At 44.6% G+C, this 53,415-nt stretch carries 58 protein-coding genes; 18 read left to right on the top strand and 40 right to left on the bottom strand.

The annotated features are described in order from the left end of the window. The first annotated feature begins 95 nt into the window (after nucleotides 1–95). Both ACZIX4_RS19415 and ACZIX4_RS19420 read left to right on the top strand, forming a co-directional pair. Entirely contained in the window at nucleotides 96–749 is a 654-nt protein-coding gene (locus ACZIX4_RS19415; RefSeq protein ID WP_463337316.1) for a metal-dependent transcriptional regulator, read from the top strand. A 10-nt stretch (nucleotides 750–759) separates the two neighbouring features. Beyond that, nucleotides 760–2,652: an Nramp family divalent metal transporter gene (locus ACZIX4_RS19420; protein WP_463337317.1), complete on the top strand. Its 1,893-nt coding sequence runs from the start codon at nucleotides 760–762 to the stop codon at nucleotides 2,650–2,652. Between the two features lie 36 nt (nucleotides 2,653–2,688). Here the strand turns inward: ACZIX4_RS19420 and ACZIX4_RS19425 are convergent, their stop codons facing one another. From ACZIX4_RS19425 to ACZIX4_RS19460, 8 genes are all read right to left on the bottom strand, one after another. After that, nucleotides 2,689–3,777, bottom strand: a complete 1,089-nt coding sequence (locus tag ACZIX4_RS19425; protein WP_463337318.1) for an MBL fold metallo-hydrolase — start codon at nucleotides 3,775–3,777, stop codon at nucleotides 2,689–2,691. A 53-nt stretch (nucleotides 3,778–3,830) separates the two neighbouring features. Continuing rightward, nucleotides 3,831–4,211: a septal ring lytic transglycosylase RlpA family protein gene (locus tag ACZIX4_RS19430; protein ID WP_463337319.1), complete on the bottom strand. Its 381-nt coding sequence runs from the start codon at nucleotides 4,209–4,211 to the stop codon at nucleotides 3,831–3,833. Nucleotide 4,212: 1 nt separating this feature from the next. Further along, nucleotides 4,213–4,692 carry a septal ring lytic transglycosylase RlpA family protein gene (locus tag ACZIX4_RS19435; RefSeq protein ID WP_463337320.1) on the bottom strand — a complete coding sequence of 160 codons (480 nt, stop codon included), beginning with the start codon at nucleotides 4,690–4,692 and terminating at the stop codon, nucleotides 4,213–4,215. Nucleotides 4,693–4,775: 83 nt separating this feature from the next. Next, nucleotides 4,776–5,216 carry a hypothetical protein gene (locus ACZIX4_RS19440; protein ID WP_463337321.1) on the bottom strand — a complete coding sequence of 147 codons (441 nt, stop codon included), beginning with the start codon at nucleotides 5,214–5,216 and terminating at the stop codon, nucleotides 4,776–4,778. A 306-nt stretch (nucleotides 5,217–5,522) separates the two neighbouring features. Beyond that, entirely contained in the window at nucleotides 5,523–6,338 is an 816-nt protein-coding gene (locus ACZIX4_RS19445) for a hypothetical protein (RefSeq protein ID WP_463337322.1), read from the bottom strand. Between the two features lie 3 nt (nucleotides 6,339–6,341). Next, nucleotides 6,342–8,459: a ferrous iron transport protein B gene (gene feoB / locus ACZIX4_RS19450; protein ID WP_463337323.1), complete on the bottom strand. Its 2,118-nt coding sequence runs from the start codon at nucleotides 8,457–8,459 to the stop codon at nucleotides 6,342–6,344. 9 nt (nucleotides 8,460–8,468) lie between these two features. Next, nucleotides 8,469–8,702, bottom strand: a complete 234-nt coding sequence (locus ACZIX4_RS19455; protein WP_463337324.1) for a FeoA family protein — start codon at nucleotides 8,700–8,702, stop codon at nucleotides 8,469–8,471. A 51-nt stretch (nucleotides 8,703–8,753) separates the two neighbouring features. Next, nucleotides 8,754–9,446, bottom strand: coding sequence for an SCO family protein (locus ACZIX4_RS19460; protein WP_463337325.1), 693 nt, complete (start codon nucleotides 9,444–9,446; stop codon nucleotides 8,754–8,756). 176 nt (nucleotides 9,447–9,622) lie between these two features. Here ACZIX4_RS19460 and ACZIX4_RS19465 point away from each other — a divergent pair, with 176 nt between their 5' ends. Together ACZIX4_RS19465 and ACZIX4_RS19470 are read left to right on the top strand one after the other, a co-directional pair. After that, a complete protein-coding gene (locus tag ACZIX4_RS19465; RefSeq protein ID WP_463337326.1) occupies nucleotides 9,623–11,680 on the top strand; it encodes a M13 family metallopeptidase in 2,058 nt (685 codons plus the stop codon). A 240-nt stretch (nucleotides 11,681–11,920) separates the two neighbouring features. Next, nucleotides 11,921–12,583 carry a response regulator gene (locus ACZIX4_RS19470; protein WP_463337327.1) on the top strand — a complete coding sequence of 221 codons (663 nt, stop codon included), beginning with the start codon at nucleotides 11,921–11,923 and terminating at the stop codon, nucleotides 12,581–12,583. Nucleotides 12,584–12,652: 69 nt separating this feature from the next. On the opposite strand, the gene ACZIX4_RS19475 is transcribed toward ACZIX4_RS19470, so the two are convergent. The 9 genes from ACZIX4_RS19475 to ACZIX4_RS19515 form a co-directional block, all read right to left on the bottom strand. Next, nucleotides 12,653–13,441, bottom strand: a complete 789-nt coding sequence (locus ACZIX4_RS19475; RefSeq protein ID WP_463337328.1) for a Rossmann-fold NAD(P)-binding domain-containing protein — start codon at nucleotides 13,439–13,441, stop codon at nucleotides 12,653–12,655. Next, entirely contained in the window at nucleotides 13,442–13,792 is a 351-nt protein-coding gene (locus ACZIX4_RS19480) for a DNA gyrase inhibitor YacG (protein WP_463337329.1), read from the bottom strand. A gap of 2 nt (nucleotides 13,793–13,794) precedes the next feature. Further along, nucleotides 13,795–15,513, bottom strand: a complete 1,719-nt coding sequence (locus tag ACZIX4_RS19485; RefSeq protein WP_463337330.1) for a GNAT family N-acetyltransferase — start codon at nucleotides 15,511–15,513, stop codon at nucleotides 13,795–13,797. 257 nt (nucleotides 15,514–15,770) lie between these two features. After that, nucleotides 15,771–16,580 carry a tetratricopeptide repeat protein gene (locus tag ACZIX4_RS19490; protein WP_463337331.1) on the bottom strand — a complete coding sequence of 270 codons (810 nt, stop codon included), beginning with the start codon at nucleotides 16,578–16,580 and terminating at the stop codon, nucleotides 15,771–15,773. A gap of 7 nt (nucleotides 16,581–16,587) precedes the next feature. Continuing rightward, a complete protein-coding gene (locus ACZIX4_RS19495) occupies nucleotides 16,588–17,088 on the bottom strand; it encodes a hypothetical protein (protein ID WP_463337332.1) in 501 nt (166 codons plus the stop codon). A 1-nt stretch (nucleotide 17,089) separates the two neighbouring features. Further along, nucleotides 17,090–17,824, bottom strand: a complete 735-nt coding sequence (locus ACZIX4_RS19500) for a DUF2625 domain-containing protein (RefSeq protein WP_463337333.1) — start codon at nucleotides 17,822–17,824, stop codon at nucleotides 17,090–17,092. Nucleotides 17,825–17,849: 25 nt separating this feature from the next. After that, nucleotides 17,850–18,557 carry a class I SAM-dependent methyltransferase gene (locus tag ACZIX4_RS19505; protein WP_463337334.1) on the bottom strand — a complete coding sequence of 236 codons (708 nt, stop codon included), beginning with the start codon at nucleotides 18,555–18,557 and terminating at the stop codon, nucleotides 17,850–17,852. Nucleotides 18,558–18,559: 2 nt separating this feature from the next. Next, nucleotides 18,560–19,279 carry an SIMPL domain-containing protein gene (locus ACZIX4_RS19510; protein ID WP_463337335.1) on the bottom strand — a complete coding sequence of 240 codons (720 nt, stop codon included), beginning with the start codon at nucleotides 19,277–19,279 and terminating at the stop codon, nucleotides 18,560–18,562. 24 nt (nucleotides 19,280–19,303) lie between these two features. Next, nucleotides 19,304–19,657, bottom strand: coding sequence for a 2-dehydro-3-deoxyphosphooctonate aldolase (locus tag ACZIX4_RS19515; protein ID WP_463337336.1), 354 nt, complete (start codon nucleotides 19,655–19,657; stop codon nucleotides 19,304–19,306). 192 nt (nucleotides 19,658–19,849) lie between these two features. Between ACZIX4_RS19515 and ACZIX4_RS19520 the strand changes: the two genes are divergently transcribed. Continuing rightward, nucleotides 19,850–20,182, top strand: coding sequence for a single-stranded DNA-binding protein (locus ACZIX4_RS19520; RefSeq protein ID WP_463337337.1), 333 nt, complete (start codon nucleotides 19,850–19,852; stop codon nucleotides 20,180–20,182). A gap of 150 nt (nucleotides 20,183–20,332) precedes the next feature. Here ACZIX4_RS19520 and ACZIX4_RS19525 read toward each other — a convergent pair whose 3' ends face one another. The 5 genes from ACZIX4_RS19525 to ACZIX4_RS19545 all read right to left on the bottom strand — a co-directional run bounded on the left by ACZIX4_RS19525 (nucleotide 20,333) and on the right by ACZIX4_RS19545 (nucleotide 22,872). Further along, a complete protein-coding gene (locus ACZIX4_RS19525; protein WP_463337338.1) occupies nucleotides 20,333–20,875 on the bottom strand; it encodes a 3-hydroxyanthranilate 3,4-dioxygenase in 543 nt (180 codons plus the stop codon). A gap of 172 nt (nucleotides 20,876–21,047) precedes the next feature. Next, nucleotides 21,048–21,524: a methylated-DNA--[protein]-cysteine S-methyltransferase gene (locus ACZIX4_RS19530; RefSeq protein WP_463337339.1), complete on the bottom strand. Its 477-nt coding sequence runs from the start codon at nucleotides 21,522–21,524 to the stop codon at nucleotides 21,048–21,050. A 31-nt stretch (nucleotides 21,525–21,555) separates the two neighbouring features. Then, entirely contained in the window at nucleotides 21,556–21,756 is a 201-nt protein-coding gene (locus ACZIX4_RS19535) for a helix-turn-helix transcriptional regulator (protein ID WP_463337340.1), read from the bottom strand. After that, nucleotides 21,746–22,225, bottom strand: a complete 480-nt coding sequence (locus ACZIX4_RS19540) for a hypothetical protein (protein ID WP_463337341.1) — start codon at nucleotides 22,223–22,225, stop codon at nucleotides 21,746–21,748. The genes ACZIX4_RS19535 and ACZIX4_RS19540 overlap by 11 nt, the downstream gene beginning before the upstream one ends. A gap of 164 nt (nucleotides 22,226–22,389) precedes the next feature. Further along, nucleotides 22,390–22,872, bottom strand: coding sequence for a DUF1573 domain-containing protein (locus tag ACZIX4_RS19545; RefSeq protein ID WP_463337342.1), 483 nt, complete (start codon nucleotides 22,870–22,872; stop codon nucleotides 22,390–22,392). A 362-nt stretch (nucleotides 22,873–23,234) separates the two neighbouring features. Between ACZIX4_RS19545 and ACZIX4_RS19550 the strand changes: the two genes are divergently transcribed. The 5 genes from ACZIX4_RS19550 (at nucleotide 23,235) to ACZIX4_RS19570 (ending at nucleotide 27,201) form a co-directional block, all read left to right on the top strand. Beyond that, the gene (locus tag ACZIX4_RS19550) at nucleotides 23,235–24,518 is read left to right on the top strand and encodes a sensor histidine kinase (protein WP_463337343.1); all 1,284 of its coding nucleotides are present in this window, start codon (nucleotides 23,235–23,237) and stop codon (nucleotides 24,516–24,518) included. After that, nucleotides 24,515–25,195, top strand: coding sequence for a response regulator transcription factor (locus tag ACZIX4_RS19555; protein WP_463337344.1), 681 nt, complete (start codon nucleotides 24,515–24,517; stop codon nucleotides 25,193–25,195). The genes ACZIX4_RS19550 and ACZIX4_RS19555 overlap by 4 nt, the downstream gene beginning before the upstream one ends. Before the next feature lie 94 nt (nucleotides 25,196–25,289). Continuing rightward, a complete protein-coding gene (locus ACZIX4_RS19560) occupies nucleotides 25,290–26,006 on the top strand; it encodes a hypothetical protein (RefSeq protein WP_463337345.1) in 717 nt (238 codons plus the stop codon). Nucleotides 26,007–26,243: 237 nt separating this feature from the next. Then, nucleotides 26,244–26,552: a hypothetical protein gene (locus tag ACZIX4_RS19565; RefSeq protein ID WP_463337346.1), complete on the top strand. Its 309-nt coding sequence runs from the start codon at nucleotides 26,244–26,246 to the stop codon at nucleotides 26,550–26,552. A 403-nt stretch (nucleotides 26,553–26,955) separates the two neighbouring features. Beyond that, entirely contained in the window at nucleotides 26,956–27,201 is a 246-nt protein-coding gene (locus tag ACZIX4_RS19570; protein ID WP_463337347.1) for a hypothetical protein, read from the top strand. Nucleotides 27,202–27,409: 208 nt separating this feature from the next. Here ACZIX4_RS19570 and ACZIX4_RS19575 read toward each other — a convergent pair whose 3' ends face one another. The 4 genes from ACZIX4_RS19575 to ACZIX4_RS19590 form a co-directional block, all read right to left on the bottom strand. Beyond that, on the bottom strand, nucleotides 27,410–27,922 hold the full coding sequence (locus ACZIX4_RS19575) for a hypothetical protein (RefSeq protein ID WP_463337348.1): 513 nt from the start codon (nucleotides 27,920–27,922) through the stop codon (nucleotides 27,410–27,412). 9 nt (nucleotides 27,923–27,931) lie between these two features. Further along, nucleotides 27,932–29,833 (bottom strand): M1 family metallopeptidase, encoded by a 1,902-nt coding sequence (locus ACZIX4_RS19580; protein ID WP_463337349.1) that lies wholly within the window; start codon nucleotides 29,831–29,833, stop codon nucleotides 27,932–27,934. 196 nt (nucleotides 29,834–30,029) lie between these two features. Further along, nucleotides 30,030–31,643: a S8 family serine peptidase gene (locus ACZIX4_RS19585; RefSeq protein ID WP_463337350.1), complete on the bottom strand. Its 1,614-nt coding sequence runs from the start codon at nucleotides 31,641–31,643 to the stop codon at nucleotides 30,030–30,032. Nucleotides 31,644–31,719: 76 nt separating this feature from the next. After that, on the bottom strand, nucleotides 31,720–32,583 hold the full coding sequence (locus ACZIX4_RS19590; RefSeq protein WP_463337351.1) for an MBL fold metallo-hydrolase: 864 nt from the start codon (nucleotides 32,581–32,583) through the stop codon (nucleotides 31,720–31,722). A gap of 152 nt (nucleotides 32,584–32,735) precedes the next feature. Between ACZIX4_RS19590 and ACZIX4_RS19595 the strand changes: the two genes are divergently transcribed. After that, entirely contained in the window at nucleotides 32,736–33,638 is a 903-nt protein-coding gene (locus ACZIX4_RS19595) for a histone deacetylase family protein (protein WP_463337352.1), read from the top strand. A gap of 236 nt (nucleotides 33,639–33,874) precedes the next feature. Here the strand turns inward: ACZIX4_RS19595 and trpS are convergent, their stop codons facing one another. Beyond that, a complete protein-coding gene (gene trpS, locus ACZIX4_RS19600) occupies nucleotides 33,875–34,846 on the bottom strand; it encodes a tryptophan--tRNA ligase (RefSeq protein ID WP_463337353.1) in 972 nt (323 codons plus the stop codon). Nucleotides 34,847–34,921: 75 nt separating this feature from the next. On the opposite strand from trpS, the gene ACZIX4_RS19605 reads away from it, so the two are divergent. Beyond that, nucleotides 34,922–35,665 (top strand): lysophospholipid acyltransferase family protein, encoded by a 744-nt coding sequence (locus ACZIX4_RS19605; RefSeq protein WP_463337354.1) that lies wholly within the window; start codon nucleotides 34,922–34,924, stop codon nucleotides 35,663–35,665. A gap of 115 nt (nucleotides 35,666–35,780) precedes the next feature. Continuing rightward, nucleotides 35,781–36,170, top strand: a complete 390-nt coding sequence (locus tag ACZIX4_RS19610; protein WP_463337355.1) for a RidA family protein — start codon at nucleotides 35,781–35,783, stop codon at nucleotides 36,168–36,170. Nucleotides 36,171–36,242: 72 nt separating this feature from the next. Here ACZIX4_RS19610 and ACZIX4_RS19615 read toward each other — a convergent pair whose 3' ends face one another. The 3 genes from ACZIX4_RS19615 to ACZIX4_RS19625 are packed head-to-tail and all read right to left on the bottom strand — an operon-like array spanning nucleotide 36,243 to nucleotide 39,055. Next, nucleotides 36,243–38,060: a hypothetical protein gene (locus tag ACZIX4_RS19615; RefSeq protein WP_463337356.1), complete on the bottom strand. Its 1,818-nt coding sequence runs from the start codon at nucleotides 38,058–38,060 to the stop codon at nucleotides 36,243–36,245. Beyond that, nucleotides 38,057–38,602 (bottom strand): RNA polymerase sigma factor, encoded by a 546-nt coding sequence (locus ACZIX4_RS19620; protein ID WP_463337357.1) that lies wholly within the window; start codon nucleotides 38,600–38,602, stop codon nucleotides 38,057–38,059. Before ACZIX4_RS19620 ends, ACZIX4_RS19615 begins: the two co-directional genes overlap by 4 nt. A 24-nt stretch (nucleotides 38,603–38,626) precedes the next feature. Further along, the gene (locus ACZIX4_RS19625; RefSeq protein ID WP_463337358.1) at nucleotides 38,627–39,055 is read right to left on the bottom strand and encodes a hypothetical protein; all 429 of its coding nucleotides are present in this window, start codon (nucleotides 39,053–39,055) and stop codon (nucleotides 38,627–38,629) included. Between the two features lie 231 nt (nucleotides 39,056–39,286). On the opposite strand from ACZIX4_RS19625, the gene ACZIX4_RS19630 reads away from it, so the two are divergent. Next, complete coding sequence (locus ACZIX4_RS19630) at nucleotides 39,287–40,507, top strand: hypothetical protein (RefSeq protein WP_463337359.1); 1,221 nt, start codon at nucleotides 39,287–39,289, stop codon at nucleotides 40,505–40,507. A gap of 59 nt (nucleotides 40,508–40,566) precedes the next feature. On the opposite strand, the gene recA is transcribed toward ACZIX4_RS19630, so the two are convergent. The 3 genes from recA to ACZIX4_RS19645 form a co-directional block, all read right to left on the bottom strand. Continuing rightward, nucleotides 40,567–41,574, bottom strand: coding sequence for a recombinase RecA (gene recA / locus ACZIX4_RS19635; protein ID WP_411405795.1), 1,008 nt, complete (start codon nucleotides 41,572–41,574; stop codon nucleotides 40,567–40,569). 112 nt (nucleotides 41,575–41,686) lie between these two features. Next, nucleotides 41,687–42,469, bottom strand: a complete 783-nt coding sequence (locus ACZIX4_RS19640) for a hypothetical protein (RefSeq protein WP_463337360.1) — start codon at nucleotides 42,467–42,469, stop codon at nucleotides 41,687–41,689. A 66-nt stretch (nucleotides 42,470–42,535) separates the two neighbouring features. Then, the gene (locus ACZIX4_RS19645) at nucleotides 42,536–43,303 is read right to left on the bottom strand and encodes a glycerophosphodiester phosphodiesterase (protein WP_463337361.1); all 768 of its coding nucleotides are present in this window, start codon (nucleotides 43,301–43,303) and stop codon (nucleotides 42,536–42,538) included. 128 nt (nucleotides 43,304–43,431) lie between these two features. Between ACZIX4_RS19645 and ACZIX4_RS19650 the strand changes: the two genes are divergently transcribed. The 4 genes from ACZIX4_RS19650 (at nucleotide 43,432) to trhO (ending at nucleotide 46,135) form a co-directional block, all read left to right on the top strand. Continuing rightward, nucleotides 43,432–43,974 carry a hypothetical protein gene (locus ACZIX4_RS19650; protein WP_463337362.1) on the top strand — a complete coding sequence of 181 codons (543 nt, stop codon included), beginning with the start codon at nucleotides 43,432–43,434 and terminating at the stop codon, nucleotides 43,972–43,974. A gap of 58 nt (nucleotides 43,975–44,032) precedes the next feature. After that, on the top strand, nucleotides 44,033–44,278 hold the full coding sequence (locus tag ACZIX4_RS19655; protein WP_463337363.1) for a hypothetical protein: 246 nt from the start codon (nucleotides 44,033–44,035) through the stop codon (nucleotides 44,276–44,278). Next, nucleotides 44,275–44,676, top strand: coding sequence for a type II toxin-antitoxin system tRNA(fMet)-specific endonuclease VapC (vapC, locus tag ACZIX4_RS19660; protein ID WP_463337364.1), 402 nt, complete (start codon nucleotides 44,275–44,277; stop codon nucleotides 44,674–44,676). The genes ACZIX4_RS19655 and vapC overlap by 4 nt, the downstream gene beginning before the upstream one ends. Nucleotides 44,677–44,791: 115 nt before the next feature. Then, on the top strand, nucleotides 44,792–46,135 hold the full coding sequence (gene trhO / locus ACZIX4_RS19665) for an oxygen-dependent tRNA uridine(34) hydroxylase TrhO (protein WP_463337365.1): 1,344 nt from the start codon (nucleotides 44,792–44,794) through the stop codon (nucleotides 46,133–46,135). 67 nt (nucleotides 46,136–46,202) lie between these two features. Here trhO and ACZIX4_RS19670 read toward each other — a convergent pair whose 3' ends face one another. From ACZIX4_RS19670 to ACZIX4_RS19700, 7 genes are all read right to left on the bottom strand, one after another. Next, a complete protein-coding gene (locus ACZIX4_RS19670) occupies nucleotides 46,203–47,528 on the bottom strand; it encodes a murein hydrolase activator EnvC family protein (RefSeq protein WP_463337366.1) in 1,326 nt (441 codons plus the stop codon). Nucleotides 47,529–47,541: 13 nt separating this feature from the next. Then, entirely contained in the window at nucleotides 47,542–48,324 is a 783-nt protein-coding gene (gene lolB1 / locus ACZIX4_RS19675) for a lipoprotein insertase outer membrane protein LolB1 (protein WP_463337367.1), read from the bottom strand. A gap of 24 nt (nucleotides 48,325–48,348) precedes the next feature. Then, nucleotides 48,349–49,650 carry a tetratricopeptide repeat protein gene (locus ACZIX4_RS19680; protein WP_463337368.1) on the bottom strand — a complete coding sequence of 434 codons (1,302 nt, stop codon included), beginning with the start codon at nucleotides 49,648–49,650 and terminating at the stop codon, nucleotides 48,349–48,351. Nucleotides 49,651–49,657: 7 nt separating this feature from the next. Continuing rightward, nucleotides 49,658–50,668, bottom strand: a complete 1,011-nt coding sequence (locus ACZIX4_RS19685) for a sugar nucleotidyltransferase (protein ID WP_463337369.1) — start codon at nucleotides 50,666–50,668, stop codon at nucleotides 49,658–49,660. Between the two features lie 42 nt (nucleotides 50,669–50,710). Beyond that, complete coding sequence (gene dut, locus ACZIX4_RS19690) at nucleotides 50,711–51,151, bottom strand: dUTP diphosphatase (protein ID WP_463337370.1); 441 nt, start codon at nucleotides 51,149–51,151, stop codon at nucleotides 50,711–50,713. Next, the gene (locus ACZIX4_RS19695; protein ID WP_463337371.1) at nucleotides 51,151–52,605 is read right to left on the bottom strand and encodes an oligosaccharide flippase family protein; all 1,455 of its coding nucleotides are present in this window, start codon (nucleotides 52,603–52,605) and stop codon (nucleotides 51,151–51,153) included. Before ACZIX4_RS19695 ends, dut begins: the two co-directional genes overlap by 1 nt. A 215-nt stretch (nucleotides 52,606–52,820) precedes the next feature. Beyond that, the coding region (locus ACZIX4_RS19700; RefSeq protein WP_463337372.1) for an OmpA family protein at nucleotides 52,821–53,415 on the bottom strand (595 nt) is incomplete at its 5' end.

A 53,415-nucleotide genomic window follows, 5' to 3' on the forward strand; every position in this document is an offset into this window, starting at 1 on the left:
ATAACAGTATTTTTAGTTTAATCTAAAAATATTTTTAAACCTGAAAATATTTGGGTACATTTGTTTTTATTGCTTTAAATCTGTCCATTAGATAAATGACACATTCTGAAGAGAATTACCTTAAGATAATTTACCACCTTTCGCAGCAAACCGGGAAAGGTGTAAGCACCAATGCCATTGCTGGCGTTATGGAAAGCAAGCCGTCATCGGTGACCGATATGGTACAGAAACTGGCCGAAAAAGGACTTGTAAACTACGTAAAATACCAGGGCGTACTGCTTACAGAAGCCGGTACCTTTGCCGCGCTTATGATAGTGCGCAAGCACCGCCTGTGGGAGCTTTTCCTCGTGGAAAAGCTGGGCTTCAGCTGGGATGAAGTACACGATGTGGCCGAACAATTGGAACACATAAAATCGGACAAGCTGATAAACCGGCTCGATGAATTTATGGGCTTCCCTACCGAAGACCCGCACGGCGACCCGATACCCGACCCACAGGGAAACATTGCATCGGTAGAAAAGAAACTGCTGTCTGAAGTTGCCGCATGTAAAAACGTGATTTGCGTGGGCGTAAAGGACAGTTCGGCGCCGTTCCTGCAATACCTGGACAAGCAGCAGATAGCCCTTGGCGCCACCATACACGTGCTGGGTCGCGAGGATTTCGACCTTTCGGTGAACATCCGTATTAAAGACCGGGAACTTACCGTGTCTAATAAAATAGCCGGAAACCTTTTTGTAAAACCCGTATAACATTTAGCTTATGCCAAACAAAAACTCACACTCGCTGGAGGAAGTACACGAGTCGGTAAACGCAGGCCAGAATGTTACCGGCTGGAAAAAGATATTTGCCTTTTTTGGACCCGCGTACATGATCAGCGTGGGCTACATGGACCCTGGCAACTGGGCTACCGATATAGAGGGCGGAAGCCAGTTTGGCTACACCCTCATCTGGGTGCTGCTTATGAGCAACATTATGGCACTGCTGCTGCAAAGCCTTAGTGCGCGCCTGGGCATTGTTACACGTCGCGACCTGGCACAGGCATCACGCGAAACGTATCCTAAATCCATCAACTTTTTCCTGTACCTCCTGGCCGAAGTGGCTATTGCCGCCTGCGACCTTGCCGAAGTATTGGGTATGGCCATAGGGCTTAACCTGCTCTTCAAGTTACCCCTGCTGTGGGGTGTAAGTATTACAATGCTTGATACCTTTTTACTCCTTTTCCTAATGAATAAGGGGATTAAGAAAATGGAAGCGTTTATCATCGGGCTTATCAGTATCATCGGGCTTTCGTTTTTGGCAGAAATGTTTTTTGCCAAACCCGATGCAGGCGAAATTGTAAAAGGCCTGGTACCCGAACTGCCCAATACCGCTGCGCTTTACATTGCCATAGGCATTATTGGGGCTACGGTAATGCCGCACAACCTGTACCTGCATTCGTCATTGGTACAAACCCGTAAGTTCGACCGTACGTTCCAGGGGATAAAACAGGCCATACGCTACAACCTTATCGACTCGGTTATAGCGCTTAACCTTGCATTCTTTGTAAATGCCGCGATACTGATACTCGCGGCTGCGACTTTCTTTACCAATGGACTGCATGAAATAGCCGACATACAGGATGCCCATAAACTATTGGAGCCCATGCTGGGCAGCAGTGCGGCTGTGTTATTTGCGCTGGCGCTTATTGCCGCAGGGCAAAGCAGTACCGTAACGGGTACACTTGCAGGGCAAATAGTTATGGAGGGTTACCTGAGTTTGCGTATACAACCGTGGGTACGCCGCATAGTAACCCGCCTTATAGCCATAGCTCCTGCGTTTATAACCATACTGTATTTTGGGGAAGATTCTACCGGGGAACTGCTGGTGCTGAGCCAGGTGATACTGAGCCTGCAACTGGGCTTTGCCATAATACCGCTTATCCATTTTGTGAGCGATAAAAGCCGCATGAACGAGTTTGCCATAGGCCCGGTTACAAAAGCTGCTTCGTGGATTGTAGCAGCAACTATCGTGGGGCTTAATGTGAACCTTGTTTTCGATAAAATAAGGGGCTGGATTGAAACTTCTGCCCACCCGGTATACATCTGGGTGTTTGTGGTGCCAATAGCCGTTGCAGCAGCCGTTTTATTGCTTTACATCACCATAGAGCCGCTGGTGCGCAAAGGAAGGGCTGTGGGCAGCATAGTACCGCACCTTACCCCGGCTGCCCTGCGTACATTGCCCGAAAAGCAACCGTACCGCAACATAGCCGTGGCACTCGACTTTAGCCGTACCGATGAAAAAACGCTTTCCAGCGCGTTGCAGCTTGGCGGTAAAGAGGCGAAATACACGCTGATACATATAGTAGAAACTGTGGGTGCCATGCTGCACGGCGACCAGGCACAGGACTATGAAACCAATACCGATATGGAGTACCTTACCCGCTACCGCAGCAGCCTTGCCGAAAGTGGTTACAATGTGGATACCCAACTGAGTTTTGGCAGCCCAAAAAAGCAGATACCAAAAGTGGTTAACGACAACGGCACATTTGATATACTGATACTGGGGGCACACGGGCACAACCTGTTTAAAGACCTGGTTTTCGGTACTACGGTAGATGCCGTACGCCACAAAGTAAAAATACCGGTGTTGATTATAAAGGACGGGCATAAATAGAAATATAAGAGCGGGTAATTAACCCGCTCTTATATTTTATACAATTTCCCGCCACCATTTGTGGATGGTGTTTTCCTTATCAAGATATATCTTCTCCCCTATCATGGGTGTAATAAGCGGTTGCGCCTGTTTTTCGGCTTCTGTAACGGCTCTTTCTATAGATTCGTCCCAGGAGTGCAGTGCAAGCGAAAACTTGGCCCAGTGTACCGGTAAAAGCGTTTTAGCGCCAAGCTGCTTTGCTGCCGTTACCGTTTCTTCGGGCATCATGTGTATGTGGTGCCAGGCTTTGTTGTACTGCCCGCATTCCAGCAGGGCAAGGTCAAACGGGCCGTGCTCCTTCCCTATCCGTTCAAAATGCGTATCGAAACCGCTATCGCCACCCAGGTACAGCCTGAATGACGGGGTTTGCCAAACGGCAGAAATAAACAACGTAACATTCCGCTTAAAGCCGCGCCCGCTAAAGTGGCGTGCCGGCTGGGCGGTAAACGTAAACCCACCGAATGCTGCACTTTCGTACCAGTCCAGTTCCGTAATAATATCGGGGTTATAGCCCCAATGCTCCAGGTGGGCACCGGTACCGAGGCCGGTTACTACCTGTTTCACTTTTGGGAGCAGTTTTTTTATGGTTTTATAATCCAGGTGGTCCCAGTGGTCGTGCGAAAGGAAAAGGAAGTCGATTTCCGGCATATCATCTACACCATAAGCATCGCTACCCTTAAAAGCTTTTACATTGCCTATGGGCGATGCATTGCCGCTAAAAACAGGGTCAGATAATAACGTCTTCCCATCTGCCTGAACGAAGTAAGAGGAATGCCCGAACCATACCAGTACATTTTCATCCCTGGGCAGGTTCTTCAGGTCGGTCTTTACGGTAGGGATGGGTTGCGTGGGTATTGCACGTTTACTTTTACCAAAGAAAAACTGGTACAATATCTTCCCCATAGAGTAGCCCTCTGCAAGCTGTGGGGTATAACTCAGGTTTTCGAAAACACCGTTTTTATAGTGCGGGGAGGCAAGCATGCGTTCAAGGCGTTTGCCGGTAGGTTTTGCACCGAACTCAGGCCGCTGCATAAACAGGTATACTGCAAGTACAAGTACTGCAATAACCACAATAAGAGTAATCATGGTGAGATGTGATAAATTACATCAAAGGTATCGAAAAAACAAACAGGGTGATGTTATTTGGCAATTTCCAGTGACACGGTAAGTTTGCCGTGTGTTTTCTTGTCGGAAATTTCCATAAAGGCTTTTTTGGTAAGGTCTATATCATAGCCTTTAGTGAATGGCCCGCGGTCGTTTACGGTAACCACAACCGATTTTCCGTTTACTTTATTGGTCACCTTAAGTTTGGTGCCAAAAGCCAGCTTCGGGTGGGCAGCTGTGTATTTACTGTTACTGAAAATTGCACCGCTGGCAGTCTTCCTGCCGTTAAATTTATCGGCATAGTAAGTAGCCACGGCACTTTTTTCATACATGGAAAAAGCAGCTTTTTTAGCACTGCCGCAACTTGTAAGCACAAGCGATACAACAAGGAGTAAAAAAGCTGCCTTTTTAGCCATATTATTTTTTTCCGATGATTTCTATTTTCACCTTAAAGCTGCCGCTTCCTTTTTTAGAAGCTATTTCCATGAAGGCCTGGCGTGTAAGGTCTATTTCGTATTTTTTACTGTAAGGCCCGCGGTCGTTTACCTTTACATCTACGTATTTACCATTGTTTTCGTTGGTAACCCTAACCATGGTGCCAAAAGGCAGCCTCATGTGGGCAGCAGTATACTTAGAATTGTGGAAACGCTCGCCGCTAGTAGTCTTGCGGCCGTTAAACTTATTGGCATAATAAGTAGCCAACACGCTTGTTTTATACAGGGTCAGGTTTTCTGAAGCGCCTTTGGCTTCCTCGCAAACAGCATCCACCTCAGTGGTATCGGGCGATTTTGTTGTAGTACTTACCGTAGCAGGCGCCTCATTAGGTACCGCTGTAGTAAAGGCAGTTAGTATGAAAAGAAGTACTGCTGTACTGAAAATAATTATGCTATTCTTCATAGATAAAATATTTTTGTCCGTTAGTTACACAATTTACCATACCAAAGAACATATACGGCCAGACGTGGCCACAATAAACGGAACTATCCTATCCAGGCGCTCCACGGTATCCTGCTAAGCAGTAATACCAGTCCGATGGCATATAACACAGCTATCTTCTTAAATTTAGCTGTATCGTCCTGAGCCTTTTTATGTTTAGACCAACCAATGGTTATCAGCGTAAGCGCAATGATGTTTATAAGCGGGTGCTCTACAATATAAAGCCTCAGGGTGCTGTCTTTCATGGCGGCTCCCATACCTATCTGCTTAGCAGTTGTAAGGTAAGGCGACGTAAACAGCATAATAAGCCCCAACAATAACTGTACGTGCGAAAAAATCAGTGCAAACAGGGCTATCTTACGGTCGTTTGGGGTAAACGGCTTCTTTTTAGAAAGCCCTACAAACGAGTTTAGCGATGCTATAAGCAGCAGGCCCAACACTCCGTAGGCCCAAAATGAATGCAATTCTTTAATTGAATCGTACATAGTTTTCTAAATGTTCAGGAACGCAAATATAGGGATTACAACGACAAAAAACCGCAAACAATTGCCTCACATTCAGCAAAACAAGCTTTTTTATATTGATTCTAAATAATATTAATACTGAAAATCAGTGTTTTACAAGGAGTTTGCAACAATGTTAATTTACCGCTCCTAAAACCGTATTAGTGGCATTTGCAGTCGTCATCACCGCAGCCTGCCTTTTTCTTTTTGGGCCAAAAGAACTTTTTTACAAGAAAAGCGGCTGCCAAAATTACCAGCCCGTATGTTATTATATCCTGTATCATAACCTTAAAAATATACGCCCCCGCCAAGGGACAAAAAGTTGTAATGCGGTGAGCCGATAACCTGCTGCTCAAAACCACCGTTTATATAAAACCGTTTTATGTGGTAACGCACAGCCAAATCATACGCATGTACCGGCTGGCTGTTTATCCACGACCATTTGGCTGATGCCAGCAGGCTGATGTTTGCCGGAAGGAACATTTCGCCATTAAAGCCAAAACTGAAACCACCGCGGTCTACACCACTACCTACATAACTCATGCCAATTGTCCAACCCAGGTTAAGTTGTGGCATACGCAGGCGGTCGTACCCTAAGTTAAAATAGTACAACGACAGGTCGTGGTTACCCGTAGGAGTCTGTTGTTCAAAGATATGATAATAATCGGCATCAACATAAAATGCACGGTGCGGCCTTAGCTTAACTTCCAGGTGGTTTGCAAACTGGTTGCTGTTGCGGTACAGGAAGTTATCCTCTACATCTATACGGAACCTGTACTTAGGCTGCTGCTCTATCTCGGTAAAGTTACCAGTAAGTTCTGTACAATACGGGTAGGCCGAAAGATTGTTGTACAGGTGGTCTTCGCTGCTGTACTTGCCTATCAGGCCATAACGGAATACTGCAAGGGTAATATCAAGGAACAGGCTGGTATCTTCAGGGTCTACCTCATCGTCATCGTTACTCTTACGCGACGTACTGTTATTCGAAGAAGATGAAGACCCTCCGGAAAGTTCTTTCCTGGAAGTTTCTACTTTGCTTTGCGCCAAAGTACTGAACGGCACCAGCACAAGCGCCAGCATTGCAATAAAGATGGTTGGTTTCATGGTCTATTTCAGGAATTGGTAGGCTAATAACGATACTATGTAAGCGAGCGAACTCATGCTTACTAATTGTATTAACGGCCATTTCCACGAATTAGTCTCTTTCTTTGTAATAGCCAGCGTACTGATGCACTGCATGGCAAAAGCATAGAACAATAACAGCGACACCCCCGAAGCAAAGTTGAATACTTTTTTACCGGTAACCGGGTCTACCTCAGCAGCCATTTTCTGGCGGATGGTGGCTTCTCCACCGTCTTCATCGTCAGAGCTGCTGCCTATATTGTATATGGTAGCCAGTGTACCCACAAATACCTCACGTGCGGCAAATGACGATACTATGGCTACGCCTATTTTCCAGTCGTAACCCAGCGGGCTTATGGCAGGCTCTATGGCCTTACCGGCTATACCAATGTAGGAATGTTCCAGCTGGTACGACTTCACTGCATCGTCAAACTGTTTTTGCGGAAGCAGTTGTAATTGCGGGTTTTGCATGGCAATTTGCGAAGCATTCTTAAAATCATCGCCGGGCCCATGCGAACCCAAAAACCAGATGATTACTGACAGTGCCAATATTATTTTACCGGCTCCCAGTACAAAAGCCTTGGTTTTTTCTACCACGGTTATGGCTACGTTTTTGGCAAGGGGTAGCTTATAGTTGGGCATTTCAGCCACAAAGAAGCTTTTATGCTTCAGGTCGAGTATCTTGTTCAGTATCCAAGCGGACAGTACAGCAGCACCAAAGCCCAAAAGGTACAGCGCCATAAGCACCAAACCCTGCAGGTTAAAGAAGCCTAATATTGTTTTCTCGGGGATGATAAGCGAAATCAGTATGGTGTATACGGGCAGGCGCGCACTGCAGGTAACAAAGGGCGTTATCAGCATGGTGATAAGGCGCTCGCGGGCGTTTTCTATATTCCGTGCCGACATAATGGCCGGTATGGCACAGGCCGTACCCGAAATAAGCGGTACCACGCTTTTGCCGTTAAGCCCAAAGCGTTTCATTACCTTATCCATAAGGAATACCACACGGCTCATATAGCCGCTTTCTTCCAATAGTGATATAAAGAAGAATAAAAATGCAATTTGTGGGATAAAAATAACCACCCCGCCTATACCGGGTATAATACCCTGCGTAATAAGGTCAGTTAGCTTACCGGGTGGCAAATGCTCAGACGTAAACCCGGCCAGCCATGCAAAACCCTGGTCTATAAGATCCATGGGTATCTCGCTCCACGAGAAGATACTCTGGAAGATGAGCATCAGCACCGCCACGAATATTACATAGCCAAACACTTTGTGGGTAAGCACCCTGTCCAGTTTTGCACGCAGGTCGTTTGCTTTACCGGCATCTACGGTTTGGCCTACTTTAAGGACATTGTTTATAAACTGGTAACGTTTTATGGTTTCCTGCTGCTGCATGCGCTTCAGGTCCGACTTACTTTTGGTTTCAAACGAACCCTGTATCTCCTTACGGTCCAGCCTCCCGAAGTTTACGTCCTGTGTAATAACCAGCCACAGCTTGTACAACAGCTGGTTCGGGAATTGTTTGCGCAGGTGGTTAAAATACTCAGGGTCTATACTGCTAGCATTAAGGCACGGTTCTGTAGCCAGGCCTTTGTAGTTAAGCAGCAGGTCTTTAAGATGGTCTATACCCGTACCTTTGCGGGTACTTACCAGCGCGATGCGGGTTTTCAGGTGGTTTTCAAGGTAGGGTATATCCAGCGAAATACCTTTCTTTTCCATACGGTCGGCCATGTTAACGACCAGTATGGCAGGTATTTCAAGGTCTTTTATCTGGGTAAAAAGCAGCAGGTTGCGCTTCAGGTTTTCTACATCGGTAACTACAACGGCCACATCGGGGTAATCCTTGTCGTTCTTGTTCATCAGCAGCTCTATTACCACGCTTTCGTCCATAGAACTGGCGTTGAGGCTGTAAGTGCCGGGCAGGTCTATTACCTCACCTTTTATGTTTCCGGGAAGTTTGCAAACACCGCTTTTACGCTCTACAGTAATACCGGGATAGTTACCCACCTGCTGGTTAAGGCCCGTAAGCTGGTTAAAAACAGATGTTTTACCAACGTTCGGGTTGCCTATAAGGGCTATTTTTATAGTATTACCGGCCATTCAAAATAATTACTCCGTTATTATTATAACGTCTATTTCGGCAGCGGTTTCCTTACGAATGCTTACGTGGCTGTCGCTAACGTTAATGTATATGGGGTCTCCCAGCGGGGCTATTTGCAAAAGTTCTACCTCATTACCGGGCAGGCAACCCATTTCCAGTAATTTAAGCGGAATGGCATCCACATTAAAGTGGGTGATTACGGCTTTCTGGCCTTTGCGAAGCTGGGCAAGATTTGTTTTCAACCTTATTTAGAATAAATTCAGATTACAAAAGTAACTAATAAAACATTACAATCATTCATTTTGGCTTAACCATTTAATGTCCTCCAAAAGCTGGGTTACGTTTTTAGTACCATCTTCGGTAGGCTTGTCCAGGTTGGTGCCGTCATAAAACCCACGGATACGACCTTTTTTATCTACCAAAATAAAATTTTCGGTATGTACCATGTCGTAAAGTTCATCACTATTAGCAGTTTTTACAGCAAGGTAGCTTTTACGGGCTATATAGTAAATGTCTTTTTTATTGCCCGTCACCAGGTTCCACTTACCGTCTATAGCGCCTTTCTCGTCAGCATAAGCACGCAGTACCGGCACGCTGTCTATATCGGGCGTTACCGAGTGTGAAAGCAGCATTACATCGGGCATTGCCTTTATTTTATCCTGTAGCCACGCCATATTGTTGGTCATCTTGGGGCAAATGGTCTGGCAGGTAGTAAAAAAGAAATCGGCCACATATATCTTCCCTTCATAATCTTTTTGGGTAACCACCTTGCCGTTTTGGTTGGTAAATGCAAATGGCGCTATGTGGTGGTGGTGCGCTATGGCAATGATACTGCTGTCGGCCAGTTCAGGGTTTACATCGGCAGGGCTGTATATTTTAAGGGTCTTTTGCGGCTTAAGGACATTATAAAACAACGTAAGTATTATTGCCGAAAGCACTATAAATACAACTATTATGATGCGGTATTTTTTAAGGAACGAAGACATTCTTATTATTTTTTTACAAAGGTATGGAAGAAGAAGGTTATACGGTTATTTGGTTATGCGGTTATTCGATGTTGAAGATGTTAATAATGATATGATGCGCCTTGTCGCGAATAACCGCATAACCAAATAACCGAATAACCCCTTATATTTGCCTTGGTTAATAAAAACACAAACAAATGAAACTACTAACAAATGTAAAATATGCTACCGTGGCGCTTGCGGCGGGCAGTGCATTTTGCAGCTACAACGCAACTGCCCAGCAAAAGCCGGGCATTAACCTGCAGTATATGGACACTTCGGTAAAACCGGGCGACGATTTTTTCAGGTATGTAAACGGCAAATGGGTAGACGCAACCCAGATTCCGGGTGATAAAACCCGCTGGGGAAGCTTTGACGAGCTTCGCGAAAACACCAATAACGATGCCCTTGCCATACTTAAGGAAGCCGCAGCCGATAAAAGCCTGAGCGCTACCAGCGACCAGGGCAAGGCAGCCAGCATGTACCGTACCATTATGGATACCGTGGCCCGCAACAAGGCCGGTATAGCGCCGCTGCAACCGTACCTGAAACAAATTGACGCCATTAAAGATGTGAAGTCGCTTCAGGCGTTCCTTGCACAAATGGAACTTGAGGGCGGTATAGGTTTCTTTGGCATTTACATTGGTGCCGATGCCAAAGACAGTAACAAAAACGTAATTACCCTTGGACCGGGCAGGCTGGGCCTACCGGACAGGGATTACTATACCAGCGAAGATGCCGACAGCAAGGAGAAGCGTGCCAAGTATGAGCAGCACGTAGCCCGTATGCTGGCATTCATTGGCTATAAAGAAAAAGATGCAGTAGCCGCTGCAAAGAAAATAATGGAGCTGGAAACTTCCCTTGCCACACCTATGCTGGACAGGGTAGCCCTGCGCGACGACCGCGTTACTTACAACCCTATGTCGCTTGCCGAACTGCAAAAGCTAACCCCGTCTGTTAACTGGCAGGGTTACTTTACTGCTATCGGTATACAAAACCCTGGTACTATAGTAGTAGCGCAGCCTAAATACATGACCGCGCTGGAAGATGTGTTTAAAAAGAAAGACGTTGCCGCATGGAAAGACTACCTTAAGTGGGCTATGCTAAGGAGGTCGGCAGGAAGGCTTTCTACCAACATAGAAACGGCCAACTGGGAGTTTTACAGCAAAACCCTGCGTGGTGCGCTTAAAGAAGAAAAACGTGATAAAAACGCGCTTCAGGTTGTAAACGGTGCTTTGGGTGAAGCCCTTGGTAAATTATATGTTGCCAAAAAATTCCCGCCGGAAGCTAAGGCTAAAGCCGAAGCCATGATAAAAAACGTAATGCTGGCTTTTGAAAACCGCATTAACCGCCTGCCGTGGATGGCTAAGTCTACCAAAGAAAATGCCGTACAGAAACTAAACAGGCTTACTGTAAAAATAGGCTACCCAGATAAGTGGAAAGACTATTCGGGACTAACCATCACAGCACCTGAAAAAGGAGGTACTTATTTTTCTAATGGCGTAAGCATTGCAAAATGGAGCTGGAAAGAAGATGTGGAGAAACTGAAAAAACCGGTAGACAAGACGGAATGGGGTATGGCTCCGCAAATTGTGAATGCTTACTTTAACCCGTCTTACAACGAAATTGTATTCCCTGCTGCTATACTACAGCCGCCGTTCTATGATTACCGTGCCGATGAGGCCGTTAACTACGGTGGTATAGGTGCTGTTATAGGCCACGAAATTTCGCATGGCTTTGACGACAGCGGTGCCCGTTATGATGCTAACGGTAACCTTGTAGACTGGTGGAGCGAAGAAGACCTGAAACAATTTACAGGCCTTGGCGGCGACCTTGCCAGCCAGTACAGCGCCCTGCAACCGTTACCGGGTACGTATGTAGACGGTAAATTCACATTAGGTGAAAACATTGGCGACCTTGGCGGTGTTAACGCTGCTTTCGACGGGCTTCAGCTTTACCTTAAAGAAAAAGGTAACCCTGGCCTTATAGACGGCTTTACTCCGGAACAACGCTTCTTTATATCTTGGGCTACGATATGGCGTACCAAAATGCGCGATGAAGCCATAAAGAACCAGGTGAAGACCGACCCGCACTCGCCGGGTATGTACCGTGCCTATGTGCCGCTGCAAAACGTAGATGCATTCTACGAAGCGTTTAAGATTACACCAAATCAAAAACTATATGTAACGCCCGATAAGCGTGTGAAAATATGGTAATAAAAAATGGCCGCTCTTTCAAGGAGCGGCCATTTTTCTTTTGAGGGCATTTCGTAAAGGATAAAATCTTAATTTTAACACTTCAAGAAAACCAGGCCCGCAGGTTTTAACAGCCTCATTACAATTTATAAGAAAAGGGTTACATTATTTTTATAAATAACGATTTAATTGCGGATTTTCCGCAACTTGCGTATTTGTATAAGCTGTAAATTTGCGCTGCCAATAAATAAACCGCCCCAATTGAGCAACACATTACACGTCCTTGCTGTAGATGACCACGTTGTGGTTTTAGAAGGATACCATTATATGTTTCAAAACCTTGATCATAAACATGATCAGCTTACGTTTATGAAAGCCCGCAATTGCGAAATGGCCTATAAGACGGTTATGGCCCACAGGCACCAACCGTTCCGCCTGGCGCTGCTGGATTACAGCATTCCGCAGTACGAAGATAAAAAACTGTTTTCAGGAGCCGATGTAGCCATGCTGATACGTAAAACCATGCCCGATTGCAAAATAATGCTTATGACCATGCATAAGGAAATAGACATTATAGCAAACATACTTGAGACAGTGCAGCCGGAAGGGTTTATAAACAAAAGCGATTGCAGTACCGATGAACTGCTGCATGCCTTTAAAGAAGTACTGGCCGGTAATGTTTTTTACAGCAAAGCCATATCTAATTACCTGAAGCGTAAGGAAAAAGGTATAGTACTGGAAGATATAGATGTACGTATAATACTGCTGCTGGCAAAGGGTATAAAAAATAAGAACCTGAGCAATTACATACCGCTTAGCGACAGTGCCATAGAAAAACGCAAATACCGTATAAAACGCCTCCTGGATATAGAAGGCAACGATGAAGACCTTATACACGAAGCCCGCTCGCAGGGATTCATATAAAAGATATATATAAGCCCACCAAATTAAATGTTATTTTTAATGCCCGTGCATACAACTATGTACGGGTTTTTATTTGAAAACGAACCCCAGCCGCCGCAATAGCCTGTCCTGCCCTTTTACGATTTTCCCTTTGGCAACACCCTCTGTAAAATGCGGCAGGGGTAATCCAAGTTCCTGTGCTTTTTCAGTATAATATTCTTTTCGGGTTTTGACAGAAAGTGTTACAGCAGTAAATACTTCACCCCAATCGTTTCTTTCAATAATCCGGCTAATGATTTCAATGCAATCATCACGATGTATAAGGTTTACCGGGCCGTGCGGGTTTTCTATGTTTTGCCTTCCGGCCAAATGATATACCGGGTGGCGCTCACCGCCTACCAATCCCCCAAAGCGGACGATAGTGGTTTTAAAATCCGGTGAATTTTGCAGCAATTGCTCTGCAGCCAATACCTGTTTACCGCTTTCGGTTTCAGGATTGGGCAATGTGTCTTCAGTTACAACAGCAATGCCCGGCGCATCGGCATATACGGATATGGAGCTTGTGAACAATACCTTCAGTATGCCCACCGCCTTTATGTAAGGTAATAAAACACTTAACTTATCAGCATAAGTAATACCTTCTCCTGCACGCACCTTCGGAGGTATGGTAATAATCAGCGCATCACTTCCGGATAAAAAATCCGTAATTATTGATGCATCGGGGTTAATCAGGTCGATACAATACGGCTGTATGCCTTCGACCTTTAATAATGGTAGTTTTTCTGTAGTAGTTACCGAACCTTTTACAATATGGCTGCCTGTAAGTTCTTTTGCCAGTGGTAGCCCCAACCAGCCGCACCCTAATATGGAAATCTGCATCTATAAAGTTTTCTTTACCAGTATAAAAAAATCGTTGTCCAGTGGCATGTAGCCCTGCTCGTACACAAAGTAGTAGGTATTCCCCGTCTTGGTTTGCAGTATGTTGGTAAAAAACGCAAAGTCAAACCCGCGTTCATCAAGGCGGTTGCGGGTGGTCTTGGTTTTACCCTCCACATTCAGCTCGCTCAGTATACGGTAATTGCGGCGTAGCTTGTTGTTTACGTTCCGCATGTAGTTGTTGCTGTCCTTATTTATTTTGTTGTTCCAGGCATTGCGGCAGGCATCACTGCAAAACTTCTTGTCTTCGCGGCCTATAATCTTTTCGCCGCACTCAGGGCAGGTCTTTTCCATGCTTATTTATTGGTTTTTCTGGCAGGTTTGGTGGTATCGGTGGCCTTAGCAGCACGCGTACCGGTTGTTTTAGGCGGCTTGGCAGCAGCAGCCTTTACCGGTTTATCTTCGGCTTGGCGCGGGGCTTTAACTTCGGTGGTTTTATCGGTAGTGTTCTTCACTTCGTCTGACGGTTTTTGTGCCGCTGCCGATTTCCTCAGCTTATACAAATCCTGCCTGCGGTCTTTCAGGATACGCACACTACCAAACTCGTGCAATTCACGCAGTAAATCCAGGTCAACGTCTACAATAATGGTCATTTCGGTATTTGGGGTAGCCTCGGCTTTAATACCGTTACTCGGGAAACTGAAATCAGAGGGCGTAAACACCGCCGTTTGCGCATACTGGATGTCCATGTTGTTTACCCCGGGAAGATTGCCCACGCAGCCCGCTATGGCCACGTAGCACTCGTTTTCTATGGCGCGTGCCTGCGCGCAATGGCGTACACGGGTATAGCCGTTTTGTGTATCGGTAAGGAACGGCACAAAAAGTATCTCCATACCTTCGTCGGCCAGCAGGCGGCTCAGTTCGGGGAATTCCACATCGTAGCATATGATGATGCCTATTTTACCGCAATCAGTATCAAACGTCTTTATTTCGTAGCCGCCCTTCATACCCCAGTAGTTAACCTCGTTCGGGGTGATGTGTATTTTGGTGTACATTTCGCTGGTACCGTCGCGTTTGCAAAGGAACCCCACGTTGTACAGGTTGCCGTTTTCTACCAAAGGCATGCTGCCGGTAATGATGTTGATGTTATACGAAATGGCCATTTCCTGGAAACGCTTGCGTATCGGTTCGGCATAGCGGGCTATTTCGCGGATGGCATCGGCTTCGCTAAGGTGGTTAAAGTCGGCCATAAGCGGTGCCACGAACAACTCCGGGAACAGTGCAAAATCTGCCCCATAGCCCGAAACTGCATCAATAAAAAACTCTGCCTGCTCAAACAGTGCTTCCACATTAGCCAGCGGGCGCATTTGCCACTGTACCAAGCCAAGGCGGATAACACTCTTACGGGCGTTGATGAGCTTAGGGTCTTTTTCGTAGTAGATGTTGTTCCACTCCATGAGTACGGCGTAGTCCTGGCTGTCGTTATCGCCCTCCAGGTAATTGCGCATAATCTTGATTACGTGGAAATCATTGCTCAGCTGGAACGACAGCACCGGGTCGTAAATCTCCTTCTGGCGTACTTTGTCTATATATTCCTTAGGCGTAAGGTCGTCTGAATGTTCAGAAAAATGCGACATACGCCCCGCGAAGATGATGCTTTTAAGGTTCAGTTGTTCGCACAGCTCCTTACGGGCTTCGTACAAACGGCGGCCAAGGCGCAGGCCACGGTAGGCCGGGTCAATGAACACGTCTATACCGTACAGCACCTCACCTTCATAGTCGTGTGTATCGAAGCTGTAATTGCCCGTTATTTTTTCGTAGGTATGGTTTGCAGTGGCTTTTTTATAGTCGACAATAAGCGAAAGGGCGCTGCCCACCACCTTGCCGTCTACCAGCACTACCAACTGGCCTTCGGGGAATATCCTGAGCAGGCGTTTTATGTCGCTGAGCCCCCAGTAAGGTTCTTCCATTTCCATATCGGCATCGGTGTAGGCATGCTGCATAGAAAGGCGGAGTTCTTTATAGTCTTCTATACGGAGGTTGCGGAGTTCTACTTTGGTGATTTCTGTTTGCATAACTTTCTTCTGTTTAATTTTTACCACAAAGGGCACAAAGCTTTTTCACCACGAACACAAGGTAGCATCTTCGGTGGAGGGACACGAGGCTTTGCGAACAGTTTACCTCCTGACTTTCCTGGTGGTAAAATTCTTTAGTGGTTAACTATAAAAGTAAATATACAAAAACCATTCCGTTTGTAAACGTTTGTTGGTGGTTAAGAGGGTGTTAAATTAACAACATCATCTAAAAGGAGAATCAAGTAGGAGAATTATGACTACTTACAATACTGTTCCATTTCCGGCAGTGGTTTTTGCCCTAATTGCAAAGCCCTTTTATAGTCTTCACAGGCTCCGGCTCTGTCTTCTAATTCCAGCTCTACTGTCATCCTGTTCCATATTGCCTGCAGGTGTTTCGGGTCTTTATTTATTACCACACTAAAATCTTCTTTGGCTCCTTTATAATCTTTAAACAGTGCCCTGGCCTGCCCCCTGATATTATATCCCCTTATGTCTTCCGGGCTAAATGCAATGCCTTTTTCAGCATCAGCTAATGCCTCTTTGGTATTGCCAATATAAATATGCGCTGCCGCCCTGTTTATATAAGCATTACCATTTTGCGCATCATGGGCTATATACTTATTGAGGTCGTCCAGGACGCTTAAATACAATTTAAATTCTGAATTACAATATGCCCTGAACAGGTAGGAGTCGTAAAACTTCGGGTTGAGATTGATGCTTTTATCAAAATCCGGAAGCGCACTACGGTAGTCTTTCATATAATACTTTGAAACACCCCTATTGTAAAACACCAAAAAATCAGTATCATCAAGCACTATAGCCATATTGTAATCTAACACAGCCGAAGCATATTGTTTAAGCATAGACTTGGCAAATCCCCTGTGATGCAATGCCTGTGCACTGTTAGGGTTTATGGCTATCGCCTTATCGTAGCTTTTTATTGCTTCGGCATATTGGCCTGCCTTTGCCAATTCCCTGCCCTTTTCGGCATACGAATTTGCCTTGTCATTTTGGGAAAATGCCATGACAGAAATGAACAGGCTAAAGACAAGTAAAAATGGTTTCATAATTGGTTTAATTGCAGGTGGTTAGTTTATTTGCATCAATAATAATCATTTTTGTTTTCCAATCGAAAGAAAAATCCTTTACCTGCTTTTGAACATCATTACAGGTAAATAGTATATAATCTTTATCTAAAAGGGATTTATGTTCGTAACCTAAAAGGTTAGCGTAATGGTACACTGGATAATAATCGCTCTTCTGCTCGGCTGACAGTAACTTATACTCGTTTATATCGATACTTTTCATCATAGGAAGTTCAATAATGCCTAAATTAAGCCCTTTCAAGCCCTTAGGGATATTGGTTATTTTGAACTTAATATTAGCCACATCAAAAACAAGTTCGGTAACGGGTTTATCACCCGATAAGGCTATTGAAAAATTGCCATCCAAATCTCCGCCCCCAAACTGGTCGATAACCGGTGCACTAAATCCATCCATATAGAACTGCCCGCTGATTTGGGCGGTAGCCAGATATGAAAGGCCGCAGAATATTAATGTAAATAGAAGCTTCATTTTATTTCAGTCCAAGTTGTTCCCTAAAATGTATTGTAAGGCCATAATGCTCCTCAACCGGAACAGCCTTACGTGAAGATTTATTAATATCTTTTCCCTCTTTGGTCCACAGATATGGGTAAAAACTAAACACTTTGTCTGTTGCAAGTGATTGGATATCTTTTTCCCAGCCCGTCCAACGCAGGTTTTCATAAAAAGCAGTCAAATTACCGCTGAAACAAAATGTAATAAATTCACTATACGATAAATCCAGTGGTTCAAACTCTAATGAATCAGGCGCCAGATAATATATTTTGCCGGTATCTGAACCTAATCCACCACCGTTAAGCAGGAAAAAACCACCTACAGCATCGTCTGCCACTAACCAAAACGGGGCTCCCTGCCCGTAAGTTGTGATTGACTTTCCAAGGTTCCAGCCGGATAACGACCTGTTTAAGCGGGTACTTCCCGAACCCAAAATCCTAATCCATCCACCGTCTATCAATATACCTCCAGTCTCAAAGATAATTGCACCCATAGGTGAACGTGTAGTGACCTGTGTGTTATACAAAGCATCATGCGCCTTAACCTTATCAACAGGTAAAACCTCAACCTTGTTTTTAGCTTCTTTTATCCATTCAGAAACAAACACCCAGCCCGGGTCTTCATTGTTTATCAGGTCATTTATGGGACGCATATTATTTTGTGAGAAGGCGTTAATTGAAATGAGCAAAACACCTATGATTATATTTTTCATTATTATGAGGTTTCAGTAACCCTATCTACTTCACTCCCCCAAAAGCCCCGAAACACATATTCTTATGCAGGATCTCGGTTTTGGTAAAGCCTACACGTTTCATCAGGTCAAGCTGGTACGTCATACTTCGGGGTGAGTCTTCCATAGCAATATAGTCTAAAACATGCTGACGGTAGTCCGGGCCGTTTACGCCTTCCAGGTAATCGCCGTAGCGCTCCCAGATGTACCCGGTTATAGCATCGGTTTCCTGGGTTACCAAATCACTAATCATAAGGCAGCCGCCCGGTTTCAGCAGGCTGTACAGCTTGGTAAAGGTGGTTTCCCAGTCGGCATCGTCGCGCAGGTGGTGCAGCACCGCCCCTGCCAGTATAATATCGAAGCTTCCTTCTTCCAGCCCCGCCTCACGGATGTCGGCACAAACGGTAGCCACACTGCCCGTAGTATTTGGGCTAACGCGTTCCAAAGCCCTTGTAAGCATCGGCTGGCTCAGGTCGAGCAATGTACAATTCAGGTTGGGCAGCTTGCCCAGCATCATCAGGGTATAGTTACCCGCGCCGCAACCTACATCAAGTAAATTTACGGCATTGGGTACAATGCGTTTCGCCGATTCGGTTATCAGCTCCAGCGATATTTTGGCATCAATGGTAGACACCTGCCCCGTGTCAAGGTTGCTGAAACGTTCCACATCGTTATCAAAGCGCTCGCGTATTTGTGCTACGGTAGATTTCTCCATGGCTATTTGCTTATTTCGTAAATGATAGTAACCTCTTCTTCCACTTCCTTGTCTGTCAATTCCGTGTTTCCTAAAACTGTGCCGTCCATATAGCGTGGCGACCTCGACACATAATATTTATCAACACTACCCCTGTAATAGCGTGTATCGTTATTTCCTTTAGATATGCTCTTTACACCCGTAATACTCACACCCAGTGCCTTGGCCATAGCATCAGCATTGGCACGGGCATCGGCTATGGCTTTTTCCACAAGGCCGGCGGCCGTAGCTTTTTGCAGCTCTTCAGACAGTGCCGTAGTATAGTTTACAGTAACATCCTGGTACTTGCCCGATTGTAGTTCGGTATACACCATATCAAGCAGTTTGTTATCCAGCTTCATGTCTATGGTAAGTGATGCCGATGCCGTATACGATTTCTTCTCCGGGGCAGAACTGCTGTAGCGGTCGTTACTGCTTACAGAATAATCGGCAATTTTTATGGCCTTATCCGGCACGCCCGATTTTACAAGGTATTGTTTCACGGCAGTGGTTTCGGTATTTAGCGCTTTCAGGGCTTCTGCCTCAATGTCATTGCGCTTGCGTACTTCTATTTTAATGGTTACCACATCGGGTTTTACCTTAGCTTTTGCCTTGCCTTCGGCTACAAGTTCGCTACTTGGTTTGGCTGTCTGTGCAAAGGCAGCACAGGCAACAAACAGGAATAAAAGGAAGTGTTTTTTCATGGTTTGTATAAATTATATGGGATTTTATTTCATTAGAAAACCTTTAGGAGCCATCAGCTTATCACTGTCATACATGTTTATGTACAGGCTTACAGTATCGCCTTTACCTTCATAAGTTACGCGGTAAATATCAAGCATTCCACTTCCCATAATACCATTTTTAGTTTCAAACGGGCAGCAGCTTCCCCTGCGGTAAAACGATACTGCTTCTCCATTTGGCCCGGTTAACGAGTTAAGGTATTTACGTTCCATAACAGGGCCGTTACTTACTCCCCCAACTTTTATAGGATTTTCCTGCGAATAACCGTAGTCTGAACCTGCGGTAGTTGATGCATTCTTTGTACCCGAACAGGCAAACACTATTCCTGTTAAACTCAATAAAATAAGGCATTTTTTCATGATTAACACTGATTGGTTAATATTTATACAAACGTTTACAAATGGCTACAACCGATAATAAGCGGTTAATTACCGATTGTGGGTTGGCGGTTGGCGCAACTTTGCAATGTGATTGAAAGATACACAGATAACCTATACATATAACGTTAACTTTTAAATTTCTTATACGCCATGAACACATTAAAAAACAGGGTACAGCTGATAGGCAATGCAGGTAACACCCCGGAAATAAAAACCTTTGCCGACGGTAAAAAGCTGGCACGCCTTACCGTAGCCACTAACGAAAGCTTTTATAACGATAAGGGCGAAAAAGTAACAGATACCCAGTGGCACAATGTAACCGCCTGGGGAAAAACCGCAGAGATTGTGGAAAAATACGTAACCAAAGGCAAAGAACTGGCCCTTGAAGGGAAGCTTACCTACCGCAGCTACGACGCCCAGAACGGCGAAAAGAAATACATTACTGAAATAGTAGTGAGCGAAATTATTTTATTCGGGAGATAGCAAAACCAACCGCGCTTAACAACCCAACCAATTTGTAATGCTTTGTTGCCCAACAGTACCAACCAAATGTAAAAAGCACGGGCTGCACACAAACCATAACGGGTAATGATGCAGTCCGTGCCGGGTGACAATGGACAAAAAAAGTTATTGTTATTCCTCTTTGGCTACATAGCGTTCATCAGCCGGGAGTACGTGCCCACAGCTTTTACAGGTACGCAGTTCTTCCGAATTATAAAAGTGCTTGTAGTGCGGCAGGAAGTCCTTTTCTATATTATGCAGTTCGAAGTATACTTCGTGTAGTTTGTGGTTACAGTTGTCGCAAAACCAAAGCAGCCCGTCGGTAAAGCCACGGCCTGCCCTTACACGTTCTATCACAAGGCCTATGGATCCTTCGCTACGCACAGGGCTGTGCGGTACTTTGGCGGGGTGCAGGTACATATCACCGGCATGCAGTTCCATCTCCTTACGCTCGCCTTCGTCCTGCACTATTACCTTTATACTGCCTTCCAGCTGGTAAAACAGTTCTTCGGTTTCGTTGTAGTGATAGTCCTTACGTGCATTAGGCCCGGCAACTACCATAACTATGTAATCATCGGCAAGCGGGTATATATTCTTGTTGCCCACCGGTGGTTTCAGCAGGTGGCGGTTATCATCAATCCATTTATTCAGGTTAAAAGGCGGGGTCAGTGCCATAGTTTTTTCAATTTGAAATTATAAATTATCAGTTACGGATTTAAACAGGCTGAATCCAACATAAAATTACGGCTTTCTGCCGCACCACCGCTGACTTTTATCAGTTTTTTACAGAAGTTTATTTAACTGAAACCTGCAACCAATAACAAATATAAAATTGAAAAATAACCTGCTAAAACAGGCTTTGCTGTACGGGTGGGGTTTCGTGTTCAAGCAGCCATTTTTTGCGCCACAACCCACCTGCATAGCCCGTAAGCGAACCGTCTGATCCTATAACCCTGTGGCAGGGTACTACAATCCACAATGGATTTTTTCCGTTTGCCGATGCTACGGCACGTATGGCTTTTACATCGCCCAGTTTAATGGATAATTCCTGGTATGATGTTGTGGCCCCAAACGGAATATTTACCAGTTCCTGCCATACCTTTTTCTGGAAATCGGTGCCGTATGGGTTCAGCTTAAAGGTAAAGTCCCTGCGGCTGTTGCCAAAGTATTCCTGCAGCTGGGTTACGGCCTCCTCCAAAATATTTGGTACATCCGGTACAGCATTGGCCACGTCACCATCGGTAATGCTGATGCGGCTGATGCCGTTTTCATCGCCTTCTATAATGGCCGTGCCGAGGGGTGTGGTTATAAAAGCCTTTTGCATTGCAATAGTTTTTTATGGCTAAGGTACGGTTTTAATCGCCTTCTTCCAGCGTAAAAAACTCGTTTACCGCTATACCGAACAATGCCGAAAGCTTCAACGCCAGTACCGTGCTGGGTACGTACTTACCGGCCTCCATGGCATTTATGGTCTGTCGGCTTACGCCTATTTTGTCGGCCAGCTCAGCCTGGGTGAGGTTGTGTATGGCACGTTGTACTTTTATACTATTCTTCATAGGGCGAACGGTTAAGCTGATACATTTTCCAATTGAACCTGATGATAAAAAACAAAAGATGTGTAAAGATGGCAAAAACCAGCGCCTGTATAAACACAAGGCCGTAGATAAATATTACACAAAGCATAAATACGGCATAATTAACATAGGTAGCCCATACAAGGCTTTCCAGGCGAATCTTACTGGTCATTTCATCTTCAGTTTTTTGTTTGGAGAAAGCAAAGATAAGGCCGCTTATTACAAACAGCAGCATGAGTATTTCATCGGAAACATCCTGCCGGGTAATAACAAAATATTCGTCGGTTGAAAAAAGGTTTTCCTTTAAGATCGCGAATACCGGAAGGTTGATTTCAAAGCTTTCGAAAAGGCTGGTGTTAAACAGAGCCAAGACGAGGATAGTAAGGGTAGCTGCAAACACAATACCGCTTGCCCATTTGTAGCGGTACGGAAATAAATACGCTGTTTTCATAATGGTTGATTTTTAAAGTTATATTCAAATGTAAAATAAAATTTTCATAAAGTAAAAAATACTTTACATTTTGTAAAACGAACCATTCAGTGTGTTTATTGTACCGGGCATAAAAAAACCGCCATACTATGTATGGCGGCCATTATATAGTAAGCTTACCTTAATTACTGGTTAGTAGTTGCAGGAGCGGCAGGAGCAGCTTCAGGAGCATTTACTTTACCTTTAATGGTAAGAATTTTGTTTTGGTCTGTATCATTTGTAGTTACAGTGATCGTCTTGGTGAAAGGGCCAGGGTTAGCAGCGTTGTAAGTAGCTGTTACGTTTCCTGTTCCACCCGGTTTAATAGGCTCTTTTGTCCAGTTTGGAGTAGTACATCCGCAAGAAGCCTTCACGTTAGTGATAAGGATGGTTTCTTTTGAAGTGTTTTTAAATGTAAACTCATAAGTAACCGGCTTACCTTTTTCGATATCGCCAAAGTTGTGTACATCTTCTTTAAAAGCAAGGCCTGTAGGTTTTTGCGGAGCAGGTGCAGCAACAGCAGCAGGAACCGGCGCGGCAGCAGCTTTCTTAGCAACTTCCTGAGCGCTTACAGTAGCAGATACAAATAGCGCGGCAGCAGCTAAAAATGTTAGTTTAAGGGTTTTCATAATTAATTAAATTACTATTAGTTAATAAATTCTCTCTAATTTTCAGTATCACAAATATATTACCTTATCGGCTGCTTTTTGTTAACCGCTTTTAAAGTCTTGTTAATGACATGTTAACGGCTAAACAAATTTACTGCAAAAAAAGCAATACCTGCAATAATGACGTTACCGGTTGAGCAAATACTGTTCCAAAAAATTCCGTGCACGGCAGTGCTTCATTCAACCAATGCAAAACTAAACAACTGTTCTTTATACCTTTGTTAACCGTTTTCAAATGCTTGTTAACTACCTGTTAACGGTTTTGGGCAGGTAAATTTTGTCGAAATATAAATGCATATTTGTGTGCTAATTCTTTTAGGAAATTGAAATTTAACAAACTAAATATCATTGTGTTCATTGGCCTTATCGCCATAGTGGGGGTTATTACCATGCAACTGGTAATGCTCCGCGAGGCGTATAACTTTGAGCGTAAGGAACTGGGCGACAAAATACACTTTGCCCTTCAGGATGTGGTGTCTAAAATTTACAGCGATAACAGTACAGAGCCGCCTGTAAACAGCCCGATTAAAAAAATAGCCGACGACTATTATGTGGTAAACGTTAACGACCAGTTTGAAGCCAACGTGCTGGACTATTACCTTAAAAACCAGTTCCTAAAAGTGAAGCTGGATATGGACTATGAGTATGCGGTTTACGATTGCTCCGGCGACGAAATGGTATATGGCGAATACATAAACATGGAAGGCCAGCAGGTAACCAACGAAAGCCTGAAGTGTGTAAACTGTTTTACCAAGCGCCCGGGGCTGGTGTATTACTTTGCCGTGCGTTTCCCAAAAATGACGCACAGCTACCTCAACTCGCTGGGGCAGTACTGGATATATACCGGTGTATTGTTCCTTGTTTTGGTTATTTATGTATACTCGGTATTCCTGCTGCTGAAGCAAAAACGCTATACCGAACTGCAAAAGGACTTTATAAATAATATGACGCACGAGTTTAAAACCCCGTTGTCGTCCATCCTCATTGCCAGCAACTATGCCGTAAAACAGCATGAAATAGAAGACAACCCCAAGCTGAGCCGCTACCTGAAGATAATCATTGAGCAAAGCAACAAGCTGAACCAGCATATAGAACGTATTTTATCTGTGGCCAAAAGCGACAGCGGTATCGGCAGGCTGGAGAAAAAGGCATTCAGGTTGGCCGACACGCTTGAACTGGTCCGTGAAAATGCCGAAATCAAATTTGAGAAGGCGCACGTTAACCTTGCTATGCCTGATGGGGATTATATGATTAACGCTGATGAATTCCACATTTACAACATTGTATACAACGTGGTGGAAAATGCCATAAAGTACGGACCCGAAAAACCGGAGGTAGCCATAAACCTGCAACCGAACGGCAAAGGGCTGCTGCTGAAGGTTACCGATAACGGCCCCGGCATAGCACAGGAGCATATCGATTTTGTGTTTGACCGTTTTTACCGCATACCACGCGAAAATAAAAAGGATGTGGAAGGCTTTGGTATCGGGCTTTTTTATGTGAAAAAGATTTGTGAACTTCACGGTTGGAAAATTACCCTGCAAAATAACCACGGTACGCCGGGAGTTACGGTAAGCATAGAAATACCCAAAAACAGCCTTGCATGAAAAAGAAGATACTCTATGTAGAAGACGACAGCACACTGGCATTCCTTACGGCAGATAACCTGGAGCAGCACTATGATGTAGCCCATTTTGAAAACGGCAGGGAGGCTTTTGAGGCCTTTAAAAAAGGCGGGTACGACCTGTGTATACTGGATGTGATGCTGCCCGAAATGGACGGATTTGAAATAGCGGCCGCCATACGCAATATAGATGTGGAGGTGCCCATTATATTCCTTTCGGCAAAAACACTTAAGGAAGACCGTATAAAAGGGCTTAAACTGGGCGCCGACGATTACCTGGTGAAACCGTACAGCATAGAGGAGCTTATTTTAAAGATTGAAGTCTTCTTGCAACGCAGCCAAAAGCAGACGGTTGCCAAAAACACAAGCTGTACCTTAGGCAGTTTTACTTTCGACCCGGAAAATTATTCCCTGCACCGAAACGGTGATACCATACAGCTTACCGAACGCGAAAGTGCACTATTGAAACTCTTCATAGATAACAAGAACGCCATACTGAAACGCGAACGCATACTCACGGCACTGTGGGGTACCGATGATTATTTTATGGGTCGCAGTATGGACGTTTTCATTTCGCGCCTGCGAAAGATTTTCCGTGAAGATGAAAGCATCCGTATAGAAAATATACCACGGGTGGGTTTTAAGTTGGTAGCGCCTTAAGTTGTTTATAGTTTGTAGTTCATAGTTCTTACTCAAACCATAGGGAAATTAAAACGGATTGTATACTTTTGATAGTAACCAACGCAACCGTAAAATGAAACCACGCTTATTAACGCTTTGCCTTCTAGTCATTGGTATAGTGATTTTCGCCTATTCACTAACATTGCCTTATTACAAAAACAATAAGGCTCCTTATGAAGTACTTCCTGATGATTCCGTAAACTATAAAGATAAGTATTACGAATATGAAGATACTTATCGTACAAACAAAACCGACCTTATGGATTTCGGTTCAGGGCTTTGCATTACAGCCACGTCATTTCTGTTTTTCCTGTTAGTTACAAAAATCAGGTGCTCTTCTGATTTTAAACATATTAATACCCCCGGGAAGCTGGGCATCTTTTTAGGTGCAAATGCTGCCTGGCTGCTTACCATACCCGGCACATACTGGTATTACACCTACCGTGCCGGAAGGGGCGACTACCCTCCTTTCGCTGACAGTATAGGGATACCCATTTATACACAGGTACCCGTTTGTTTATTACTACTCATCCCCCTGAATATTTTCATGCTGTTGTGTCTTGCTGTTGCAGATTTACCGGCACCATTACTAACTAAAGCCAATCATAACAATGCAGGGAGAATTACAATAGAGATTTTATTTGGTTTAATAATCTTTGTCAACCTTTGTTTCTTTATTCTCAGCTTAATTGATGGAGACCACTTCATGATACCTATAAGTATGTGTTTTATTTATTCTAACATGTCGTTGCGCGCGGGTCTTATAAATCGCTATAACCATTTCGATTAAAGCATGTTGAACGAGGGGAGTCAACACCATTTTACCCAGATTTTTCCACATTTTCTACAAATATGCCCGTTTCTTTGTTTTAAGGATATTGGGGCAGTATGTTTTACATTCAAAACTTATACATCTGTAAATAAGCAATTTAATACATAAAATTTAAAATTTAGAATAATAAGAATTGGTTTAGGCATTGCTCTTGCCTTATCTATTGGCATAAGACGTAATTTAAACCTATATACAATGAAAAAATTATTCGTAGGTGCACTAATGCTAACAGCACTTGTAGCAAGCGCACAACAAAAAGCCGATAAAAAAACAGAAACTAAGGCTACAACCACCACAACAACTTCTCAAACTACGCAGCCTGCACAGCCTACTACGGTAACCCCGGCTCCGGTAACTAAAGAAGAAAAAAGCACTACAACAACTACCACTACGCAGCCTACTCCCGCACCAACCCCGGCTACTGCTGACCCAACGAAAGTAGATGCCACTAAGAAGGATGAAAAAGCCGATACCAAGTCGACTGACCCTGCTAAAAAAATCTAAGTAACAGCATTAAGAGACTTTTTAGCGCCTATTTATATATACACTTCTAACACCCTAACAGGTTTTTAATCTATTTTGACCTGTTTAAAGCCTTTCGTTTTATAAACGAAAGGCTTTTTTTAATGTCTATAGCTGTAGCCGGTTTATGGTTTGATAACCGGGCATACCACAAAAAGCCATGTTTCCCCAACTTTCGCCGCAACAGTTTTCTACAATTTTCCACAGAATCAACACTCTGTAAAATGGTAATTATAGTCGATGGTAACTAATAGTTATATTTTAACTTTTTGCTTTTCAGTAATTTAAAATATAAAATGCAGAATTTAGAATAGTTAAAAAAGGTAAGGCACTATCCTTGTCTTAACTAAAGCAGGAACATAACACTAACAAATAAAGAGACACCATGCTGAATATATTTCTAATCATACTAATGCTTGCAGGGATTATCGTTTTTTCCCTTCAGCCCGCAGATAAAACAAACACAGATAACGCTAAACCAAAACAACCTGAAGTATCCCCGGTAACAATACAGGCCCAACCTATAGCTAAAAAGCAAATAGCCACGGCTATAAAACGCACGGCACTGCAATCTGCTATAACCAAAGGCTTGCCTTCGTTAGCTATGCCTGCTGTACGGGAGGCTTCATAATAACCGCTGCTAATCCTGCTAAAAAATCTGAGTAACAGCATTAAGAGACTTTTTAGCGCCTATTTATATACACTTCTAACACCCTCACAGGTTTTTATTCTATTTTGACCTGTTTAGCACCCTCCCGTAGTATGGGAGGGTGTTTATTTTTAAAGCACAAAGGGCTGTGATAATCACAGCCCTTTTATAAACAATATTATTCGGGTTATTAGGGTAGAACAAACCTGATTTTCCCCCTGCTTACGCTTATAGTATCGTAAAGGGCATGGTCGGTTAACTTTCCTTCAAATTTACCTTCTAATGTTCCGCCGTTATTTTCCACTGTATGGCTAAATTCTAAATCAGGGTCATTTAGAAACGTATTATCATAAAGTGTAGTCCAGGAAAGTACACTCCCACTGCTATACTTTTCAGTTATACCTATTTGCACACTATAAAGCTCATAATCTGCATCATGCGTATAAAAATAAAAATCAGCCGAAAAGTCATAGTTTTCATTAGTACTTTCAGGACTAAAGGCCGCAACATGCTTCCCTATAATTTCATCAGTGCTAATCCTTCGTATATCATTCACATAAAAACTGTCAAGATTTATTTCTAAACCGTCATATACAAATGAAACCTCATTTTGGCCGGTTTCATTTTCAGGCGGCATTCCTTCATTATCCCCATTACAGGAAATAAAAACAAACACAGATAAGATATACAACAGGTACTTCATAACGTACTCTTACCTCTGCTTTATATAAGCATTGTCTTCTTTGTTTACATCGGCCATGGTTTCGGTAGGGTCTATAACCAGTACCTTAATGGCGTCTTTATCTTTCGGCAGGCTAAACTGGTAGGTAGGATGTGCCCAGTCCCAGTCCTTAAGCACAGTACGCTTCAGGTTAGGGTACGGGTTGTCTTTCTCATAGTGCATTTCGGCAAGCGGTATGTACAGGCTTTCCTGCGTGCCGTCATCATATACCACTATCAGGTCAATAGGCATAGGCATGCGGCCTTTGCGCTCCAGCGTTACTTTGGCAGTGCCGTTTTCGTCTTTTATTTCCTTGATAGAATAGTCAATCGTATTGGTAGTCTGGCACCAGTCTATAAGGTACCAGTCCAGCTGGGCGCCGGTAATACGCTCTGCGGTACGCTTAATATCGTTTGGCACCGGGTGGCTGAATTTATAATCGGCATAGTAGCGTTTCAGGGTTTCGGCAAGCTTATCCTCGCCTATAACGTAGCCCAACTGTGCCAAAAATATCTCGCCCTTGCTGTATGCCGAAATACCATAAAGCGTAGAAGTATCATAACGGTCGGCATGCGTGGTAAGCGGCTGTTCCTTGCCGGTTTTCACCATATAAAAGTAGTTGTCGTAAGCGCCTTTAAAAGGGCTTTCAGGCTCCTCCCCTTCTTTCACTTTTTTAGGTTGTACAGCTTCCATGGCCAGGTCGCTTATGTAACTGGTAAAGCCTTCGTCCATCCACTCGTGCTTGCTCTCGTTTGTAGCCAGTATATGCTGGAACCACGAGTGGGCAAACTCATGCGCGGTAACACCCACCAGGCTGCCGTAGCTGCGGTTTCCGGTAATCAGGGTACACATGGCGTACTCCATACCGCCGTCGCCACCCTGTACCACGCTGTATTGCTTGTATGGGTACACACCCACATTCTTGTTGTAGAACTCTAACAGTTCGGCAGTTTTAGGTTGCATCCTCTTCCAGTTTTCTACATACTCCGGATTGTTTTTGTAGAAAAAGTGAAGCTCGGTGCCGTTAGCGCTTATCAGCTTATCGTGGATATACTCCGGGTCGGCACCCCAGGCGAAGTCGTGCACGTTTGGCGCCACAAAATGCCAGGTAAGCGTTTTGGCTTTTTTAGGATAAACCACCTTAATACCAGCATCTTCATAGCCGTGGCCTATTTCGTTTTTATTTTCAAGGTAGCCGCTACCACCTATCGTGTAGCTTTTATCGATGGTAATGTTTACATCAAAATTACCCCACACCCCGTGGAACTCACGCCCTATGTATGGGTCGGCGTGCCAGCCCTCAAAGTCGTATTCGGCCATTTTAGGGTACCACTGCGTCATGCTTAGAGCAACATTTTCGCTGCTGTTGCGGCCGCTGCGGCGTATTTGTAATGGCACCTGTCCTTCAAAATCAAGCGACAGCGTAGTGCTCTTACCCGGAAGCAGTGGCTGTGCCAGGTCTACTTCCAGCACTGTGCCTTCGGTATTAATTTTCGCAGTAGCTCCGTCCTGCTTAAGATTGGTAATATTCAGGTAGCCAATTTCGTTTGGTTTCAGAGTGGCAATACGGCTTTCGTTTACGGTTTTGTCACCGCTCTTAAAGCTTTTTACCATACGTTTATCAGGGTCGGCTATACTTTGCAGACGTGCATCCATTTCGCTGCCCGGCTGAAAGGCATTGAAATACAGGTGGTAAAATACACGGCGCAGCGTATCGGGCGAATTATTGGTATACACCAGTTGCTGCTTGCCGGTGTATTTGAACGTTTTTACGTCCATATTCACCTCCATTTTATAATCTACATGCTGCTGCCAGTACCCGGGATTAGGGTTGTGCTGCTGCGCGAAAAGGCCTGTGGCCGACAGTAATGCTATTCCGATAAATGTTCTCATGTGGTAAAAATAGGGAAAAAAGTGGATTTGGTTATTCGGTAATTTGGTTATTCGATGGCCTGGTGCAACTCTATAAAGACGCAAACCTGCTGAAAGGATAAAAAAAGCCGCTAATCACTTAGCGGCTTTGTTATTTAGAGATTTCTCGACTCCACTGCGTTTCGCTCGAAATGGAAACCCATCGGAATGGAAGAACTTACAGCTTCTCGCCCCTTGAAACCTTATCGGCAAGGATAATGGCGTTGTAAGCGTTTACTATTTTACCTGAACGGCAAACATCTTTAAACTGGCGTGTAGTGTTTTCGTCGCCGCCAAGTGCTACTTCAAGCGGAACAGCGATACCCGACTGCATGATGATTTGCTTCACTTCTTTAGCCGTAAGCTTAGGGTAGAATGCACGTACAAGCGCAGCTACACCGGCAGCATTTGGCGATGCCATTGAAGTACCCTGAAGGAACTCATACTCATTATTCGGTACGGTAGCATATATCTGCACACCCGGAGAGAACACGTCTACTTTAGTTTTACCGTAGTTACTGAAGTCTGCTACAAGGCCTTTATCAAAACTGTAGGTAAGTGCACCTATGGTAAGTACGTTATCTGTGTATTCGGTAAGTGTATTTTTATCGTCGTTAGGGTAACGCTCGCTCTTATCGGCATCAAGGTCTATACCTTCGTTACCGGCAGCAAACACTACAAGTACGTCTTTTTCACCAGCATATTTCAGCGCATCGTAAACCCACTGGCTGTGTGGCGAGTAGTATTTACCAAAGCTACCGTTGATTACCTTAGCACCATTGTCTACTGCATAGCGGATAGCAAGGGCTACGTCTTTATCGTACTCGTCGCCATCAGGCACGGCACGTACAGCCATAATTTCTACATAAGGGGTAGCCACACCGTCGCCGCCTACATTGTTGTGGCGCGCCTGGGCAATGATACCCGCTACGTGCGTACCGTGCTTGGCACCCTCTTTCTCAGGGCCTATTACGTTAGCATTACCGTAACTTTTGCTGTTCCAGTCGTCAGCGTTATCCTTAAGGATGTCTTTACGGGCGTTGTAGTCTTTGTTAAGGTGGTATTTAAGCTCGCTGTCGTAGTGCTCAAAACCGTCTTTTACCTGGCTGAACAATTGCTCGTGCGGTACCTGCCCAAGGTACATAATCAGGCGGTCTTTAATTGTGTTAAGCATTTGGTCGTCAAGCTTCAGGGCTTTAAGGTCGTCAGCAGTATACTCTTTTTTACCGGTTTTCTCCTGGAAGGTTTTATCAGCATTCAGGATAAATTCCATGCGCTGTTTGTTTACCTGTGCCTGCTTTACCTCATCATCATACTCGGCAGCAGCACGCTTGTAAGCATCAGAACCGTCGTCGCCTTTTTTAAGGATACGTACAAACTCCATGTTTTCGTGTTCTATATCACCAAGGAAGTTCCATCCGTGGATATCGTCTACATAGCCGTTTTTGTCATCATCCACACCGTTTCCGGCTATTTCTTTGGCGTTTGTCCAGATAACCTCTTTAAGCTCAGGGTGCTCTATATCTACACCGCTGTCTACCACACCTACAACCACTTTAGTAGCCTTGCGGTCTTTAAGCAGTTCGTATACGCGGTCTACGCTCATACCCGGAATGGTGTCTTTAAACAGGTCCAGGTGGCTCCAGCGTTTCTCGTCTGTTTCTGTAATGTCAGCTTTTTTAGCTGTAATAGGCGTAGTGATGGCCAATGGCTCTGCCGTAATTTTCTTGGCTCCACAGCTTGCCAAAAACAGGGCCAGCGCCGCAGTAAGGTAAATAGATTTGAATTTCATCAGTTCAGAATTACTTTTTATGTAAAAAATTTGTCTAAAGTATTGCCCATTTGTTACACAAAGGTAGCAATTAACATTACATTAATATATCCTTGGCACTTAAAACCTCCTTAAGGCGTACGCCTTTATCGGTGTGCTGCACGGTAATAATTTCATTATGCGCATCGTGTCCCAGCACCAGGTAGTAGCCTTTATCGGCAGCCTCATAAAGGAATTTACCCTTTTCATCCAGCGTAAGCAGCGGGCGCGTATCATAACCCATAACATACGGCAGCGGCAGGTGGCCTACGGTAGGCAGCAGGTCGGCCATAAACACAAAAGTTTTCCCGTTGTGGTTTATTACCGGCAACATCTGCTTTTCGGTATGGCCGTCGGCAAAGAGCACGCCAAAGCCTGCTTCGGTTTCAGCCTTGAAGTCACCTGTTTTGGGACGGGTAATAAATTTCAGTTGGCCGCTTTCCTGCATCGGCAGAATGTTTTCCGGCAGAAACGAAGCCTTTTCGCGTGCATTGGGTTTGGTAGCCCATTCCCAGTGGTTATCATTCGTCCAGAAATGTGCATTTTTAAACGCCGGTTCATAACCAGTGCGGTCTTTGTTCCATTGTATGGCGCCACCGCTATGGTCAAAATGCAGGTGCGTAAGGAATACATCGGTAATATCATCGCGGTGGAAACCATGCTTCGCCAGCGAGCTGTCCAGGTCATTATTTCCCCATAGCGAATAATACCCAAAAAACTTATCGCTCTGCTTGTTGCCCATACCCGTATCTATCAGGGTAAGGCGGTTACCGTCTTCTACCAGGAGGCAGCGGGCAGCCATATCTATAAGGTTATTTTCATCGGCAGGATTGGTTTTATTCCAGATGGTTTTCGGCACAACACCAAACATGGCACCGCCGTCGAGCTTAAAATTACCGCTCTCTACAGTATATAATTTCATTACAGGTTTTTGTTAACGCACTGCAAGTTACGCTAATTTTTCGGGTAGAACCGTTTCAGGAATATATTTATATGCCCTATTTTGTCCAAAAATTGAATTTTCTGCAAGCAAAAGGTTTTCGGCGGAATTATCTTTGCATAAAAAGCACACGGATGTTTCCCATAGCCTACCACCCTATTTACAGGCACCCTTTACCGGAAGGCCACCGTTTCCCGATGGTGAAGTACGAACTGCTACCGCAACAACTATTGCTGGAAGGCATAACCGAACCGCATCAGTTCTTTGAACCGGGGCTGACCGATATGGCTAATATATTGGCGGTACACACAGCCGAATATGTAACCCAACTTACAAACCTTACGCTTGATGCACGGGCGATACGCAAAACGGGTTTCCCGCTTTCGGCTGAACTCGTGGAACGTGAACTGCGCATAGCGCAAGGCACCATTATGGGCGCAGAAATGACTTTGAAAACCGGCATTGCCTTTAATATAGCAGGCGGTACCCACCACGCCTACTCCACCCACGGGGAAGCCTTTTGCTTACTGAACGACCAAGCCATTGCTGCGCAATACCTCATCAATAATAAACTGGCAAAAAAAGTACTGATTGTAGATTTAGATGTGCACCAGGGTAACGGTACTGCTGAAATCTTTACAGGGAATGATGCTGTGTTTACGTTTTCCATGCATGGAAAAAGCAATTACCCGTTTAAAAAGGAAACTTCCGACCTTGATATTGCCCTGCCTGATACTACCGGAGATGCTGAATACCTGTCGATTTTAGAAGACACCTTGCCAAAATTGATTGACAGTGAAAAGCCCGACTTTATATTTTACCTGAGTGGTGTGGATATTTTAGCTACCGATAAGTTGGGCAAGCTTGGTTGTTCTGTTTCAGGATGCAAGCGCCGCGATGAAATAGTACTACAACTTTGCCATAAACTCGGCATCCCTGTGCAATGCAGTATGGGTGGCGGCTACAGCCCCGACATTAAAATAATAATAGAGGCCCATACCAACACGTATCGCGTTGCTAAAGACCTCTATTTCTGATTTTATATTTTTTATTTTCTATTGACTTTCCAAATCTTTGTGGCTTAGCGTATAATTTTTACCACAAAGTCGCACAAAGGAGGCACAAAGTTCCACGAAGATTATAGAAATTTAAACTTCATGCTTGCAAATGGACACAAAGGCTCTCCTTCGGAAAGCTAAAAAAATTCACAAAGATATTCCCGAACTTTTGCCTTATCCCTTTTGCCTGAAAACTGCAACTGAATACTGAAAAACTATTCAAACCCCAGTTTCTCCCTTACACGGGCCAGTACGCTGTTTGCCTGTGCGGCAGCTTTTCCAGCGCCTTTGTTTAGCTCAGCATCAAGTTCGGCAAGGTTAGCCATATAGTAAGCATATTTTTCACGTACGGTTTTAAACTTCTCGCAAATCAACTCAAACAACGCCTGTTTGGCATGGCCGTAACCGTAGTTGCCCCCAAGGTAGTTGGCACGCATGGCCTCGGTTTGTTCAGGGGTAGCAAGCAGCTTGTATATTGCAAACACATTATCGGTATCAGGATTTTTAGGGTCTTCAAGCGGGGTGCTGTCGGTTTGCACACCCATTACCTGCTTACGCAGCGCCTTGTCATCCTGGAATATGTTGATGAAGTTATTACGGCTCTTACTCATCTTCTCCCCGTCCGTACCGGGAACAATCTTGGTTTCCTCGCTGCTTATAGCTTCAGGAAGCACAAAGGTGTCACCCATTTGGTGGTTAAAACGGCTGGCAACGTCGCGGGTTATTTCCAGGTGTTGCAGCTGGTCTTTACCCACCGGCACAAACTCGGCATCGTACAAAAGGATGTCAGCAGCCATAAGCATCGGGTACGTAAACAAACCGGCGTTTACATCAGCAAGGCGGTCGGCCTTATCCTTAAACGAATGCGCCAGTGTAAGCCTCTGGAACGGGAAGAAACAGCTCAGGTACCAGCTCAGCTCGGCAGTTTGCGGCACATCGCTTTGGCGGTAAAATACAACCCTGTTGGTATCAAGCCCACACGCAAGCCAGGTAGCCGCTACGCTGTATGTATTTTCGCGAAGCGTTTTCCCGTCTTTAATCTGTGTTACCGAATGTAAATCGGCTATAAACAGAAACGACTCATTCTCGGGTTTATTGGCCATTTCCACGGCCGGCAGTATTGCCCCGAGCAGGTTGCCCAAATGTGGTGTGCCGGTACTTTGAACACCGGTTAATATTTTTGCCATTATAAAAAATTGAAATTTGCACAAAGGTAACGGTTTTCATACATAATTCAGTCCGAATTGCTACATTTGGACTGTATGAAGCCCTTTAAGTATATTTTCTGGACACTGTACCGTATATGGTTTTACATTGTTATGGGTGTGCCCATTATAGTGCTTTCGCCATTCCTGGTACTTTCATTATTATCCGAACGCACCTACCCCCTGTTCTTCCTGATGGCACGCGGCTGGGGCAGGTTCATTTTGTTTTTTATGGGCTTTTGGGTTACTATTGAAAAGGACCAGCAGTTTGAACCCGGTAAGAGCTATATGCTTGTAGCAAACCATACCAGCATGACCGACATTATGCTGATGCTTGCCATTTGCCCCAACCCTTTTGTATTTGTGGGCAAAAAGGAACTTGCCAAAATACCCATATTCGGGTTCTTTTATAAGCGCAGCTGTATACTGGTAGACCGCAACAGCAGCAAAAGCCGCTTTGAAGTATTCCAGCGTGCACAGAAACGCCTGAACCAGGGCCTGAGCATTTGTATATTCCCCGAAGGCGGCGTACCCGAAGATGAAAGCATATTGCTGGATGAGTTTAAAGACGGTGCTTTCCGCCTGGCGATAGACCACCAGATTCCCATTGTACCCATGGCTTTTGCCGACAACAAAAAGCGTTTCAGCTTTACGTTTTTCAGCGGAAGCCCAGGCAGGATGCGTGCCAAAGGGCTTCCGTTTATTCCTACCAAAGGGTTAACCCTGGATGATAAAAAAGACCTAAAGGATAAAACCTGGCAGGTGATTTATGAGGGGTTAGTGAAGTTTGGGGAGAAATAAGTTGTTTTTCACAAACCTACAAGGTTGGAAAAACCTTGCAGATTAGTAACCCGTAATAACGCTCACATCCTGCAACGCCTCAAAGACCTTGTTGGTATATATAATTCCATCAATTATGACCAAAAGAACCCTAATCTCATCCCGCTCAGCATTTGAAAAACAAATAGGTTATTCCCGCGCTGTGGTGCAGGGCGACTGGATATTTGTAAGTGGCACTACCGGTTATGACTACGCTACCATGACCATATCTGATGATGTGGCAGAGCAGGCCGAGCAAACGCTTAAAAACATCATCCACGCACTGGAACAAGCCGGTGCTACACTGGCCGATGTAGTACGTGTGCATTATATTTTACCTGATGCCAACGACTTTGAAGCCTGCTGGCCTGTTTTGAAAAAATACTTTGGGGAGATATTACCGGCAGCCACCATGTTCTCGGCAGGGCTGGCCAACGATAAGATGAAAATAGAGATAGAGGTTACAGCACTACGCCGACCGGAATAAAAAAACGCCCGTCTTGGCAGAGAGGCGTTTTTTCTTAACTTAACTAAATGGCCGTAAACAGCGGCCTATCAACTAAAAACTAAAACTAATACCCGAATATAAGCCTATAAAATACGGCTTAAAGTTTGCGGCGTTGCCGCTGTAGGTGTTTACCTGGTACTTAAATGTAGGCTCAAAGTTGGCCTCAAATGATTTAAAGAACCTGTACCTGAAACCCACACCAAGGTTCGTACTAAAGTGTACATTGTTAAGGTTTTCGGCTTCACCTACTGTGGTAGAAAGCCCTTGGGTGCTCACTACACTTATATTATTTTCATTAAGGAACAGCGTACTTACACCGCCTATCAGCTGTATGCCAAATTTCTTGTTTAAGAGCGCATACGATAACTCCATAGGTACCTCTACATAGCCTGTGGTTTGCACCATAGAACCTTCGTAAGCATCCTTGGCAAGCGAGTTTGCAGCAAGCGAAGCCGCCTGGCCTTCAGTCCTGTCACGTACTACTATGTTAGCATTACGCCCTTTCGCCACATTGCTTGTTGCGGTATTCATAGAAGCATAAAACTCTATATCCTGAGTGGCGTAGTTAAGGCTAACCGTGTTTACACCCGTGCGTATGCTTAGGCGGTTATTTACAGCATAGTTAACACCCACACCATAACTAAGGTCTTTATCAAAGTTTTTGGTATTGCCGGCAAACTGTGGGTCAATAGGCGAACCGTTACCCATAGCACTGTAGAAAACCGGCGCCAGCTGTGGCTTTATATTCCACTTAGGCGACGAGGCATCGGCCAGCTGCTTGTCTTTATCTTTGCCTTCCTGCTGTTCACTAAGTAGTTTTTCAAGCTCGTTTTCAGGCTTGGTTTTTACGGTGTCTATGGCAGCTTCGGCAACAGCAGTTTCTTCGTTTACCTTAACATCTTTATCTATAACCCCGGCGTTGTTCTTATCTTCATTACCGGCTGCATTATTTTTATTGTCTTTGCCTACAGCGCCGTTATTTTGTGCAACAGCATTTTGGTTACTGCCAAAGGCATTAGCCGGAGACTTATCAGCAGTAAGCGTATTGCCCGGGCCTGTAGCAGGGTTTTTACCGTTAGCTCCAGAATTTTTATCCGTAGCATTCCTGCCGGTTTTATCGTTTTGTGCAACAGCCGAATTGTTTTGGTTAAACGGTTGGCCATTCACAATAGTACCACTGTTATAAGGATTGGCTATGTTACCGTTTCCTCCCTTAGTGCGGTTACCACGGTTTTTCCTGTTTCCGGTATGTGTAGCCACGGCATTGTCGTTTGATGTTGTGCCAATAATACCATCTTTTCCATGGCCTTCTGAAGCCTGAGCATCCCTATGGTTTTGGTTACGCTTTTGGTGTGCTTTTTCACCTTCACCCGAAACCACGGCATCATTATATTTATCGTACACAGCATTTTTATTGCTGTTAGCGTTACCACCTGCCGACTGCGATGCAGTACCTGTGACGGCTTCACCTGCTTTCTGGTTTCCGGTATTGTCTTTACCGGCAACGGCATTATCATTGCCTAAACCGACATTACCTTTATCACGTCCGGAGCCTATAGTCCCGGCAGGGCGGCCCAGCGCATCAGTATCGCTGCCTACACCTTGTGGTTGTTTAGGGGCTGTAACCACTGCGGGGTTGTTACCGCGCGACACCTCATCAGTGCCGGACAGGTATTGCCAACCGAAAAACGCAGCCAAAACAAGCCCTGCCGCTATGCCCGAATAACGGAACCACAGCGGAACAGCGCGGCGTTTTTTCTTCTCTTCCAGCGCCTCGCGTACGTTTTCCCAGACGTACTCAGGCGGGTCGGCCTCAAAGTCCTTGAAGCGCTCCCGGAACAGCCTTTCTATGTCTTTCTTATCACTCATTTTGCATTCGGTATATTTTTACCGTGTTGGTATGCTTCGATTTTTTCTTTTAATATCATCCTTGCACGGGCAAGGTTCGATTTGGATGTACCGTCGGATATGTTCAGCATTTCCGATATTTCCTTGTGTGAATACCCGTCAGTTACATACAAGTTGAATACCATCCTGTATCGGTCCGGTAATTCCTGGATAATTTTCAGCAGGAAATCCATCGGTACCTCATCATCATCCACAACTACATCCAGCTCTTCGGGCATGTTTTCGCTTACGAGGTCAAATATACCATGTGTACGGTACTTTTGCAACACATTATTGACCATCAGCCTTTTGGCCCAACCTTCAAACGAACCCTGGAAACGGTACTGCCCTATTTTTTCAAAAAGCAGTATAAAACCGTCCTGCAGGTTGTCTTCGGCATCTACACGGCTGCGGCTGTACTTAAGGCATACTGCAAAAAGCTTTGGGGCCAGCAGGCGGTATAGCTGCTCCTGGGCCCTGATACTGTTTGCCTGGCAATCCTTTATGATCTGATCTAAGCCCAATCGTATACACTTAATTTTTACCGTTTACTCTGTAACCGGAACTTCTACCTCTATATACGTATCTACACCATGTTCTTGCCCTTTGTAAAACTTAAACACATAACTGTCGAATTGTTCAAAAGGCACTTCAAAATTGAACGTAGCCACATCAGCAGCAAAGGTGTCTAAAGGCTGGCAGTTATCACTGTCTAGCACCATATTTTCCACAGCAACAATGCGGGAATTAGTGCTTTTCTCATAATAAAACCCGTTAAGGTAATAGCAGTTGTTAGGACGGTGATAGTACATGGTTATAGGGTAGGTACGTCCACGCTGCACGAAGGCAGGCACGCTTACGCTGTCTGCCGGCATGTACTCCAGGTGGAAATTTACCTCAGGTGCATTATCTACCGAACAGGCTACAGCGATTAACCCGGCTACGAACACAACAAACATTATTAAACTCTTTCTCATAAATCCACGAAAATTTTCTCCTTGTTATACAGATGCAAAGTTGCTGAAAAGGTTGCGTTTACGCTTTATGAAGTTACGAAAATATTTTTTGGCACACAGTTTGGATATACATATGTAAGCAACAATAAAGGCCTGTTGTTGCCGAAGTGAAAAAAACAAGGATAAAATCCTGCACGCATGCAGGATGAAGTATTAAAAAAATCAATTATCATCAAATACCATTACTTCATTATGAAAACCGTTAAAAATATATTTACAGTGGCGCTTAGTTTTACCGCAATGGCAGTTTCAGCGCAGGAAGGAGGAGCTACTTCAGGAGGGTACAAAGGCGAAGGATTTAGCCTTGAGGGCGCATTGGCAATGTTCAAACAGGCAAAATCGCCCGAAGAATTTGAGAAGCTTATAAATGAAGAAGGCAACAACGTAAACAACCTCGACCTGAACAACGACGGTGAAACCGACTACGTTAGCGTTACCGATATTAAAGACGGCACTGCCCACGTACTGGTACTGAGCACCTACCTGGATAATAATGAGAAGCAGGATATAGCTACCATAGGCATTGAAAAAACCGGTGCCGAAAGCGCCGTACTGCAAATAGAAGGCGACGAAGACCTGTATGCCGATGGTTCAATAATAGAACCACAGGACATTAAAACTACAGTAAAAGGCGGTAAAGGCCCCGATTTAGGCGTAACCGAAGTGCATGCCATTGTAGTAAACGTATGGATATGGCCGGTAGTACGTTACATTTACGAACCGGCGTATGTGGTTTATGTATCGCCGTGGCACTATAGGGCATATCCGGTGTGGTACCGCCCGTGGAGGCCCGTAACCTATACTGTTTTCTATCACCACTGCGAACCGTACAGGGTATATTACCGACCTGCTCCAAGCCGCAGGGTTGTGGTGGCGCACAGGGCGTACGCTCCACACAGAAGGACAACGGTAGTGGTGCACAACAGCAGTCCCCGCCGTACAGCTACCGTTTCAAGATATAATACATCGCGCAATACTGCCGTAGTACGCAGCAACGGAAATATTAACCGAAACACAGCCGGTTACAGCCGTAATACCGTTACCCGCAGTAACAGCGGCCGCAATACCACAGCAGTTACAGGCAGGAGTAATGCACCAGCCCGCAACATGAACCAGGGTAGCAATATGGGTAACCGCAACACTACTATAAATTCGGGCAGGAACACTACACCCGCCCGCGCCCTGAGCCAAGGCAACAGCAATATGGGCAACAGCAATACTGCGATAAGTGCAGGCAGGAACGCAAACCGCAACAGTGGCCTTGCTGCCAACAACGGCGGCGGTAGCCGTAATGCTACAATGAGCAGTGGCAGGAATACCAACCGCAGCGCTGCTACACAAGTAAACCGTGGCGGCGGTAGCCGTAATAATGGCGGAGGAGAGAGCCGTGGCAATGGCCGTGGCAGGAACTAAAGATTTCACATTACAGATAACGAAAAACGCTGCCTTATGGGGCAGCGTTTTTACTTTTACTATTGTTGTGATTCTTCCTTGATGGCTTCTTTTATACGAAGTTCCAGTTCTTCAGCAAGCTCAGGGTTGTCTTTAAGCAATGCTTTCACAGCATCGCGCCCTTGTCCAAGTTTGGTGTCGCCGTAGCTGAACCATGAACCTGATTTTTTAATGATTTCAAACTCCACGGCAAGGTCAAGTATTTCACCCGTTTTGCTTACGCCTTCGCCGTACATAATGTCGAACTCAGCGGTTTTAAACGGTGGCGCCACTTTGTTCTTAACCACTTTCACCTTGGTACGGTTACCTATAACGCTGTCACCATCTTTAATCTGCGATGACTTACGGATGTCCAGCCTTACCGAAGCATAAAACTTCAGCGCATTACCACCCGTAGTAGTTTCAGGGTTACCAAACATTACACCAATCTTCTCACGAAGCTGGTTGATGAAGAACACCGTACAGTTGGTTTTATTAATGGTAGCCGTAAGCTTACGAAGCGCCTGGCTCATAAGGCGTGCATGGAGGCCCATTTTAGAGTCGCCCATCTCCCCTTCGATTTCGCTCTTAGGGGTAAGTGCCGCAACCGAGTCGATAACCACGATGTCGATGGCTCCCGAACGGATAAGGTTCTCTGCGATTTCCAGCGCCTGCTCACCGTTGTCCGGTTGCGATATGATAAGGTTCTCCACATCTACGCCCAGTTTTACGGCATAATGACGGTCAAATGCGTGTTCCGCATCTATGAATGCGGCTATACCACCGGCTTTTTGTGCCTCTGCAATAGCATGCAGGGTAAGGGTGGTTTTACCCGAAGATTCCGGACCGTAGATTTCTATTATCCTGCCGCGAGGGTAACCATTAACACCCAGTGCAAGGTCTACTCCTAGCGAACCCGATGGTATGGCTTCTACTTCCTCTACCGCCTGGTCGCCCAGCTTCATTACGGTACCTTTACCGTAGGCTTTATCAAGTTTATCCAGCGTAAGCTGTAATGCTTTCAGTTTTGCTTCTCTCTCTCCACTCATGGCTATATAATATTTTGAGTAAAATTAATTCTTTTTTCCTTCTGCAATATTAAGAATATTTTCTTGGTTGCAAAATTATTTTCTAATAAATGTTTTCGATTGAGAAAATATTTTACTGCCACCCTAATTTTACCCGATAATATTTATTAGGAAAAACAATATTCTCCCTGATATACAGTTCTTCATTATCTGCCCAAAACGCTTCAGATATCTGGCATATACCCGGGGTACTGGTCATCCGTTTCCTGAAAATCTCCTGAAGCGGAATAATACGCTGATAACGGCCGTCTTTTTTAGCCTGAATAAAATAGCCGTAGCATTCCTGACCGTCATAAGAGCCGTTAAGCCTCAAGACCCCGTTCTCTGACGTCACATATGCGCTAGGGTTTCCTGTATTTTCGGTTGTTTCACCTGTACTAAGGTTATAGCTTACTTCCAGTTGATGTCCCACTTCACAAAGCAGTATATCCAATTCGGGATAATAGGCCATAAATCCCGGTTCATTATATTTATCAAATACTATAACCTCTCCCCGACGGGGTTTTATTTTCATCACTATATACCCGCTGTCATTTGGTGTAAGTTGTTCGTTTTCATAATCGCCAAAAGTTACCAGGCCTTTAAGCATACGGTTTGCTTCCCTTATATCCGTTACAGAAGTGTATTCTTCCGGGGCAGGATTAACAAACTCTTTCTTTTGGTAAAACTGTACAGAATCTATAACCTCAATCAGCGCCACATACCAGTCCCCCCGTATCGAGTCGGCTATTGGGTTAGCATTTTCCCTAACGGTATTTTTAAGGTCGGCACCTTCTCCAATACTCTGAATACTTTTACCTTCCTGTTTACAGGATTGCAATGCTATCAGTACAAGCAGGGTAAAAAAATATCGCATAAAAAAATTGGTTTGTTGCCACAAATATACAAACAAACCAATTTTAATATTTTAATCCGAAGACGATTACTTCTTAATCACCTCAAACAAAAGCTCCGGTTCGTTAGTCGTAATGTACTCCACCTTTTGGTTAATAAGGTTTTCCATTTCAGTGCGGTCGTTAACCGTCCAGGCATTAGTGGTAAGGCCAAGCTTGTGCGCCTGTGTAATATAATCCGGGTGTTCTTTGTATACACTGAAGTGGTAATCCAGTCCTGTGTAACCGGCAGCCTTGGCTTCGGCAGGAGTTTTGTCGCCGGTAAGGTATTGCACTTTAGCTTTCGGGTCGAGTTCATGCACACGCTTGCCTTCTTCCCAGCCAAAGCAAATGTATTCCACCCACTTTTGCGCTTTTAGCTTCTTTACCATAGCTACAGCGGCATCGGCTACGGCAAGGGCACGCTCCGGGCTTATGCGGCTGGTTTTAATTTCCAGTATCAGTTTAGTTTTGCGTTGTTTCATACCCTCATTCAGGTAGGCTTCCAGCGTAGGGATGCTTTCGCCGTTAGGATGTTTTTTGGCCAAAAGTTCGGCATAAGTAACCTTCTCTATGTCCAGGTCGTAAAACTCATGGTCGTGGTTCACCACCAGTACATTATCGGCTGTAAGGTGCACGTCGAACTCCGCGCCGTGGCAACCTTCGGCAACCGCCTGTTTCAACGAAGCAATACTGTTTTCGGGCAGGTTATGGGTTTTCCAGGCACCACGGTGCGCCACCACTATGTTTTTGTTGAACTGGGCAAATGCAGTAACGGTAAACAACAATAGGGCACCCAGGCTAAGCAGTTTTTTCATTTCAGGAACAATGTTTGGGTTTTGATGGCGGCTAATGTACGGGAAATGGTAACAACGGTGGTTAAGGATGGTTTATTTAACATGTACTATCTTTAACTTCATTTCGTTATCATATAAAAACCAGCACTATGTACCGACTATTGCTTTTAATACTACTTTTTAGCCTTCAGGTATTCGGACAAGAAAACAACGTAAAGATAAAACTCAAACTTACGCATAGCGAAGACTATGCATTTACCGATGAAAATGCACGGCTGATACTTACCGGCAATGGGCGTAACGATACACTTCGGCTAAATCGTGAATTAGAGTTTGTACTTGAAGGGCTGAAAGAGGGAGATTACAAGTTTCGTATTATTCCTAATAACAGCTTAGACAGAAGTACTGAGCATTATTACAAATTTCATTTCGATCCGTCAATTCCGCAAAAATATCCTTTTGAAATCCCTTACAGCCCGTTTTGCCCTTATAGCAAGGACAATAAAACCTTCCCTGTATGTTGTACTGATGAACATGTAATACCGATACGATATGGTTTGATTATATCTGCTGATGACAATGGAGACGACAACCCAAGTGACAAAAAGAAAAAGAACTATAAAGCCGGTGGATGCGTAATCAGCGACTGTGACCCACACTGGTATTGCGAACAGGATGATGTGAAGTTTTAGATATGGGAGTTATTAATTTTTAACTTCATCCAATCCTAAAATTCATTAAATTAGCAACATGAAATCTACAGAAATAAATACAAGCATTATTCAGGGATATATAGGGCTATTGGAAAACCTTAGCCTTAATGATAAGCTTGAGCTTATTTCTAAATTGACAAAAGCCGTACAAACCGAATTGAATCCTAAAAAAAATGCCTTCAAAAAGGCTTTCGGGGCACTTAAATCCGATGCTTCCGCTGAAGAAATAATAGAGGAAATCCGTGGCAGCCGTGTATCAACCCGGGAAATAGAATCGTTTTGAAAAAATACCTCATAGATACTAACATCGTTATTTTTTACATCAAGGGTCGCTATAATCTCAATGCTAAGTTTGACGGACTGACTCCTGAAAACCTGTTCATTTCAGAAATCACTTTAGCTGAACTAAAGTTCGGTATTGCAAAAAGTGAAAATCCTGAAAAGAACAGTAAAGTATTAAACAATTTTTTGAGCGGCGTACAGGTATTACCCATTTTCCAATCGCTTGATTTCTATGCCTCCGAAAAAGCGAGGCTTCAAAAATCCGGCACTCCAATAGATGATTTCGACCTCCTCATAGGCTCCACCGCTGTAACGCATAATCTTATTATGGTTACTAATAATACCCGGCATTTTGATAAAATAGCAGGTATTAATCTGGAAGACTGGACTAAAGAATAGCCAACAACTAAAAACCAACACCCTACAACTAAAAAAATTTTATACATTTGCACCCGGTTCCGCCATTAGGGGCCAAACAACATATTTTATTTTTCTCAACTTAAACTGTGATAGCATGCAACTGTATAACACTTTAAGCGCCGAGGAAAGGGCTGCACTTATAGAAGAAAGCGGCAAACAGCGCCTTACGCTGTCTTTCTACGCGTACGCAAACATTGAAGACCCACAAGCTTTTCGCGACAGCCTTTTTGTAACCTGGAACAAACTTGATGTTTTGGGCCGTATTTACGTAGCCAATGAGGGTATTAACGCCCAGCTTTCGCTTCCGGCCGATAACTTCTACGCGTTTAAAGACCATCTGGACACCATCTCTTTCCTTAAAGACATCCGCCTGAATGTGGCCGTGGAGCAGGACGACCTTTCGTTCCTGAAACTAACCATTAAAGTACGTAACAAAATTGTAGCCGACGGACTGGACGATGCTACGTTTGACGTAACCAACAGAGGTGTTCACCTTGGTGCAAAGGACTTTAACCAGATGCTGGAAGACCCGAACACTATTGTGGTAGATTTCCGTAACCACTACGAAAGCGAAGTGGGCCACTTTAAAGGCGCTATTACCCCTGATGTGGAAACCTTCCGTGAGTCGCTGCCGATTATAGAGGAGCAACTACAGGATTATAAAGAAGATAAAAACCTGCTAATGTACTGTACCGGCGGTATCCGCTGCGAAAAGGCTTCGGCATTTTTCAGGCATAAAGGGTTTAAAAACGTATACCAGCTTGAGGGCGGTATCATAGAATATACCCGCCAGGTGAAGGCCGAAAACCTTGAAAGCAAGTTCATAGGTAAAAACTTCGTGTTTGACGGCCGCCTTGGCGAACGCATTACCGACGATATTATTTCGCAATGCCACCAGTGCGGTAAGCCGTGCGACAACCACACCAACTGTGCCAACGAAGCCTGCCACCTGCTGTTTATTCAGTGCGATGACTGTAAGGCATCTATGCAAAACACCTGCTCTACCGAGTGTTTAGAAGTAGTGCAACTTCCGGTGGAGGAGCAAAAAGCACTGCGCCGTGGCATTATGAAAGGCAACATGATTTTCAAAAAAGGAAAATCAGACAAGCTGAACTTTAAGAAAAGCGGCGAACTTCCCGATGTAGCTATTGCCACTGCACCAAAACCGGTTCGCAGCCGCATCCGTAAAACGCTTATCGGTAAAGGGGAGCATTACTACCCTAAAGCAGGCGTAGGCCAGTTTACCATAGAGCAGGGCGAACTGAAAGCCGGTGATAAAATCATCATTTCAGGCCCTACAACAGGCGAACAGCAGCTTGCAGTAGAGAATATGCGTGTAAACGGAAAAGAGGGCGCTGTGGCCACCGCAGGCGATAAGGTGACATTTAACCTGCCGTTCCGTATACGTTTATCTGATAAACTGTACAGGGTTTTATAAAAACACTATTCTACAATACTGAAAAAGCTCCCAATAGGGAGCTTTTCTTATATAATACAAATATGTTCTACTTAGCAATCCACAATGACGGGTTTTGGAACTTATTATTTTGGGAAACAATAAACTTAAGCACCGGCCTACCGTCCAGCTCCTTACCCACAGTACCGATTTTTTGGTTGATAGACACCTTATCCCCTGCACTTACACTTACATTATCCAGGTTAGAATATACGGTAAGGTAATCACCGTGTTGTATACACACAATATAGTTACCGCCCCTTAGCTGTTTTACACTCGACACTTCACCTCCAAAAACTGCCTTAACTGTAGCGCCAACTTCGGTAGTAATGTCAATACCTTTATTGTTTATATCAATACCGTCTATATACGGGTGTGGGTGTGTACCGAAACTACTTGAAACATAGCCCTTTTCTACCGGCCACGGTAGGCGGCCTTTATTGGCCTTAAAGTTATCAGATATTACCTTACCCTCTTTGGTCAGCACAATCTTATCTGAAGATACCGTGCTTTTAGCTGGAGACGATGAAGATGTAGCACCTGAAGATTTACCCGATGTCTTAGTAGATTTAGAAGATGACTTCGCTGCCACTGCGGCTGCCTCCCTGTCTTCTGCTGCTTTTTTAGCTGCCGCCTTGCGGTTGGCCTCAGCAATAGCCTCGCGGATAACAGCATCAATCTTTCGGTCTATCTCGCGGCTTTCGCGCTGTTTTGCCTTAACATCGGCAGTATACTTTTTCTTGTTTTTCTGTATGTCTTTTACCAGCTTCTGCTGTTCGATCTTGTCTTTTTCAAGCTCGTTCTTTTCCTTCTGGTTTTCGGCAAGCAGTTTTTGCTTTTCTTTTTTCTGTACGCCAAGCTTAGTTTGCAGGTCCTCCAGCTCAGTCATTTTTTCGCGTATTTCATCGCCCTGTACCTTTCGGAAACTGGCGTACTGCTTCATGTATTGCACCCTTTTATATGCCTCCAGGAAGTCTTTAGACGAAAGTATAAACATGATACGGCTCTGGTCAGATCGGCTCTGGTAGGCCTTGAGTATCATTTTGGCATAGTCGTCTTTAAGCACGGTAAGCTCACGGTTTAGCTTGTTTATTTTAAGCTGGTTCAGGTAAATATCGTCGGTAAGCAGGCGGGTTTGTTTTTTGGTGGTGCTAATCAGCTTTTCGCTAAGCCTTATTTTGGCATCGCTATCCGAAATTTTGTCCAGCACTGATTTTTCCTTAGAGCTTTGGTCTTTAATAAGGCTACGCAGCGCCTTAATCTCTTTTTGTATCTGCTCTTTGCGTTCTTCCAGTTTTCTTTGCTGGTCGCCGCCCTGGGCCAGTGCCAGTGTGCTGCAGCCTATTAGGAAAAATGTTAGCAAAAATTGTTTCATCGCCTGTTATTGGTTAATCTACCGATATTTGTTCGTAGCCGTTTGGTATACTGTACGGGAAAGTCACGTTTTCGTCAAACTTTACCGAAGTATAGCCTATGTTTATATCTACCTTGTCTTTTTGTGTTGCCTGTATTTTTATGCCCGATGGCAAAACCGCCTTGGTATAATCCTTGTAACCCGGATAGTCTACCTGAAGCGTGCGTGGCTCAGTGCCACTTTGTACTATAAGCTGTTGTTTCAACAGGTATTTATCTCCCTCAAATAAGAAATCCTTTTGCAGGCCGGTGCTTTTACCTGTTAGCCTGTACAGCCCATTTTCTATAGACGATTTATAGCCACCCTGGTTAAGGTCGTACAATGCACGGCCCGTAAGCAGGTTCTGCACTTTATTATAATCCAGCTCAGTACCCAGCCAGCGGCTCAGCACTTTGTAATCACCCTTAAAATAAGTACTGTTCAGTATTTCATAATACGAAACCTCTTCCGGCGTTATAATTGCCTTGGCCATAGTGACAAAGGCATAACGCACCATAACCAATATTTTCTGGTCTTTAAGTATACGTATTTCGGCAGTAACATCCTGCTCATTTTTCGCATCCTTATAGGCCACATCAGCACGGATAACCAACGTTTTATAATTGGCCGGGTTGTTATAATGGCCCGTAACAATCTCCTTAGCCGTTTTATCTTCTTCGGCTACTGCCGACGTTACCGCCTGCGAAGCCGTTTGTTTCGACTTACACGAAACCAGTAAGGTTACGGCAATAATACCAGTTATTACAATCTTTCTCATATAGCATTTATTAGTTTGGGCATTTTAGCTTTTGCCCGGCGCTTTTTTGGCAACGTCCAGCTGTTGCTTAAACTTAGCCGTAAGCGCAGTATCGTCTACAATAAAATCCTGCCCGCTTTCCAGCCATTCTTTGGCTTTGCCATACTGCTGCTGCCTGTTGGCCGCAAGGCCGGCGTAATAGTACAGCAGGGGCTGTGTGGGGTACAGGTCTATGTATTTTGTAGCCAGCTTATACATTTTATCATTCTGCCCGCTTTCTGCATAGGTATACAACAGCAGCTCCACCCCTTCCGGGTCATCATCCTGCTGTGAAAGACCTTTTTCGAAATAGCGGATGGCCTCCGCATAGTTCTTCTTGTTGAAGAAAAACTTACCTACCTCTTTAGGCACATTTACCTTTTTATCCGGCCCGAAATACCCAACCGCCTTTTCAAGCGTAGGCAGGTACAATGGGTTATTATTGGCAAATATCAGGAACTCATTCAGCACGCGGTGCTTAATCTTCCCGTCAATTTTTCTGCTACCCAATACCTGCATCATGTTTTGCGAAGCCTTTTCACCATCGTTATTATTCAGGTTGAACTTGAACAGGCTCACCTGTGCCCAATCGCTCGTTGGGATTTCCTTTTCCAGCTTTCGGGCTATTTCCTCGGCCTTGGCTTCCTGGTTGCTTTCGCTGTACAGGTAAATCAGGTCGATATAATTCGCTTCATTTTTAGGATCTTTCTTAATAGCCTCTTCCAGCGTTTCTTTCTTAGGCTTAGAGTAGCGGTTGTCAGCCAGTATTTCCACCTTATAGGCTTCGCGTTTCTGGCTCATGCCCACGGTCTGCTCCATTTCGTTTATCAGCGCCAATGCCTTATCATACTGCTGGGTGTACATGTATAGCGATACCAGGTCTTCCTGGTAGTACTCCTTGCGCCACTCCATAAGCTTCTGCACTATGGTTATGGCACGGTTAAAGTCCTTCTGTTCGTAGTACACATCATAAAGCCCCTGCCAGTACCAGCGGTTTTTCGGGTCTATTTCCGTAGCCCTTTTGTATGCCTTTTCCGCCTCGAAATAATTCTTCATGGCAAAGTAATTCTTGCCAAGCTCATGGTACACCACAGCATTATCAGGCTCCTTGTTAAGGCATTTCTGAAGCGCCGTAATAGCCTTGTCATAGTTTTCCATCCCCTTTTGTTTCAGGGCCTCGTAGAAGCTGTCTTCAAACTCGTTGTTTGCCAGTGCTATGTCTTCGGGTTCCTGCTGGGCAAATGCAGCTACGGGTCCCATAAGGGAGCCTGCAAGCAATATACCGCCAAAAAGGGCTTTTATTTTCATATATTAACTATTCTAAAACACAATAGTCGCCAATGCTTACAGCCGTAAAATGACCGTTAAATACTGCATGGTTGCCTATCATGGCGTTATCCAGGTTAGCGTCTTTAATAACCGCATGTGTCTGGATAAGGCTGTTTTTTATATTACTGTCGGTTATCACCGATTTATCTCCTACAGATACATTAGGCCCTATAGTGCTGTTTTTTATCACTACCCCCTCGCCTATATAGCACGGCGGTATTATGGTGCTGTCTTCCAGCACTACGCTATCCGACATAAGGTTTAGTCCATCCTGGTGAAGGAAGTTCAGCATACGGCTGTTGGTTTCTACCGTAACATCCTTGTTGCCACAGTCCATCCAGTGCTCTACTTTACCCGGCACAAATTTCATGCCTTTTTGCTTCATGTTTTCCAGGGCATCAGTAAGTTGGTACTCGCCGCCTTTCATAATATCGTTATCCAGCAGGTATTGCAACTCGCTGCGCAATGTCTCCCCACTCTTGAAGTAATAGATACCAATGATGGCAAGGTCGCTTACAAACTCCTTCGGTTTCTCCACGAAATCTACTATCTCATTTTTTTCGTTTAGCTGAACCACGCCAAAAGCACTCGGGTCGTCTACGCGTTGCACCCATATAACGCTGTCTGCTGTGGTATCTAACGTAAAATCAGCACGGAATAGTGTGTCGGCATAAGCCACCACTACCGGGCCGCTCATGCTTTCTTTTGCACTCATAATAGCGTGGGCAGTACCCAGCGGCTTATCCTGGTAGTAAATAGAACCTTTAGCGCCCAGTTTCTCGGCTATGGCTATCAGTTCCTGTGGTACTTTATCACCAAAGTCTTTATGTATTACAAAAGCTATTTCTTCAATTTTTTGATCCAGCACCGCCGCTATGTCTTCTACCAGGCGGTGCACTATAGGCTTACCGGCTATGGGTATAAGCGGTTTAGGTACTGTAAGTGTGTGTGGGCGCAGGCGCGATCCCCTGCCTGCCATGGGTACAATAATCTTCATTTGTGTAGCTTAGTTTCTTTTTTATTTAATGGGGATATGTTTTTATTTCGTCCCGGTACTGCCGAAGCCGCCCGCACCCCTGCTTGTGTCGCTCAGTCCTATGGCTTCCTGCCATTCGGCACGCTCGTGTTTTGCAATAATTAGCTGGGCTATACGCTCACCATTCTCCACGGTAAACGGCTCGTTTGATAAATTTACTAAAATTACCCCAACTTCACCCCTGTAATCAGCATCAATTGTGCCGGGGCTGTTCAGTACCGTAACACCAAACTTGGCTGCAAGCCCGCTGCGTGGGCGTACCTGCGCCTCATATCCTACCGGAAGCTCTATGAAAAGCCCGGTTTTTATTATAGCCCTCCCAAGTGGGTTTAGCACCACCGGTGTATCAAGCACTGCACGCAGGTCCATACCGGCACTGGCTATGGTTTCGTAATTAGGCAGGCTGTGGCCCGATTTATTGATAACTTTTACAGTAACTGACATTATTTCTTTATGATTTTAAAGATTGATGATTTTTCTCTTTTATAAACAAAAACAAGGAATCCTGCGAAGGCAGCGTAGCCAAACACATAGGTTTCCCTTAACACAGGCACATAGAACGAAAATGCAGAAAGAACTATTGCAAGCCCCATATAGGTGCCTATCGTTTTAAGATCGTACGGTATAGGGTAGTATTTTTGGCCAATGATGTATGAAACTACCATCATGGTACCGTATGCCGACACCGTAGCTACTGCCGAACCCATATAGCCCCATACAGGTATAAGCGCAAAATTGAACAACAGGGTAATTCCGGCGCCAATACACGAAATATAAGCGCCCATTTTGGTTTTATCCGATAGTTTGTACCAAACCGAAAGGTTAGTGTAAATACCCAGGCACAGGTTTGCCAATATAATCAGCGGTACCACATTCATGCCTTCCCAAAATGTTGATTTCTGGATAATCATTACTTTCAGCAAATCGGCAGATGCAATTACACCCAACAGGATAACAGAACCCAGTATTACAAAATACTTTGTAATGGTGGCATAGGTTTCACGGGCATTTTGCTTATCGGCATGGCTGAAGAAAAAAGGCTCTACCCCCAGCCTGAACGCAGTAGTAAACAACGTCATGAAAATAGCCAGCTTATAACAGGCAGAATATACGCCTATTTGATGCTCGGGGATGTTCAGGTATTTAAGTAATGGCCTGTCGAAAGTTTCGTTAATGGCAAAAGCAATACCCGCCACCATAACCGGCAGGGAATAATGCATAATCTTTTTCCACAATTGGTAATTAAAATGCCACGAAAGTTTAAAGTAATGTGGCAATAGCAACACAAATGCAAAAAGGCTGGCCATAACATTGGCTACAAAAACATAGCCCCCCTGAAAATCTTCTACATAAATGCTGTCCCATATTCCACCGGGATATGCCTTTGAAAGCTTGGGAAGGAATACAAGGAAAAAGAAATTAAGGAATAGGTTTAATACCACACTCCCTATTTTTACAGCGGCATAAAATACAGGTCTGCTGTCGGCACGCAGTTTTGAAAACGGAATTATACACAGTGCATCGAGCGCAAGTATCCAAATGTTATAGGTAATGTATTCTTTGTCTATTTCCAAAACCGATGCAAGCCCATTACGGAATAGCAGCGCCAGGACAAGAAATGCTAATGATGACCAAAACAATGAAATTGTAGTGGTGCTTATCACCTCTTTTTTATCTTCGGTATTATAAAACCTGAAAAAAGCGGTTTCCATACCGTAGGCCAATACCACATTAAAGAAAACAAGCCAGGAGAAATTAATAGAAACTTCCGCATACTTTTCTACATCCATAACACCCGAAGTGTGCAGGGGCGTAAGTATAAAGCTAAACATACGCGGTACCACGGTAGCTATACCGTATATGGCCGTTTGTTTAAAGAGTTTCTTTTGAAGGCTCAAGTATTGGTCTTTTTTTAATAATCAGCAAAAGTAGCGATATTTTTTTTGCCATAGCCAAATTACAATAACTAACATTACCCGATTTGAAACAGAACACACATTGCACTGCAACGTCTCTACAACCTACCTCCTTTAAAACGCAACACCCCCTGCCGTTGTGGGCAGGGGGTGTTTTGTTATTTGATGGTTTCGCGGTTTACCTTCGTTTGTGCAGCTTACTGCTTCACGATGATAAACTCACTACGCCTGTTTTGTGCGTGCTCTTCGTCGGTACACTTGTCGCATGTTACCTTAGGCTCGCTCTCGCCATAACCCTGGCCTGAGATACGCTCCTTAGCTATACCTTTTGAGATGATGTACTGTACCGTACTCTTTGCCCTGCGGTTTGAAAGGCTCATGTTGTACTGGTCAGTGCCACGGTTGTCCGTGTGCGATTTAACCATTACTACAATGTCAGGGTAGGTTTTCATCGTCTCAACTATCTTGTCCAGCTCAAAGGCTGCCTGTTTGGTGATGTTGCTCTTATCGTACTCGAAGTAGATGTTCTCAAACGTAATGATCGGCGGGTTTGGTATCTCTACCGGTTTCAGCTTCGCATCCACCTTAAGCTCACCACCAGGGTTCTTCGCTATCGGGAAGGTACCGCCTTCGTAACCCGAAGCAGTGGCCTGTACCGTATACGCCTTATCACAGTCGATGTTGTAGGTTACGTTACCGTCTGCACCTGAGGTACGGGTCTCGATTACGTTGCCTTTCTCATCCAGTATTGCTACTGCTGCCGAAGCTATCGGTGCGCCTGTGTTCAGGTCG

The organism is Flavobacterium niveum (assembly GCF_055231775.1).

Coding starts and splice junctions, on each gene's coding strand:
- ACZIX4_RS19415 (WP_463337316.1), top strand. CDS start 96: ATGACACATTCTGAAGAGAATTACCTTAAGATAATTTACCACCTTTCG.
- ACZIX4_RS19420 (WP_463337317.1), top strand. CDS start 760: ATGCCAAACAAAAACTCACACTCGCTGGAGGAAGTACACGAGTCGGTA.
- ACZIX4_RS19425 (WP_463337318.1), bottom strand. CDS start 3,777: ATGATTACTCTTATTGTGGTTATTGCAGTACTTGTACTTGCAGTATAC.
- ACZIX4_RS19430 (WP_463337319.1), bottom strand. CDS start 4,211: ATGGCTAAAAAGGCAGCTTTTTTACTCCTTGTTGTATCGCTTGTGCTT.
- ACZIX4_RS19435 (WP_463337320.1), bottom strand. CDS start 4,692: ATGAAGAATAGCATAATTATTTTCAGTACAGCAGTACTTCTTTTCATA.
- ACZIX4_RS19440 (WP_463337321.1), bottom strand. CDS start 5,216: ATGTACGATTCAATTAAAGAATTGCATTCATTTTGGGCCTACGGAGTG.
- ACZIX4_RS19445 (WP_463337322.1), bottom strand. CDS start 6,338: ATGAAACCAACCATCTTTATTGCAATGCTGGCGCTTGTGCTGGTGCCG.
- feoB (WP_463337323.1), bottom strand. CDS start 8,459: ATGGCCGGTAATACTATAAAAATAGCCCTTATAGGCAACCCGAACGTT.
- ACZIX4_RS19460 (WP_463337325.1), bottom strand. CDS start 9,446: ATGTCTTCGTTCCTTAAAAAATACCGCATCATAATAGTTGTATTTATA.
- ACZIX4_RS19465 (WP_463337326.1), top strand. CDS start 9,623: ATGAAACTACTAACAAATGTAAAATATGCTACCGTGGCGCTTGCGGCG.
- ACZIX4_RS19475 (WP_463337328.1), bottom strand. CDS start 13,441: ATGCAGATTTCCATATTAGGGTGCGGCTGGTTGGGGCTACCACTGGCA.
- ACZIX4_RS19480 (WP_463337329.1), bottom strand. CDS start 13,792: ATGGAAAAGACCTGCCCTGAGTGCGGCGAAAAGATTATAGGCCGCGAA.
- ACZIX4_RS19485 (WP_463337330.1), bottom strand. CDS start 15,513: ATGCAAACAGAAATCACCAAAGTAGAACTCCGCAACCTCCGTATAGAA.
- ACZIX4_RS19490 (WP_463337331.1), bottom strand. CDS start 16,580: ATGAAACCATTTTTACTTGTCTTTAGCCTGTTCATTTCTGTCATGGCA.
- ACZIX4_RS19495 (WP_463337332.1), bottom strand. CDS start 17,088: ATGAAGCTTCTATTTACATTAATATTCTGCGGCCTTTCATATCTGGCT.
- ACZIX4_RS19500 (WP_463337333.1), bottom strand. CDS start 17,824: ATGAAAAATATAATCATAGGTGTTTTGCTCATTTCAATTAACGCCTTC.
- ACZIX4_RS19505 (WP_463337334.1), bottom strand. CDS start 18,557: ATGGAGAAATCTACCGTAGCACAAATACGCGAGCGCTTTGATAACGAT.
- ACZIX4_RS19510 (WP_463337335.1), bottom strand. CDS start 19,279: ATGAAAAAACACTTCCTTTTATTCCTGTTTGTTGCCTGTGCTGCCTTT.
- ACZIX4_RS19520 (WP_463337337.1), top strand. CDS start 19,850: ATGAACACATTAAAAAACAGGGTACAGCTGATAGGCAATGCAGGTAAC.
- ACZIX4_RS19525 (WP_463337338.1), bottom strand. CDS start 20,875: ATGGCACTGACCCCGCCTTTTAACCTGAATAAATGGATTGATGATAAC.
- ACZIX4_RS19530 (WP_463337339.1), bottom strand. CDS start 21,524: ATGCAAAAGGCTTTTATAACCACACCCCTCGGCACGGCCATTATAGAA.
- ACZIX4_RS19535 (WP_463337340.1), bottom strand. CDS start 21,756: ATGAAGAATAGTATAAAAGTACAACGTGCCATACACAACCTCACCCAG.
- ACZIX4_RS19540 (WP_463337341.1), bottom strand. CDS start 22,225: ATGAAAACAGCGTATTTATTTCCGTACCGCTACAAATGGGCAAGCGGT.
- ACZIX4_RS19545 (WP_463337342.1), bottom strand. CDS start 22,872: ATGAAAACCCTTAAACTAACATTTTTAGCTGCTGCCGCGCTATTTGTA.
- ACZIX4_RS19555 (WP_463337344.1), top strand. CDS start 24,515: ATGAAAAAGAAGATACTCTATGTAGAAGACGACAGCACACTGGCATTC.
- ACZIX4_RS19560 (WP_463337345.1), top strand. CDS start 25,290: ATGAAACCACGCTTATTAACGCTTTGCCTTCTAGTCATTGGTATAGTG.
- ACZIX4_RS19565 (WP_463337346.1), top strand. CDS start 26,244: ATGAAAAAATTATTCGTAGGTGCACTAATGCTAACAGCACTTGTAGCA.
- ACZIX4_RS19570 (WP_463337347.1), top strand. CDS start 26,956: ATGCTGAATATATTTCTAATCATACTAATGCTTGCAGGGATTATCGTT.
- ACZIX4_RS19575 (WP_463337348.1), bottom strand. CDS start 27,922: ATGAAGTACCTGTTGTATATCTTATCTGTGTTTGTTTTTATTTCCTGT.
- ACZIX4_RS19580 (WP_463337349.1), bottom strand. CDS start 29,833: ATGAGAACATTTATCGGAATAGCATTACTGTCGGCCACAGGCCTTTTC.
- ACZIX4_RS19585 (WP_463337350.1), bottom strand. CDS start 31,643: ATGAAATTCAAATCTATTTACCTTACTGCGGCGCTGGCCCTGTTTTTG.
- ACZIX4_RS19590 (WP_463337351.1), bottom strand. CDS start 32,583: ATGAAATTATATACTGTAGAGAGCGGTAATTTTAAGCTCGACGGCGGT.
- ACZIX4_RS19595 (WP_463337352.1), top strand. CDS start 32,736: ATGTTTCCCATAGCCTACCACCCTATTTACAGGCACCCTTTACCGGAA.
- trpS (WP_463337353.1), bottom strand. CDS start 34,846: ATGGCAAAAATATTAACCGGTGTTCAAAGTACCGGCACACCACATTTG.
- ACZIX4_RS19605 (WP_463337354.1), top strand. CDS start 34,922: ATGAAGCCCTTTAAGTATATTTTCTGGACACTGTACCGTATATGGTTT.
- ACZIX4_RS19610 (WP_463337355.1), top strand. CDS start 35,781: ATGACCAAAAGAACCCTAATCTCATCCCGCTCAGCATTTGAAAAACAA.
- ACZIX4_RS19615 (WP_463337356.1), bottom strand. CDS start 38,060: ATGAGTGATAAGAAAGACATAGAAAGGCTGTTCCGGGAGCGCTTCAAG.
- ACZIX4_RS19625 (WP_463337358.1), bottom strand. CDS start 39,055: ATGAGAAAGAGTTTAATAATGTTTGTTGTGTTCGTAGCCGGGTTAATC.
- ACZIX4_RS19630 (WP_463337359.1), top strand. CDS start 39,287: ATGAAAACCGTTAAAAATATATTTACAGTGGCGCTTAGTTTTACCGCA.
- recA (WP_411405795.1), bottom strand. CDS start 41,574: ATGAGTGGAGAGAGAGAAGCAAAACTGAAAGCATTACAGCTTACGCTG.
- ACZIX4_RS19640 (WP_463337360.1), bottom strand. CDS start 42,469: ATGCGATATTTTTTTACCCTGCTTGTACTGATAGCATTGCAATCCTGT.
- ACZIX4_RS19645 (WP_463337361.1), bottom strand. CDS start 43,303: ATGAAAAAACTGCTTAGCCTGGGTGCCCTATTGTTGTTTACCGTTACT.
- ACZIX4_RS19650 (WP_463337362.1), top strand. CDS start 43,432: ATGTACCGACTATTGCTTTTAATACTACTTTTTAGCCTTCAGGTATTC.
- ACZIX4_RS19655 (WP_463337363.1), top strand. CDS start 44,033: ATGAAATCTACAGAAATAAATACAAGCATTATTCAGGGATATATAGGG.
- trhO (WP_463337365.1), top strand. CDS start 44,792: ATGCAACTGTATAACACTTTAAGCGCCGAGGAAAGGGCTGCACTTATA.
- ACZIX4_RS19670 (WP_463337366.1), bottom strand. CDS start 47,528: ATGAAACAATTTTTGCTAACATTTTTCCTAATAGGCTGCAGCACACTG.
- lolB1 (WP_463337367.1), bottom strand. CDS start 48,324: ATGAGAAAGATTGTAATAACTGGTATTATTGCCGTAACCTTACTGGTT.
- ACZIX4_RS19680 (WP_463337368.1), bottom strand. CDS start 49,650: ATGAAAATAAAAGCCCTTTTTGGCGGTATATTGCTTGCAGGCTCCCTT.
- ACZIX4_RS19685 (WP_463337369.1), bottom strand. CDS start 50,668: ATGAAGATTATTGTACCCATGGCAGGCAGGGGATCGCGCCTGCGCCCA.
- dut (WP_463337370.1), bottom strand. CDS start 51,151: ATGTCAGTTACTGTAAAAGTTATCAATAAATCGGGCCACAGCCTGCCT.